Source organism: Spirillospora sp. CA-108201 (assembly GCF_050936235.1).
GTDB lineage: Bacteria > Actinomycetota > Actinomycetes > Streptosporangiales > Streptosporangiaceae > Spirillospora.
On the sequence record NZ_JBNJNE010000001.1, the window covers coordinates 8,987,771 to 9,044,052 of the forward strand.

51 protein-coding genes and 1 pseudogene (2 of these 52 running past the window's edge) are annotated in these 56,282 nt (G+C 72.9%); 15 read left to right on the forward strand and 37 right to left on the reverse strand.

From position 1 onward, the window contains the following. The 4 genes and pseudogenes from ACQEU6_RS43010 to ACQEU6_RS43025 all read right to left on the reverse strand — a co-directional run. Positions 1-723: the 5' portion of a creatininase family protein gene (locus ACQEU6_RS43010; protein WP_499339563.1), read on the reverse strand. 39 nt of this gene lie to the left of the window's left edge; 723 of the gene's 762 nt are visible here — the first part of the coding sequence; it begins with the start codon at positions 721-723; its stop codon lies off the left edge, out of view. A 52-nt stretch (positions 724-775) separates the two neighbouring features. Continuing rightward, a pseudogene (locus ACQEU6_RS43015) lies at positions 776-1,501 on the reverse strand (phosphatase PAP2 family protein); the annotation flags it as partial. Positions 1,502-1,608: 107 nt separating this feature from the next. Further along, positions 1,609-3,081 carry a metallophosphoesterase family protein gene (locus ACQEU6_RS43020; RefSeq protein WP_499339564.1) on the reverse strand — a complete coding sequence of 491 codons (1,473 nt, stop codon included), beginning with the start codon at positions 3,079-3,081 and terminating at the stop codon, positions 1,609-1,611. Between the two features lie 185 nt (positions 3,082-3,266). Then, positions 3,267-4,217, reverse strand: coding sequence for an NHL repeat-containing protein (locus tag ACQEU6_RS43025; protein WP_499339565.1), 951 nt, complete (start codon positions 4,215-4,217; stop codon positions 3,267-3,269). A gap of 91 nt (positions 4,218-4,308) precedes the next feature. Here ACQEU6_RS43025 and ACQEU6_RS43030 point away from each other — a divergent pair, with 91 nt between their 5' ends. Beyond that, a complete protein-coding gene (locus ACQEU6_RS43030) occupies positions 4,309-4,806 on the forward strand; it encodes a MarR family winged helix-turn-helix transcriptional regulator (protein ID WP_499339566.1) in 498 nt (165 codons plus the stop codon). Here ACQEU6_RS43030 and ACQEU6_RS43035 read toward each other — a convergent pair whose 3' ends face one another. From ACQEU6_RS43035 to ACQEU6_RS43060, 6 genes are all read right to left on the reverse strand, one after another. Next, positions 4,807-5,370, reverse strand: a complete 564-nt coding sequence (locus ACQEU6_RS43035) for a dihydrofolate reductase family protein (RefSeq protein WP_499339567.1) — start codon at positions 5,368-5,370, stop codon at positions 4,807-4,809. Positions 5,371-5,468: 98 nt separating this feature from the next. After that, a complete protein-coding gene (locus tag ACQEU6_RS43040; RefSeq protein WP_499339568.1) occupies positions 5,469-6,140 on the reverse strand; it encodes an imine reductase family protein in 672 nt (223 codons plus the stop codon). After that, a complete protein-coding gene (locus ACQEU6_RS43045) occupies positions 6,137-6,343 on the reverse strand; it encodes an NAD(P)-binding domain-containing protein (RefSeq protein ID WP_499339569.1) in 207 nt (68 codons plus the stop codon). Before ACQEU6_RS43045 ends, ACQEU6_RS43040 begins: the two co-directional genes overlap by 4 nt. A gap of 13 nt (positions 6,344-6,356) precedes the next feature. Beyond that, the gene (locus ACQEU6_RS43050; protein ID WP_499339570.1) at positions 6,357-7,145 is read right to left on the reverse strand and encodes a DUF6082 family protein; all 789 of its coding nucleotides are present in this window, start codon (positions 7,143-7,145) and stop codon (positions 6,357-6,359) included. Between the two features lie 14 nt (positions 7,146-7,159). After that, entirely contained in the window at positions 7,160-7,765 is a 606-nt protein-coding gene (locus ACQEU6_RS43055) for a DUF6879 family protein (RefSeq protein ID WP_499339571.1), read from the reverse strand. Further along, on the reverse strand, positions 7,758-8,027 hold the full coding sequence (locus tag ACQEU6_RS43060) for a hypothetical protein (protein ID WP_499340530.1): 270 nt from the start codon (positions 8,025-8,027) through the stop codon (positions 7,758-7,760). Before ACQEU6_RS43060 ends, ACQEU6_RS43055 begins: the two co-directional genes overlap by 8 nt. Before the next feature lie 423 nt (positions 8,028-8,450). On the opposite strand from ACQEU6_RS43060, the gene ACQEU6_RS43065 reads away from it, so the two are divergent. Both ACQEU6_RS43065 and ACQEU6_RS43070 read left to right on the forward strand, forming a co-directional pair. Continuing rightward, positions 8,451-9,011 (forward strand): RNA polymerase sigma factor, encoded by a 561-nt coding sequence (locus ACQEU6_RS43065; protein ID WP_499339572.1) that lies wholly within the window; start codon positions 8,451-8,453, stop codon positions 9,009-9,011. Further along, positions 9,004-9,318, forward strand: a complete 315-nt coding sequence (locus ACQEU6_RS43070) for a hypothetical protein (protein WP_499339573.1) — start codon at positions 9,004-9,006, stop codon at positions 9,316-9,318. Before ACQEU6_RS43065 ends, ACQEU6_RS43070 begins: the two co-directional genes overlap by 8 nt. On the opposite strand, the gene ACQEU6_RS43075 is transcribed toward ACQEU6_RS43070, so the two are convergent. The 6 genes from ACQEU6_RS43075 to ACQEU6_RS43100 all read right to left on the reverse strand — a co-directional run bounded on the left by ACQEU6_RS43075 (position 9,285) and on the right by ACQEU6_RS43100 (position 19,381). Then, the gene (locus ACQEU6_RS43075; RefSeq protein WP_499339574.1) at positions 9,285-11,009 is read right to left on the reverse strand and encodes an ABC transporter ATP-binding protein; all 1,725 of its coding nucleotides are present in this window, start codon (positions 11,007-11,009) and stop codon (positions 9,285-9,287) included. The two genes, ACQEU6_RS43070 and ACQEU6_RS43075, sit on opposite strands and share 34 nt — an antisense overlap. Then, entirely contained in the window at positions 11,006-12,742 is a 1,737-nt protein-coding gene (locus ACQEU6_RS43080; protein ID WP_499339575.1) for an ATP-binding cassette domain-containing protein, read from the reverse strand. The genes ACQEU6_RS43075 and ACQEU6_RS43080 overlap by 4 nt, the downstream gene beginning before the upstream one ends. 148 nt (positions 12,743-12,890) lie before the next feature. Further along, on the reverse strand, positions 12,891-13,046 hold the full coding sequence (locus ACQEU6_RS43085; RefSeq protein ID WP_179278939.1) for a VenA family class IV lanthipeptide: 156 nt from the start codon (positions 13,044-13,046) through the stop codon (positions 12,891-12,893). 5 nt (positions 13,047-13,051) lie between these two features. Further along, the gene (locus ACQEU6_RS43090; protein WP_499339576.1) at positions 13,052-14,938 is read right to left on the reverse strand and encodes an alpha/beta hydrolase family protein; all 1,887 of its coding nucleotides are present in this window, start codon (positions 14,936-14,938) and stop codon (positions 13,052-13,054) included. Next, on the reverse strand, positions 14,935-17,808 hold the full coding sequence (gene lanL / locus ACQEU6_RS43095) for a class IV lanthionine synthetase LanL (protein WP_499339577.1): 2,874 nt from the start codon (positions 17,806-17,808) through the stop codon (positions 14,935-14,937). Before lanL ends, ACQEU6_RS43090 begins: the two co-directional genes overlap by 4 nt. Before the next feature lie 445 nt (positions 17,809-18,253). Further along, positions 18,254-19,381 carry an ROK family transcriptional regulator gene (locus ACQEU6_RS43100; protein ID WP_499339578.1) on the reverse strand — a complete coding sequence of 376 codons (1,128 nt, stop codon included), beginning with the start codon at positions 19,379-19,381 and terminating at the stop codon, positions 18,254-18,256. A gap of 149 nt (positions 19,382-19,530) precedes the next feature. On the opposite strand from ACQEU6_RS43100, the gene edd reads away from it, so the two are divergent. The 4 genes from edd to ACQEU6_RS43120 are packed head-to-tail and all read left to right on the forward strand — an operon-like array spanning position 19,531 to position 23,467. Continuing rightward, positions 19,531-21,342: a phosphogluconate dehydratase gene (gene edd, locus ACQEU6_RS43105; protein WP_499339579.1), complete on the forward strand. Its 1,812-nt coding sequence runs from the start codon at positions 19,531-19,533 to the stop codon at positions 21,340-21,342. Then, a complete protein-coding gene (gene glk, locus ACQEU6_RS43110; protein WP_499339580.1) occupies positions 21,339-22,406 on the forward strand; it encodes a glucokinase in 1,068 nt (355 codons plus the stop codon). The genes edd and glk overlap by 4 nt, the downstream gene beginning before the upstream one ends. Continuing rightward, positions 22,403-23,029: a bifunctional 4-hydroxy-2-oxoglutarate aldolase/2-dehydro-3-deoxy-phosphogluconate aldolase gene (eda, locus tag ACQEU6_RS43115; protein ID WP_499339581.1), complete on the forward strand. Its 627-nt coding sequence runs from the start codon at positions 22,403-22,405 to the stop codon at positions 23,027-23,029. Before glk ends, eda begins: the two co-directional genes overlap by 4 nt. 48 nt (positions 23,030-23,077) lie before the next feature. Beyond that, positions 23,078-23,467 carry a PPOX class F420-dependent oxidoreductase gene (locus ACQEU6_RS43120; RefSeq protein ID WP_499339582.1) on the forward strand — a complete coding sequence of 130 codons (390 nt, stop codon included), beginning with the start codon at positions 23,078-23,080 and terminating at the stop codon, positions 23,465-23,467. Here ACQEU6_RS43120 and ACQEU6_RS43125 read toward each other — a convergent pair. After that, complete coding sequence (locus tag ACQEU6_RS43125) at positions 23,448-23,618, reverse strand: hypothetical protein (protein WP_499339583.1); 171 nt, start codon at positions 23,616-23,618, stop codon at positions 23,448-23,450. The genes ACQEU6_RS43120 and ACQEU6_RS43125 overlap by 20 nt on opposite strands. A 73-nt stretch (positions 23,619-23,691) precedes the next feature. Here ACQEU6_RS43125 and ACQEU6_RS43130 point away from each other — a divergent pair, with 73 nt between their 5' ends. Then, positions 23,692-24,621: a LysR family transcriptional regulator gene (locus ACQEU6_RS43130; RefSeq protein WP_396080655.1), complete on the forward strand. Its 930-nt coding sequence runs from the start codon at positions 23,692-23,694 to the stop codon at positions 24,619-24,621. 10 nt (positions 24,622-24,631) lie between these two features. Here ACQEU6_RS43130 and ACQEU6_RS43135 read toward each other — a convergent pair whose 3' ends face one another. Together ACQEU6_RS43135 and ACQEU6_RS43140 are read right to left on the reverse strand one after the other, a co-directional pair. After that, complete coding sequence (locus ACQEU6_RS43135) at positions 24,632-25,150, reverse strand: DUF1707 SHOCT-like domain-containing protein (RefSeq protein WP_499339584.1); 519 nt, start codon at positions 25,148-25,150, stop codon at positions 24,632-24,634. Between the two features lie 2 nt (positions 25,151-25,152). Continuing rightward, positions 25,153-25,806: a PadR family transcriptional regulator gene (locus tag ACQEU6_RS43140; protein ID WP_499339585.1), complete on the reverse strand. Its 654-nt coding sequence runs from the start codon at positions 25,804-25,806 to the stop codon at positions 25,153-25,155. A 203-nt stretch (positions 25,807-26,009) separates the two neighbouring features. Between ACQEU6_RS43140 and ACQEU6_RS43145 the strand changes: the two genes are divergently transcribed. Next, positions 26,010-27,992 carry a bifunctional phosphatase PAP2/O-acyltransferase family protein gene (locus tag ACQEU6_RS43145; protein ID WP_499339586.1) on the forward strand — a complete coding sequence of 661 codons (1,983 nt, stop codon included), beginning with the start codon at positions 26,010-26,012 and terminating at the stop codon, positions 27,990-27,992. A 30-nt stretch (positions 27,993-28,022) separates the two neighbouring features. Here the strand turns inward: ACQEU6_RS43145 and hpnH are convergent, their stop codons facing one another. From hpnH to hpnC, 6 genes are read right to left on the reverse strand one after another with little or no spacing between them, the layout of a single operon-like run. Then, a complete protein-coding gene (gene hpnH / locus ACQEU6_RS43150) occupies positions 28,023-29,027 on the reverse strand; it encodes an adenosyl-hopene transferase HpnH (protein ID WP_499339587.1) in 1,005 nt (334 codons plus the stop codon). Continuing rightward, positions 29,028-30,989 (reverse strand): squalene--hopene cyclase, encoded by a 1,962-nt coding sequence (shc, locus tag ACQEU6_RS43155; protein WP_499339588.1) that lies wholly within the window; start codon positions 30,987-30,989, stop codon positions 29,028-29,030. Continuing rightward, on the reverse strand, positions 30,989-32,014 hold the full coding sequence (locus ACQEU6_RS43160) for a polyprenyl synthetase family protein (protein WP_499339589.1): 1,026 nt from the start codon (positions 32,012-32,014) through the stop codon (positions 30,989-30,991). Before ACQEU6_RS43160 ends, shc begins: the two co-directional genes overlap by 1 nt. After that, positions 32,011-33,330 (reverse strand): hydroxysqualene dehydroxylase HpnE, encoded by a 1,320-nt coding sequence (hpnE, locus tag ACQEU6_RS43165; protein ID WP_499339590.1) that lies wholly within the window; start codon positions 33,328-33,330, stop codon positions 32,011-32,013. Before hpnE ends, ACQEU6_RS43160 begins: the two co-directional genes overlap by 4 nt. Then, positions 33,327-34,244 (reverse strand): phytoene/squalene synthase family protein, encoded by a 918-nt coding sequence (locus tag ACQEU6_RS43170; RefSeq protein ID WP_499339591.1) that lies wholly within the window; start codon positions 34,242-34,244, stop codon positions 33,327-33,329. The genes hpnE and ACQEU6_RS43170 overlap by 4 nt, the downstream gene beginning before the upstream one ends. Beyond that, entirely contained in the window at positions 34,241-35,104 is an 864-nt protein-coding gene (gene hpnC, locus ACQEU6_RS43175) for a squalene synthase HpnC (protein ID WP_499339592.1), read from the reverse strand. The genes ACQEU6_RS43170 and hpnC overlap by 4 nt, the downstream gene beginning before the upstream one ends. A gap of 132 nt (positions 35,105-35,236) precedes the next feature. Here hpnC and ACQEU6_RS43180 point away from each other — a divergent pair, with 132 nt between their 5' ends. Both ACQEU6_RS43180 and acnA read left to right on the forward strand, forming a co-directional pair. Continuing rightward, the gene (locus tag ACQEU6_RS43180) at positions 35,237-36,220 is read left to right on the forward strand and encodes a DUF2804 domain-containing protein (RefSeq protein ID WP_499339593.1); all 984 of its coding nucleotides are present in this window, start codon (positions 35,237-35,239) and stop codon (positions 36,218-36,220) included. A gap of 294 nt (positions 36,221-36,514) precedes the next feature. Beyond that, positions 36,515-39,280 (forward strand): aconitate hydratase AcnA, encoded by a 2,766-nt coding sequence (acnA, locus tag ACQEU6_RS43185; RefSeq protein ID WP_499339594.1) that lies wholly within the window; start codon positions 36,515-36,517, stop codon positions 39,278-39,280. Between the two features lie 213 nt (positions 39,281-39,493). Here acnA and ACQEU6_RS43190 read toward each other — a convergent pair whose 3' ends face one another. Continuing rightward, the gene (locus tag ACQEU6_RS43190; RefSeq protein WP_499339595.1) at positions 39,494-40,117 is read right to left on the reverse strand and encodes a LysE family translocator; all 624 of its coding nucleotides are present in this window, start codon (positions 40,115-40,117) and stop codon (positions 39,494-39,496) included. 38 nt (positions 40,118-40,155) lie between these two features. On the opposite strand from ACQEU6_RS43190, the gene ACQEU6_RS43195 reads away from it, so the two are divergent. Next, on the forward strand, positions 40,156-41,106 hold the full coding sequence (locus tag ACQEU6_RS43195; RefSeq protein WP_499339596.1) for an aldo/keto reductase: 951 nt from the start codon (positions 40,156-40,158) through the stop codon (positions 41,104-41,106). A gap of 22 nt (positions 41,107-41,128) precedes the next feature. After that, on the forward strand, positions 41,129-41,848 hold the full coding sequence (locus ACQEU6_RS43200) for a sulfite exporter TauE/SafE family protein (protein ID WP_499339597.1): 720 nt from the start codon (positions 41,129-41,131) through the stop codon (positions 41,846-41,848). A gap of 57 nt (positions 41,849-41,905) precedes the next feature. On the opposite strand, the gene ACQEU6_RS43205 is transcribed toward ACQEU6_RS43200, so the two are convergent. Further along, positions 41,906-42,514 carry a Uma2 family endonuclease gene (locus ACQEU6_RS43205; protein ID WP_499339598.1) on the reverse strand — a complete coding sequence of 203 codons (609 nt, stop codon included), beginning with the start codon at positions 42,512-42,514 and terminating at the stop codon, positions 41,906-41,908. A gap of 163 nt (positions 42,515-42,677) precedes the next feature. Here ACQEU6_RS43205 and mug point away from each other — a divergent pair, with 163 nt between their 5' ends. Beyond that, entirely contained in the window at positions 42,678-43,241 is a 564-nt protein-coding gene (mug, locus tag ACQEU6_RS43210; protein ID WP_499339599.1) for a G/U mismatch-specific DNA glycosylase, read from the forward strand. A gap of 18 nt (positions 43,242-43,259) precedes the next feature. Here mug and ACQEU6_RS43215 read toward each other — a convergent pair whose 3' ends face one another. From ACQEU6_RS43215 to idi, 5 genes are all read right to left on the reverse strand, one after another. After that, positions 43,260-43,688: an ASCH domain-containing protein gene (locus ACQEU6_RS43215; protein ID WP_499339600.1), complete on the reverse strand. Its 429-nt coding sequence runs from the start codon at positions 43,686-43,688 to the stop codon at positions 43,260-43,262. 242 nt (positions 43,689-43,930) lie between these two features. Further along, positions 43,931-44,839, reverse strand: a complete 909-nt coding sequence (locus ACQEU6_RS43220) for a carbohydrate ABC transporter permease (RefSeq protein WP_499339601.1) — start codon at positions 44,837-44,839, stop codon at positions 43,931-43,933. Beyond that, the gene (locus tag ACQEU6_RS43225; protein WP_499339602.1) at positions 44,836-45,744 is read right to left on the reverse strand and encodes a carbohydrate ABC transporter permease; all 909 of its coding nucleotides are present in this window, start codon (positions 45,742-45,744) and stop codon (positions 44,836-44,838) included. The genes ACQEU6_RS43220 and ACQEU6_RS43225 overlap by 4 nt, the downstream gene beginning before the upstream one ends. After that, complete coding sequence (locus ACQEU6_RS43230) at positions 45,741-47,045, reverse strand: ABC transporter substrate-binding protein (RefSeq protein WP_499339603.1); 1,305 nt, start codon at positions 47,043-47,045, stop codon at positions 45,741-45,743. The genes ACQEU6_RS43225 and ACQEU6_RS43230 overlap by 4 nt, the downstream gene beginning before the upstream one ends. A 153-nt stretch (positions 47,046-47,198) precedes the next feature. Then, on the reverse strand, positions 47,199-47,777 hold the full coding sequence (gene idi, locus ACQEU6_RS43235) for an isopentenyl-diphosphate Delta-isomerase (protein WP_499339604.1): 579 nt from the start codon (positions 47,775-47,777) through the stop codon (positions 47,199-47,201). A gap of 150 nt (positions 47,778-47,927) precedes the next feature. Here idi and dxs point away from each other — a divergent pair, with 150 nt between their 5' ends. Then, a complete protein-coding gene (gene dxs / locus ACQEU6_RS43240) occupies positions 47,928-49,850 on the forward strand; it encodes a 1-deoxy-D-xylulose-5-phosphate synthase (RefSeq protein ID WP_499339605.1) in 1,923 nt (640 codons plus the stop codon). On the opposite strand, the gene ACQEU6_RS43245 is transcribed toward dxs, so the two are convergent. From ACQEU6_RS43245 to ACQEU6_RS43265, 5 genes are all read right to left on the reverse strand, one after another. Then, the gene (locus ACQEU6_RS43245; RefSeq protein ID WP_499339606.1) at positions 49,847-50,212 is read right to left on the reverse strand and encodes a hypothetical protein; all 366 of its coding nucleotides are present in this window, start codon (positions 50,210-50,212) and stop codon (positions 49,847-49,849) included. The genes dxs and ACQEU6_RS43245 overlap by 4 nt on opposite strands. Before the next feature lie 64 nt (positions 50,213-50,276). Continuing rightward, the gene (locus ACQEU6_RS43250) at positions 50,277-51,635 is read right to left on the reverse strand and encodes an FAD-dependent oxidoreductase (RefSeq protein WP_499339607.1); all 1,359 of its coding nucleotides are present in this window, start codon (positions 51,633-51,635) and stop codon (positions 50,277-50,279) included. A 55-nt stretch (positions 51,636-51,690) separates the two neighbouring features. Beyond that, entirely contained in the window at positions 51,691-53,178 is a 1,488-nt protein-coding gene (locus ACQEU6_RS43255) for an amino acid permease (protein ID WP_499339608.1), read from the reverse strand. 172 nt (positions 53,179-53,350) lie between these two features. Then, positions 53,351-55,432: a 3-hydroxyacyl-CoA dehydrogenase NAD-binding domain-containing protein gene (locus ACQEU6_RS43260; protein ID WP_499339609.1), complete on the reverse strand. Its 2,082-nt coding sequence runs from the start codon at positions 55,430-55,432 to the stop codon at positions 53,351-53,353. Next, positions 55,429-56,282: the 3' portion of a thiolase family protein gene (locus ACQEU6_RS43265; RefSeq protein ID WP_499339610.1), read on the reverse strand. The gene runs 349 nt beyond the window's last position; the window shows 854 of its 1,203 coding nt (coding positions 350-1,203); its start codon lies beyond the right edge, outside the window; the stop codon is at positions 55,429-55,431. The genes ACQEU6_RS43260 and ACQEU6_RS43265 overlap by 4 nt, the downstream gene beginning before the upstream one ends.

The following is a 56,282-nucleotide window of genomic DNA, read 5'->3' on the forward strand; positions in this document are numbered from 1 at the left end:
CTCACCTTCATCGCGGCGCTGCCCGGCGCGGCCGCCCTGCTGCTGAAGCACCGCGAGGACGTCCCCGAACGACTCGACGAGGCTCCGCAGCGTCTCCCGGCCCTTGCCGGCGCCGGCCAGTGACGGCCGCCCGACGACGCCGGACGTCGTGTAGGCCGCCATGCCCGTCGTCAGCAGGTGCCGCCGGTCGTCGGCGAGGTGGTCGGCGGTCCGGTACCCGTCCCGCACCAGCTCCGGGTGGGCGTGCAGCAGGATGGAGGTCTCCAGTTCCCCGGCGTGCATGTCGCTGACGGCGGACGTCTCGGCGCCGGCGGCCTTCTCCGCCGCCTCCCAGTGCTCCATCGAGGGGAACAGGGCCATGTCGCCGTGCGCCTCCTGCACGACGTTGCCGAGCACGTAGTTGCCCCCGTGCCCGTTGACCAGGACGAGCTTGGGGACCCCGGCCCGGCGCAGCGACTCGGCGACGTCCCTGACCACCGCGTACAGGGTCGCCGCCGAGATGCTCACCGTCCCGGGCCAGTCCGCGTGCTCATGCGAGCACGAGATCGTCACTGGCGGGAGCGTCCGCACCGGGTACGCCTTCGCGATCTCCGCCGCGATCGTGCACGCGATCACCGTGTCCGTCGCGAGCGGGAGGAACGGGCCGTGCTGCTCGTGGCTCCCGATCGGCAGGACCGCCACGGGGACGTCCGGAACCTCGGGGCTCGTGTGCGTCGGCAGCATGATTCACAGCTTGCCTCATCCGCCCCGCCAGGGAAACCAGCGCCATGGCGCCGGCCAGCAGGAGCGCGGCGACGATGCCGTCCGTCCAGTAGTGGTTGGCCGTCACGACCACCACGAGGACCGTGAGCGGCGCGTGCAGCGCGACGACCCACCGCCACCGGCTCCGCGACACCCGCAGCACCGCCACGGCCACCAGGATCGCCCACCCGATGTGCAGGGACGGCATGGCCGCGTACTGGTTGGCGATCCCGTCGGCCGCCGCCGGGTAGGCCGACGGTCCCACGGTCAGCATCGTGTCGACGGCCCCGATCCCCGCCAGCCGGGGCGGCGCCAGCGGGAACATCGTGTGCACCACGAGGCCGGCCGCCGTCAGCGCCACCAGTTCGTTCCGCACCCTGGCATAGGACGACCTGTGCCGCACATAGAGCCAGATCAGCAGCAGCGCCGTTCCGGGGAAATGGAAGCTCACGTAATAGACATTGGCGAGGAGCGCCGTATGGTCCCATCCGAGCGCCCAATGCTGGAATCCGACTTCACTCGGCAGCCATTCCCGCTCGAACCCCCACAGCGCGTGCGCGTTCGCCATCGCCTGCCCCGGACCGCTCTCGATCAGCGTCCGGCCCCACTTGTAGAAGGCGAACAGGACCGCCAGCAGCCCCACCTCGGTGAGCAGGGGCCTCATCCGGCCGCGCACCGCCCCGCCCACTACCGCCACGCCCGCCATCGTGCCTCCCCAGCCCGGTCGTCCCCGTCCAATGACAACCCTCGCGTCTGACATTTACGGAGACACTGGGTTCAGCTACCCGATCATGGGAGGTAAAACCCACCCCTGGTGGTGGGGCTGGCCCCACCCCCGGCGCGGATCCGGGCACGGCCGCGAGCCGCTCATTTGCAGGCGAACTCCTTGGTGGGTCCGGTGCTCAGAACGCAGTCCAGCGGCCACGCCTGCCCGGAGACCCCGTGGAAGGTGAGATGCCACCGGCCACCCGTGTCGCGCAGCAGCGCATAGCCGTGGACACCCCGGGAGACCGAGTGCTGCACAGTCTCGCCGTCGACGGTTTTGCCCGCCGCCTTGGTGTCGTCCGGCGGCGTGTCGAGCGTCGTCCCGGACGAGCCCACGGTCAGCTGCGGAGGACGCGTGCTGTTGCGGAAGTCGAGCATCTGGTAGAGGTGCACGTGCCCGGACAGCACGAGGTCGATGTTGCCCGCCAGCGCCTTCTTCGCCGACTGCCTGACGGCGCTCGCGAGCGTCGGGTTGATCCACGTCACGTCGGTGGACGAGGCCTGCTTGACCATCCACAACGGCTTGTGGGTGATGAGGAAGTAGTCGTGCGTCGGATGGTTGGCGGCCAGGGTGTTCACTTCGTCGAACCATTTCGCGTACTGGGCTGCCTGGGCCTGGTCCGGTTTGTTCCTCTCACTCGCCGCGCTGGAGTCGAACAGGACGAAATGCAGCGTGCCCGCATTGATCTGTACGGGCTCCGTCTGGTTCTGCGGCAGTGAGAAGCACTCATTGTTCTTCTGGGGATCGGTCGCGAGATAGCGGAACCATTCGGCGCCCCGTCCCACCTTCGGAGGCGTGCAGACCTCGTGGTTGCCCCGCGCGAAGATGAAGGGCGCCTCGGCGAGCAAGGCTTGTGCGGGCCGCAGGAAGTCCTTGATGAGGCATCCCCAGTCGGCCGCCTGGCCCTTGCCGCCGCACTCCGGGGTGGCGTCGTTCGCGCCCTCCGGCGCCTCCCGGTACACGTAGTCGCCGACGTGGACGACGAGGTCCGGCCTGGACTGCGCGGCCGCGTGCACGGAGAGCGGCTCCAGCGGCCAGTTCTTCTGGCAGTCCTGGTTCTGCGGGGCGCCGACCGTCGGCGAGGTGACCTCGCATCCCGCGTCCCCGATCACCGCGACGCTCCGGGGACGCCCGTTCGCGGGCCATTCCGGCAGCGGAAGCTGGAGATTCCCCGGATGCACGGTGGCCGCGACGGTCGTGGACGGCTCGATCAGCGCGTTGCTCGCCCCGTCGGGGACGGGCGTCGCGCAGAAGGTCGTCGGAAACTGCTGGAGCCCGCCCCCGGTGACGAAGGGATCGCTGACCTTTCTCAGCACGGCGGTCTGGGTCTTGCCTCCCAAGGTGTACTGGAGGGTGGGGCAGTGCCCGGCGGGCTTCTCGGTGGTGGCGAACCGGACCTCCGTCGTGTGGCTCGTGCCGTTCACCAACTGTGTCCAGGCCCACGCCTCGCCGTTCTTCCCGGTGCCGGGAGGCGCGGGCTTCGCGGACGGGCTCGGAGCGGACTGCGCGAGCCCGGACATCACGGCGATCAGCAGCCCCACGACGCCCACCACCGCCGCAGCTATTCGCGACATAGAACCAGGTATCCCATCAGATCAAGAGGAATGGACTGATCGGACGCCTTGTCGATCGTCGTCCGACGCCGGTCGATCTGCCCTGGTTGTCCGCCGCCATGTCACCCGCCGCGTGCGGTGTTGTTCAAGTTATCTCCGCCCGGCCCCAAGCCCGCCCGCGCCTTCGGGTAGAGCGCGAATCGCCCTCACGGGCGGGGGATGGCGACCGTGTTGTACGAGACGCCCGGAGTCGGCCCCGTCGCGAAGAACCGGATGTTGGGGAGGTACAGCCGCGAACCGAAGGCGGCCACGGTCGTCGGCAGCGCGAGCCGGCGGTCCGTCACCCGCCGCACGACGCGGCCGTCGGTTCCCGCCGGGTTCAGCCGCAGGACGGCCACGGTGTCGAGCCGGTTCTGCACCGCGTACAGCGTCCGTCCCCGCAGCAGCAGGCCATCGCCCTCCGGCAGCGACTCCCCGTGCAGGTTCACCCGACGGGTCGCACCGTCCGGGTCGACGCGGAACAGCCCGCCGGTGTTCGACTGCACGACGATCAGTCCCCGGCCGTCCGGGGTCGGCGTGATGCCGTTGGCGTTGAACCCGGCGCTGCCCGGGCTGTCGGGACCGCCCTGATACACCAGGTCGCCGGTGAGAGGGATCCGGACCGCGGCCGATGGCAGACGTCCACCGTCGAGCGGCAGCTTGTAGAGCACCGGATCGGTGGAGTCGGTGAACCACGCGGCGCCCTGCGTGAGGATGACGTCGTTGACGAACGACGGACCGGTGGCCAGCCGGTAGGTGGCCAGCACCCGGCCGCTTTCCGCGTCGAGGACGCGAGCGTCGCCGCCCGCACCTCCCGCCACGAACACCCGCCCGCTCGCGTCGGTCTTCAGTCCGAGGGCCTGCGTGCCGGGCCCGCGGCTGAGGATCGCGCCGCGCCCCGTGCGCAGGTCGGCGCGGTAGACCGAGCCGTCGGCCATGGAGCCGACATAGGCGACCGGCCCGGGCCCGATCGCGATGCCCTCGGGCTGGAACCCGTCCGGCAGCCCGATCGTGGTCGGGTACACCGCGGTCCGTCGGCCCGCGTCCGCCTGCGCCGGTACGGCCATCGCGCCGACCAGCCCGAACATGAGAACGGCAGAGATCGTCCGACGTCGCATGAGCTACCTTTCAACGCTGAAATGTTCAACGCTGAAAAACGTAGGCCGAGTGCTACCTTGATGTCAAACAGTTCAACGTTGAGAGGTGCTCGTGGACCGTGATGCCGTCGACCTGATCGTCGAGCAGTGGGCTCGCGCCCGCCCCGACCTCGACGCGTCCCCCATGCGGGTCCTCGGCCGCCTCTCCCGGCTGACCCGGATCGCCGAGCGTGAACTCAAGGCGCTCTTCGCCGAGTTCGGGCTGGAACGGGGCGAGTTCGACGTCCTGGCCACCCTCCGCCGCGCCGACTCGCCCGGCGGCATCACCGCGGGCATGCTGGCCCGCTCCTCCATGGTGACCTCGGGCGCCGTCACCAACCGCCTGGACCGGCTCGTCGCCAAGGGCTACGTCACGCGCGACCTCGACCCCGGCAACCGCCGCACCGTCCTCGTCGCCCTCACCCCCGCCGGCCGCGACCTCATCGACCGCGCCGTCACGGCCCACCTCGCCAACGAGCGCCGCCTCCTCGCCGCCCTCGACGAGCACCGGCAGGAAGACCTGGCCGCGACCCTGCGCACCCTCCTCCTCAGCCTCGGCGACCAGCCCTAGCTAGCGGGCCACGCGGTGGTGGAGGAAGACGACGCCCGAGTCGAAGGTGCGGGTCTCGACGAGTTCGAGATCCACCTGTCGCTCGCGCTGCGGGAAGAACGGTACGCCGCCGCCGACCAGCACCGGGTTGACCCTGGCCCGGTACTCGTCGATCAGACCGAGCGCGGCCGCCTCGGCGGCGAGCGTCGCCCCGCCGATCCCGACGTTCCCCTCACCCGGCTCGGCGAGCAACCGCTCGATCTCCTCCGCCAGGCCGCCGGAGGCCAGGCGCGCGTTGCCCCGGACCTCCGTCAGCGTGGTGGAGAACACCACCTTCGGGAGCGCGTTCCACAGCGCGGCGAACTCGCGCTCCGAGTCGTCGAGCGACGGATTCCGCTCGGGGTTCTCCCAGTACAGCATCGTCTCGTACAGCCGCCGTCCCAGCAGGTGGACGTCGAGCCCCCGGACCTCGTCGGTGGCGAAGCGAAAGACGTCCTCGTCGGGCGTCGCCCAGTCGAAGCCGCCGTCCGGCCCTATGACGTAGCCGTCGAGTGAGACGCTCATCGAGTAGGTCACGCTGCGCATCAGGGGCCCTCCTGGGAAACGGGTTCGACAGTATGACCACCGGAAGCCGCAGAACTCATCGCGGCGCGCGGCGTCTTCCCGCTTGCGCGAACGCCGCCCTAGCCCCTGCGGAAGTGTTCGACCAGCCGGGAGTAGCCGTCGTCCCCGTGGCCCCGCCCGATCGCCGCCGCCACGAGCGCGCGGGAGTACTCGGGAAGCTCGTCGTCGATGCCCCGCTCCCGGCTCTCCCGCGCGAGATCCTCGATCGAGGGCAGATGGTGGCGCAGCGCCCCGTACGGCGCCGCGAACCGGCCCCGGTCGACCTCCTCCGCGATCGACGGCAGGAACGCCGACAGCGCCGCGAGCGGGCCCTCGGCCTGCTCCAGGAACCGTCCGGCCTCGACGCCTTCGTCCGACAGCGCCGCGGCCGCGTGCAGGAACCCGTTGAGGAGCCCCCACATCGTCCCGTGGACGGCCATGCCGTAGAGAACCGCGACCCCGGGGTCGCCGGACACCAGCGGCGCCTGCCCGCTGAAAAGCCGCAGCACCCCCCGAAGGCGCTCGTGGACGTCCGCGGGACCGCCGTAGAAGACCGTCGCGTCCGGATGCCCGACACCCGGCGCGATGGTCATGATCTGCCCGTGCGGATACTCCCCGCCGCGCTCGGCGACCGCCGCGGCCACCTCCCTGACCTCGCTCGACGTCCCGTCCGTCAGGTTGACCACGACCCGCCCGCGCAGATCGTCTCCCGCCGCCGCCACCAGCTCGCGAGCGACGGAGTTGCCCTTCACGTTGACCACCACGACCCGCCCGGCGGCGACGGCCTCACGAACATCCGCGGCCTGGCGCGCCCCTTGGCGACCAGCGCCTCACCCTTCCCCGCAGTGCGATTCCACACGGTGGTCGGATGCCCCCCGTCCAGAACCGCCCCGGCCAGCGCACCCCCCATCTCCCCAAGCCCGAGCACCGCCACACCCACCCGCGAACCCGCCACAACGCCCCCCAAATCACCACCGGGGCCCCACGCTAAAACCCCAACCAAACTTGAGGTCAACCCGGCGCCGGGCCTCGGCGTGGTTCGCTGCGCGGTCCGTCAGCGACGGCGGGCGATCGCCCGGCGGACGAGTGGGCCCAGCACCAGAACGCCCACTGTCGAGCCGACCAGAAACCTCCATGGGCGCCGTGTGCGCGGTCGCTCGGGCGGGGGAGGGGGTGCCAGCCCGTACTCCTCGTCCAAGATCTCGTGGAACCGGCGCGCTCGCCTGCTCCCGGCGGTGCCCATGCGGACCTGACGCGCCTCCTCCCAGAAGGCCCGGCCAGGACGGCCCGAGAACATCACGCGAAATGGCGCGCAGCCTCTTCTCGGGGAGGGCCTTCGTCTCGAAGGACATCTGCCACTCGGAGATGATCATGTTGATGTACATGAGCTGGCGTCTGGCCCTGGGGTCCGCGTCCGCGGGAACCGGCCCCCATGCCTCGTCGAGGGCGGGATCGTCCATGGCCATCTTGAGCAGCTCGGCGATCGCGATGCGCCTGGCCTCCTCGCGCGCGATCTTCGTGTCGTGCGCCTGGAAGATCAGGGTGGCCGCGATGCCGATCAGCGCGAGGGCGGCCAAGAGTGCCGATGCGGCGCCGTAGGTCTGGCCGATGAAACTCAACCGTTCCCAGCGGGCCGTCGGACCGCCGAAAGCGCGCAAGGCCCACGGCGAAGCTGCGATAAGGGCGATGACGACAAGCGTGAGGAAGCAGAGGAAGAACGTTCTCGCCCTGCGTCGGCCCAAGGGAACGGACGGCATCTGCGAACGATAGTTCAGACGGCCGGCGCGGGTAGCGGGGCCACTTCCCGTTCGAAGAAGCGGAGCAGGGGCTCGCCTCTGCGGTACAGGCGGCCGATCTCGGAAGCGGCGGTGCGGATCACGTCCGGCGTCCTGATCCGGCGGGCGCCGCACGGCGTCCAATCCGGCAGATATCGGACCTCATACAGGACGCGTTCGCCCACGACGACGACTTCGGGCAACTGGCCTTGGTCTTCCAGGTCGGCGAGGTCGTCCGCGGAGAGGACGCTCAGTTCGAAGCCTTCTTCCGCCAGCATCCGCAGCGCGTGAAGCTCCCATTGGACGTAGGGGCTCAAGGGGCGCTCGACCACGCGGACCCGCCTGATCTCCAAGCCTTGGCGCCGGTTGCTGTCGGCCTCGGTCCGGACGGCCTTGCGATCCTCTTCCAGCAGTTCGAGGGCGCGTCGCCAGTCGCCGGAACTGAACGCCTGCCAACTGGGGTCGCCCAGCTCGCGGAAGACCTGGGAGCGTTCGAGCTTCCAGATGGTTCCGCGCAGGTCTTCGCACTGGCGGGCGAAATCCCGGTGGTAGGCCGCATGATCCAGCACTTCTCCCCGGAAGCGGGTGATCCGGTCAAGCATCGCGGATGTCCGGTTTCGCGGCCGAAAGCAGCCGTCCGGAGATGATCACGAGACGCTCGTCGGAGCCGATGCTCACGCCCGCTGGAAGGCGATCACGGTAGGCGCTCGTGGCATCACGGCCGATGACGGCGATGTCGCCGTTGTCCAGTTCCCAGATCTCGGGGCAGTCCTGCGTCGTGCGGCTGTCGCCCACCTCGGCGGCCGTCTTCCCTAACCTCCGCTGGAATCCCGCGCCCTGATCGGCTTCCCATGGCCTGGTCATGATGCCGCTCACTTCCAGTAGCCGGTATTTGAGCGAATTCTCTCACCGTCGCTCATGCGCGCCAAGTGCTGTCCAAAAGGTCCATTTGATGATGGGCAATACATTTCGGGACATTGCGTGCACCGTGACGTCCAGGCGAGATCCGGGTTCATCTGCCTCCGCGAGCGGGGGGCGGACGGCGTCGCCTCCTGGTGGCCGCTGTCGGCCTGCCGCCCGGACGTGCGGAGACTGGAGGCAGGTCGTCAGGCCTGGAGCGGGTGAATCCTTTGTGGGGGCTTGTTCCTCTCATAGGGGTGCCGGCCAGAGCGTCGGACACGGGACTCGACTGGGAGGTTGTCGTGATCGTTGGTGCCGTCGTGATCGGTGTGGCCGTGCTCGTGTGCGCGTGCAGTGTGACCGTGCTGCGCAGGCGGGGGCGCTCGCGTGGCTGAGCTGAGTTGGCCCGGGGAGCGCATGGTCGTCGCCGCGCAGGGTGGTGATCTCGAGTCGATCGCCGCGCTGGTGTCCGGCTCGCACCCGCACGTGCGCAGGTTCGCCCGGACGCTGTGCGCGTCGCCCGAGGACGCCGAGGACGCCGCGCAGGAGGCGCTGATCATCCTTTACCGCAAGATCGGGACGCTGCGGGCCTCCGGTGCGCTGGCCTCGTGGATGTTCCGCATCGTCCGCAACGAGTGCCTGCGGAGGGCGCGGCTGACGCCACGGCACTACGACGAGGTCCCGGACGTCGGCACGGCCTCGGCCGAGGACGAGGTTCTGCGACGCCTGGAGGCGGGCCGGGTCGCGGCGGCGATCGCCGCTCTGCCCGCCGACCAGCGGCACGTCCTCATCATGCGGGACATCCAGGGCTACAGCGGGCGCATGGTCGCCGACGCGCTCGGCCTCAGCCTTCCCGCGATGAAGTCGCGGCTGCACCGCGCCCGCGCGTCGGTCCAACTGGCGCTGCGAGGCGCACTCGACTCGGTTGCAGGAGATGGCGATGACTGACAAGCAGGGCTTCGCGAGCACGTCACTTCCCCGGCACCTGCTCCGCGGCGCGGCGGGGTTCGGCGCATTGATCGGTTCGTTCGCGCTGCTGCCGGTGCTCGGAGTCGGCAGCCTCCTGCTCGCCCCGATCGGCCTGCTCGCGCTGCGCGGGTGCCCGGCCTGCTGGGCGATCGGGCTGGTGCAGACCATCTCCATGGGACGGCTGCAACGCTCGTGCGGGGACGGCGTATGCGAACTCACCGTCGCCCGGCCGGCTCGCTCGCGAGCCGCTGGTCAGGTACGCCAGTGGCCTACTAGCGACGCGTAGGTCCGGCTGCGGGTCTGGAGGGTGTCGTGGGTGCCCAGGAGGGGGACGGGGCCGTCCAGCAGGAGGACCTGGTGGGCTCGTTCGGCTGAGGTCATGCGGTGGGCTATGACGATGAGGGTGCCGGCGCGGGCTGCCAGGGCCTGTTCGGCGCGGGCCTCGGCGGCGGGGTCCAGGTGGCTGGTGGCCTCGTCCAGGACGGTGACCCTGGCGGGGGACAGGTAGGCGCGGGCCAGGGTGATGAGTTGGCGTTCGCCCTGGGAGAGGTCGCCGCCGCCGGGCGGGATGTCGGTTTCGTAGCCGCCCAGGCGTTCGGTGAGCTCCTGGAGCCCGACGGCGGCCGTGGCCTCGTCCAGGTCGCGGGTGGTGGCCTCGGGGTTCAGGTAGGCGAGGTTGTCGCGGAGGGTGCCGGCGAAGACGTAGCTCTCCTGGGGGATCAGCGCGATCGAGGAGCGCAGGGCCGCCGGGTCCAGGTGGGGGAGGGGGACCTTGCCTAGTGTGATCTTGCCTTTCCGGGGCTCCAGGAGGCCGGTGAGCAGGTTCGCGAGGGTGGACTTGCCGGCGCCGCTGGGGCCGACGACGGCCAGGTGCGTGCCTTCGGGGATGTGCAGCGACAGGTCCTCGACGACGGGGGCGGCCCACGGGGAGTAGGAGAAGGTGACGTGGTCGGCCTCGATGCCGGACGATTCGGCCGTCGCCGTGCCGGGCGGGGGCGCCTCGGGGGCGGCGCAGACCTCGGCGAGGCGGCCGAGGACCACCGCGAGGCTGAGCAGGAGGGTGCCGCCCGCGTCGACCAGGACGGTGATGCCCGGCTGGAGGCCGCTCACCAGGTAGCCCGCGCCGCCCGCGATCTGCCCGGCGGTGAAACCGTGGTGCGCGGTCAGATACGGCGACAGGACCAGCAGGGCCACCAGCGGGACGTGCACGCCGAGCGCCAGGACGGGGAGGCGGACCCAGCGGGTGCGCGCGTAGGCGCGCAGGGCCTCCGCCTGGGTGTCCACGACCTCGCCCACCGCGGCGGCGGCGCGGTCCTCGGCGGCGCAGGCGGCGACGTCCCGGACGCCGTGCACGACGGTGGCGGCGGCCTCCCCGATGCGCTCGGCCTGCCGGATCACCGCTCGGTACCGGCGGATCTGCAGGCCGACGAAGGCCGCGTACACCCCCAGGGAGAGGGCCACCGACAGGCAGATGACCAGGGCCAGCAGGGGGGACAGCAGGGCCAGGCCCACGAGCGCGGCGGCGCCGGCGGAGACCAGCTGGCGGACGTTGCGCAGCGCGGTCCCCACCAGGGCCCGGACGGCCTCGGCCTGCTCGGTGACCTGGGAGACGCCCGCGCCCGCGGCGCCCGCGCCCGCGGCGCCCTCGCCCTGGTCGGCCATCCGGCGGAGGGCCGCGGCGACGACCTCGGTGACCAGGGAGTCGCGCAGCGGTTCGACGGTCGCGGCGAGCCACGGGTAGACGCGTCCGGTCGCGACCGCGCCGACGGCGTACAGGGCGGCGAGGACGGCCAGCCAGCCGAGGCCGGTCAGGGTGCGGCCCGCGAGGAAGCCGTCGTCGACGGCGCGGGCCAGGAGCAGCCCGGACGCGAACACCGGCAGGGACTCCACGACCGACCAGGCGGAGAGGCGGCGCATCGCGGGCCACTGCCCGCGCAGGTGGCGGTGCAGCAGGCGCGCGGCGGGCGGGGCCGTCACGAGGCCGCCCGGGCGGAGAACACGGCGCGGTAGGCCGGGTCGGCCCACAGGTCGGCGTGGGGGGCGAGCGAGCGCACGCGTCCGGCGTCCAGCCAGGCGACGAGGTCGGCGCGGGCGGCCGTCGCGGGGCGGCGCGCCACCACCAGGCTGGTCCGGCCGGCCAGGATCTGCCGGAGCGCCTGGGTCACCTTCATCTCCGTGGCGGTGTCGAGGCTGCTGGTGGCGTCGTCGAGGAGGACGATCCGGGCGTCGGCGAGCGCGGCGCGGGCCAGGCCCAGCCGCTGCAGCTCGCCGCCGGACAGCGGGGCGCGGTCGAGCGGGGTGTCGTAGCCGTTCGGCAGGGCCCGGATGAAGGCGTCGGCGACGGCGTCGCGGGCGGCGCGGTGCACCTCGGCGCGCGTCGCGCCGGGGCGGGCGTAGGCGATCGTCTCGCGCACGGTCGCGCCGAGCAGCGCGGGACGTTCGAAGGCGTAGGCGACGGCGCGGCGCAGCTCCGCGAGCGGGACGGCGGTGACGGGGACGCCGTCGAGCTCGACGACCCCCTCGTCGGGGTCGAGGAGCCGCCCGACGGTCGACATCAGGACGCTCTTGCCCGTCCCGGACGTGCCGACGACCGCGACGGTCGTCCCCGGCGGGACGTCGAGGTCGAGGCCGTCGAGGACGGCGCGGCCGCCGAGCCGGACGGTGACGCCGCGCAGCCGCAGCTCGCCGGGGCCGTCCGGCAGCCGCACCGGGCGCGCGGGGGGCCGCACCGCCGGGACGGCGGTCAGGATCTCGCCGATCCGCCCCGCGCCGACCTGGCAGTTGAGCAGCGCGACGACGGTGTCGAAGACGGACGCCGACGCGGCGGCCATGGCGGCGTAGGACAGGGCGCCCACGAGCTCGCCGGTGGTGATCTCGCCGGCGGCCAGGCGGACGCCCGCGACGCCGACGACCAGGACCTGGGTGAGGGGGGCCAGCAGCGCGAGCCGCCGACTGACCTTGCCCTGCACGGCCCACGTCTCACGACCCGCCTCGCCGAGGCCGGGAAGCGGTGCGAGGATGCGCCGCGCCTCGGCGGCGGCTGTGCCGCTCGCCCGGATCGTCCGGATGCCCTGCCGGGCGTCGAGCAGCCGCGTCGCGATCGCCGCCTGGCACGCCTGGTAGCGGGCGAACGGGTCGGTGGCCCGGACGACGAACACGCGCAGCGCGACCAGCAGCGGCGGCATCCCGGCCGCGAACGCGGCGGCGAGCCACCAGTCGATCAGGGCCAGGCCGGCCAGCGCGCCCGCGGTGGTGGCCAGCGTGGCCGCGGCCGACAGCAGCAGGACGGGGAACGCCGCCGGGCCCGACGCGGACTCGGTGAGCCGCGACAGGACGTCGCCCGCGGGGAAGCGGCGCCGCCCCGCCGGGCCGAGGGCCAGCACGTGCCCGAGCAGCCGGTGCCGGAGCCAGGCGGTGATGTCGCTGCCGCAGTAGGAGCCGAGGACGTCCTCGCCCGTGGCGGCGATGGCCGCCGCGGCCAGGACGAGCGCGAGCCACGCGGCGGAGGCGGCGGCGTCGTGCTGGGCGCGGGCCGCGTCGACCGCCCGGGCCAGCATGACCGGCGTCGCCAGCGTCGCGGCGACGCGGACGGCCGTGAGCAGGACGAGGACGCCCAGGGCCGGCCGGAACCGGGCCATGGCGCCGCGCAGCAGCCGCCTGCCGGCGGCGCGCAGCGCCGCGGAGTCGCCCGATGTGCCGGTGAGGGCCACGCGCCACGACTCCGTTCACGGTCGGGGGAAGTCTTCTACACTCGGAAGTGGGTCCGGTCACGGACCGGCTCGTGGCCGGTCCGTGACCGGGGTTCTGCGGGCCGGGGTTCTTCTCAGGGGTCCCGGGTACCGCATGGGATGCGCGGCATCAGGCGCAGGAGATGCCGATGCACACGGTGTTCAGCAGCGTGAGCAGACCGACGCAGTTGCAGGTACCGCCGAGCTGGATGCCGTCGATCTCCACGGGGTCGGTCTCGGGCAGCTCCTGCAGAGCGGCCACGAGGTCACCGTCGAACGTGTTCATGCGATTCACCTCCTTTCCTTGTCGAGGGCCAAGGCCCGCCCCGCCGTGAGGCAGAAGCGGACCACCGCTTCGCGGAGGACCGGGGACCATGCCTGGACGACCCCGTTGTGGTCGTCGGCGGTCTCCAGGTAGTCGAAGTCGACTCCTTCGGTCCTGCCGAGTTCGAGGAGGCGCCGGCGCAGCGCCCTGGACTGCCCGACCGGGACGACCTCGTCCCGGACGCCGTGCGCCACCAGCAGCGGCGCGGTCATCGCCTCGCACACCCGCAGCACGTCGCGCCGGGCGTCCCGCCCGTCGGGTATCCGGGAGGGGTTGAGCCGCGACACGCGGTCCCTGACGATCCCGGTGGCGGTGCTGTGGAGGCCGGACGCCGAGGTGAAGGGCGCGAGCGCGGCGCAGCCCGACCACAGGTCCGGGGCGCGGCAGGCCGCGAGCAGCGCGAGGAATCCGCCGTAGCTGGCGCCGAGGACGACGGGGCGCGGCAGCGCGGTGTCGCGGCCGTGCGCGATCGCTTGCCCGAGGTGGACGACGTCGTCCAGGTCGGGGCCGCCCCAGTCGCCGATGACCGGCCGCAGGTGCTCGTCGCCGTAACCGGTGCTGCCCCGGTAGTTGGGGGCCACGACGGAGGCGCCCGCGGCGGCCAGGTACTGGAAGAGCGGCTCGAACTCGTAGAGCCACGCCGACAGGGGGCCGCCGTGCAGGGCCATGACCAGCCGGGGCCGGTCGCGCCAGCCGGGGCCGCCGTAGACGATCGCCTCGACGGGCCCCGCCGGGCCTGAGAACTCGACGAGCTCGGCGCGCCGCCAGGCCGCCGCCGCGTCGGAGGGGTGCGCGGCCATGTCCCAGCCGGTGCGCGCGGGACGCCGTACCGTGGCGAGCGTCGGCGGCTGGTGGGGGGCCGAGAAGCGGACGTGCATCCGGCCGTCCCCGCCCCAGCGGGCCGGGCCCCAGAGCATGCCCGCCGGACCGGGGACCGGTGTGATCCGGTCGTTCGCGGTGGCGTACACGGCCAGGCGCGCGGTGGCGCCGGCGACCTCCCGGACGAGCAGGTGCTCGCCCGCGGCGTCGAAGGCCAGCGGGGTCCGGTACGCGGCCGACCGGTTGAGGACCTCGGGGAACCGGACGGGCCCGCCGCCGGGGAGGCGCAGCCCGATCTGCGGTGCGCCCCGCTGCTGGGCGCCGGGCGCGGTGGTGGTCACCGCGAGGGCGCCCGAGCGCGGGCTGTAGGCCGCGATCCGGTCGACGCTCGTGTCGGAGACCGACCAGAAGGGCCGCCAGGCGCGCTCGCGCAGGTCGACGAGGATCCCCTCGGTCCGGTGCCCGGCGCCGTCGTGGTCGAGGGCGAGGGTGCGGCCCTCGTCGGCCCAGACGCCCCCCGACAGCACGCCGGGGATCCGCAGCACCGGCTCCAGGACGGGGGACGAGGGCGAGACCCGCCAGATCCGCGAGTGCCGCTCGTTCTCGACGACCACGAGCACCGCGGTCTGCGCCTGTCCCGGGGCGGCCAGCAGGAACCCGGCGAGCATCCTGCGCACCGGCCACGACCGGGTGATCTTCAGCCCGGTGGGGGTCGGCTCGGCGGCGGCGAGGACGCCGTGGCCGGCGGGCCGCCCGTGCTCGCCGACCGCGGGCCGCACGACCAGGACGCGGCCGTCGTTCAGCGGCAGCGCCCCGCTGCGGCGGTCGATGATCGGCTCCTCGGCCCCGTCCCCGTCCGGGAGGCGGGGGTCGTCGAGCGCCCGCAGCGACGGCCGCGGCCAGGTCAGGTCCCAGCGCTCCAGGACGACGCCGTCCTGCGCCGACCGCAGGCAGGTGGCCCAGCGGCCGTCGGCGGAGAAGGCGAGGCCGAAGCGGCTCGGCATCGGCGGGAGGTCCGGAAGGGTCTCGGTCATGACGCCCGCCCGGCGATCGACGGTTCGGTGCTTCCTGCGGCGTCGCCTCCGGCGGCGTGCGCGACGGCCTCGTCGGCCGTCCACTGCCGGGGCGTGTCGTGCTGGAGGCGCACCAGGAAGCCGAGGACGCCGCCGAGGCCGTCTCCCCAGGAGGTCGAGACGCCGCCCTGCTCGTCGGGGAACACCACCCGCCCGTCGCGGTGCGCCCGGTTGGCCAGGATGACCTGGGCCAGCCGCCACGCGTCGGCCCGGTGCCGCTCGGCGCCGGTGAGCGCGGCCAGGTCGAGCAGGAAGTCGCCGTTGCCGGCCAGGCCGTGGCACTGCCCCAGGATCGCGCGCCAGCGGTTGTCCATGACCGCGCGGGCGGACATCTCGGCGGCCCGCCGGAAGCGCTCGTCGCCGGTGGCGCGTCCGAGGCGGCCGAGGAAGCCGCCGATGCCGGCCGAGCCGTGGCACCAGAACGGCGCGGTGGCGATGTCCCCCGAGCTCGCCGCCCACATCGCCGACCGCCCCGTGTCGATCATGGTGCCGAGCAGCGTCTCGCCGACGCCGGCGGCCAGGGCCCGGTGGGCGTCGCCGCCGACCGACTCGGCGCAGGCGAGCAGGAAGCAGCCGACGCCCGAGACGCCGTGCGCGAACCCGTAGTAGCGCGCGCCGGCGAGCTTGGACTCGATCTCGGCGGGCGTGCTCCAGTCGAGCCCGCCCTCCCGCTCCTCGACGGTCGCGGCGAGGGCGTCGGCGGCGGCGAGGGCGCGGTCGGCGAACCGCGCCTGCCCCGTGCGGGACCACAGGTGCAGGGCCGCGAACCCGAGGCCCGCCGTCCCGTGCGTCACGTCCGGGCTGGGGACCGCCTCCGGAAGCCGGTCGGCGACGGCGAGCGCGCCCTCGACCAGGCCGGCGTCGTCCAGGGCGAGGCCGGCGTCCAGCACCGCCCACGCGGCGCCCGCCGTGCCGAAGTACAGCCCGGGGGGACGGTCGCCGTCCCTGCCCAGCCGCCGCAGGATCCAGTGGCCCGCGTCGGCGACGGCCTCGGCCAGGCGCGGTTCGGCGCCGACCTCGTAGCACCGGGTCAGGGCGCCGAGGGTCCCGGCGGCGCCGTGCTGGAGGCTGCAGGGGTCGGGGGCGCCGTAGACGCACGAGGCGGGCCAGAGGGTCTCGGCCGACTCCGGGTTCATGGTGGCGATCAGCTGGTCGACGATCCCGGCGGTGGACAGCCGGCACTGCTCCCGCAGCGAGGGGGTGCTCGCGGCCTGCGGTGCGGCTCCGCGCCGCTCCGCCGGAGCGTCCTGCGTCCCGCGGCTCGGGGCCGCCGGGTCCGGGCTCATCCGCGCCAGCGCCGCTCGCGCCCGGTGCGGGGTCCAGCGGTCGGCGGGATCGTCGGCCATCAGGCCGAGCAGCAGCGGGGTCAGCGAGTCGGGCAGGTCGAGGTCCAGGGTGCGGGCGGCCAGCCATTCCGCCAGCCGCTCGCTCAGGGGCCTGGCCGCGGGGCTCTCGTCCAGGAAGTAGGGGGGCCCGCCGGTGAGGACGTGGCAGAGGGTCGCGCCCAGGGCGAAGTGGTCCGCCGACTGGCCCGGGGCCGCGCCGGCCATCTGCTCCGGCGCGCTGTAGCCGGGGGTGCCCACCCGCATCCCCTCCGGATCGGTGTCGTCGGCGGTGAGGGCCAGCTCCAGGTCGATCATGACCGGGGCGCCGTCCGGGCGGACCATGATGTTGCTCGGGTTGAAGTCGCGCACGACGAGCCCGGCGTCGTGCGCCTTCGCCAGCAGGGCCGCGAGGTGCCCGCCCATCTCCAGGACGGGGGCCACGTGCGGGCCCCACCCGGCGTCGCCGATCACATCCGCGATCCACTGCCGCAGCGAGGCGCCGGGGATCATCTCCTGCGCCAGGAACAGGTGGCCCGCCTGGGCGAAGAGCGCCACCGGGCGCGGGGCGATCCCCAGGGTCTCGACCGCCTCCAGCACGCGGGCCTCCGTCCGCAGCCGGTCGCGGGTGTCGCGCCCCTTCGCGTCGACGTCCACGTGCGGGCGGCCCTCCTTGATGACGATCGCCTCGCCGGTCTCGGTGTCGGTCGCCCGGTACACGCCCCCCTTGTTGGTGTGGCGGATGGCCTCGTGCACGGTGAACCGCGATCCGATCCGGACGCTTTTCCGGTTCCCGGCGCCATTCTGGACCGCGCTCTTTCGGGCGTTATCGGACTCACCGGCCGTGTCCGCGCCGTTCTGGCCCTCTGCCGGCGGGACGTCTTGAGGGAATGGGCATACGGCCCAGGAGGGCGGCGTGTACGTCGCGCCGCGGCGGTCTTCCACGGGTTTGCCGTCGGGGTCGAGAATTACCCACGCATAGAATCCGTCGTTGGTGATCCTGCGCACCTCGACGAACGCTCCATAGCGGTAATGCACGAGGCTGCCCGGCCCGTAGGGGCGGTCGGACAGAATGCGCGGCCCGGGGAGGCCGGCGGTCGCCACGTGCAGTTCCGCCGCGAGGCGGACGGCCTCGTCGTCGTCGACCGGGTAGACGGTGATGAACTTCCCGGAATGGCCGCGCGAGGTGTTGCGCGCGTTCATGGCCGCGACGTGGTCGCGGGTGGCGGCGAACTTGAACGTGGAACGGCCCGCCAGCAGCACGGGCAGCGAGCGGGCCAGGACGTCCTGGGCGGAGGCCGGCGTCGCGGAGACGTGCAGCTTCCAGCCCTGCTGGGGACACTCGCCGTTCTCCGGGCGGACGTGCGCCCACATCCCGCCGCGCAGCGCCTTCCACTGGAGCGGGCCGTCCGCCGCGGCGAGCGCCCTGTCGAGAACGTCGAGCAGACGGGTGTCCCCGCCGTCCGCGGCGACCGCCCCGGACAGGACACTGAAATGGAAGTCCGCCATACCCGTTCGCCCTCTCCCTTTCCGTTCGACCGCCCCGGTCGCGTTATTGATCGCTTTGTCTTTTGGGGTCAAAAGTCAAACAACGATCGGATGTTGCTTTCGTTGAGCAAGGACACGGTAACCGCGAATCCTCCGGTAACGCCAGTCAGTCTCATTCGTCCGAGCTATTCGCGGCGGGTATAAAAGTCTTACCCGGCGGGGGATGTGGACCCTGACGTCCATGCGGAGAGTGACAATGATCGCCGGTCGGCGCTCCCTGATGGGGGAAATGTCGAGTTTGTCGTCACCCGAAACGATGATCGCTTTGCCCATTGAGTTGCTGGGCGGTTTCCGCGGAGTCATGTCCGATGGCTGCCACGCCGCCCGGTGGCGACCCGCCGGCCGGGTGTGCTAACGCCGCGTCACGCACGAAAGCGCGGGCGCTCTTCCCGCGGGCCCTCGCTTCTCAGGCGCCGGCCGCGGCGTCGACGGCGTCGGGCGACAGGATGCGGTCCAGGACCATGGCGGCGCAGCCGGTCAGGCCCGCGCTCTCGCCCAGGCGGCTCGGCTCGATGCGAAGGTCGCGCGTCGCCAGCGCCGTGGCGCGCTGGTAGACGATCTCGCGCACGCCCGCGATCAGGGGCTCGTTCGCGCCCGCGAGATCGCCGCCCAGGACGACGACCGCGGGGTTGAGGAGGTTGACGGCGGTGGCGACGACCTCGCCGATGCGGCGGCCGGCGTCGCGGAGCAGGGAGACGGTCGCGGGGTCGCCGGCGCGGGCGAGCGCCGCCAGGGCGGGCAGGTCGTCGGCGGGGGAGCGGGCCAGCAGGGCGGTGCCGCCGGCGACGGCCTCGACGCAGTTCACGTTGCCGCAGCGGCAGGGGGCCTCGCCGGGGACGGGCACGGGGATGTGGCCGATCTCCCCGGCCGCGCCGAGCGCGCCGCGCTGGATGCGGCCGCCCGCGATGATGCCCGCGCCGATCCCGGTCGAGACCTTGACGAACAGCAGGTCGCCGACGCCGGGATGGGCCTGGTGCTCCCCGAGCGCGGCCGCGTTGACCTCGTTGTCGAGGTAGGCGGGGACGCCGAAGCGCTCGGAGATGGGGGCGCCGATCTCCATGGCGTCCCAGCTCCCGGCGACGTGCTCGACGGCGTCGGGGACGCCGAGGCCGACGCCGCGGATGCTCGACGGGTCGGCGCCGGACTCGGCGAGGAGGGACTCCCACTGCTCGAACAGGCGCGGGAGCGTCTTGCCGGGGCTCACCTCCGCCGGCGGCCCGTCGGCGCGGGCCAGGGTCCTGCCGCCGAGGTCGCAGACGGCGAGCTGGCCGCGGGACTGGCCGAGGTTGGCGAGCAGGACGGCGCCGCCCGCGGCGTTGAACTCCAGCCGGGCCGGGGGTCGCCCGCCGGTGGAGGGCCCGTCGGCGCGCTCGACCACCAGGCCGCGCGAGATCAGGGCGGCGACGCGGGACGCCACGGCCGGCCGGGACAGCCCGGTGATGCGGCCCAGCTCGGCGCGGGTGGCGACGGCGTCCTCGCGGATCAGGCGCAGCATGTCGCCGCCGGTGGCCGGACGGGTGACGGGGCGGGGCATCCGGCCAGTCAAGCATCCGGGGCTTTGGTGCGTCCAGTTAGGAGAACATCCGGACTTTTGTCATCCAAAGTTCATAAGTCCGCTTGATTGGCTGACCGATGTCTCGATAGTTTGGTCGTCCAGCGAACCCCCTGGTCTTGGAGCATCTGATGGCTGTGCATCCCGTGCTGGCGGCTGTGACCCAGCGCGTCGTCGAGCGGAGCGCCGGACCCCGCGGCGCGTACCTGAACCGGATCCGGGAGGCCCGGTCGCAGGGCCCGGCGCGCGGCGGGATGGGGTGCGCGAACCTCGCGCACGGCTTCGCGGCCTGCGGCGTCCAGGACAAGCTCTGGCTGCGCGGCGACGTCACGCCGAACATCGCGATCGTGTCGGCGTACAACGACATGCTGTCGGCGCACCAGCCGCTCCAGGACTACCCCGAGCTCCTGAAGACCGCCATCCGCGCGGGGGGCGGCACGGCGCAGTTCGCCGGGGGCGTCCCCGCCATGTGCGACGGCATCACCCAGGGCCGGGCCGGCATGGAGCTGTCGCTGTTCAGCCGGGACGTGGTGGCCATGGCGACGGCCGTGGCGCTGTCGCACGACATGTTCGACGGCGCGCTGCTGCTCGGCGTGTGCGACAAGATCGTGCCGGGGCTGGTGATCGGGGCGCTGTCGTTCGGGCACCTGCCGGTGATCCTGGTGCCCGCCGGGCCGATGGCGTCGGGGCTGCCGAACGGCGAGAAGGCGAAGGTCCGCAAGCGGTTCGCGGCGGGCGAGATCGGGCGCGAGCAGCTGCTCGCCGCCGAGTCGGCGTCCTACCACTCGCCCGGCACCTGCACCTTCTACGGGACGGCGAACTCCAACCAGCTGCTCATGGAGGTCATGGGGCTGCACCTGCCGGGCGCCAGCTTCGTCCCGCCGGGCACCAAGCTGCGCGACGGCCTCACCGAGGCCGCGGCCCGGCGCGTCCTCAGGCTCACGGACCTCGGCGACGGCTACACCCCGATCGGGGAGATGCTGGACGAGCGCGCGTTCGTCAACGGCGTCGTCGCGCTGCTCGCGACCGGCGGCTCGACCAACCACACGCTGCACCTGGTGGCCATGGCCGCCGCGGCGGGCATCGAGCTGACCTGGGACGACTTCGACGAGCTGTCCAAGGCCACGCCGCTGCTCACCCGCCTCTACCCGAACGGGACCGCCGATGTGAACCACTTCCACGCGGCGGGCGGCACCGCGTTCCTCATCGGCGAGCTGATCGACGCCGGGCTCCTGCACGAGGACGCGCGGACGGTCGGCGGCGACACCCTCGCGGCCTACCGGAACATCCCGGAGATCGCCGGCGGCAGGGTCGAGTGGCGCGCGGCGCCCGGGGAGTCCGGCGACACCGAGGTCCTGCGCCCGGCCGCCGAGCCGTTCGACACGCACGGCGGCCTGCACACCGTGCGCGGCAACCTCGGGCGGGCGGTCGTCAAGGTGTCGGCGGTCCGCTCCGAGCACCGGATCATCGAGGCCGCCGCCCGCGTGTTCGACTCGCAGGAGGCGCTCCAGGAGGCGTTCGCCGCCGGGGAGCTGGACCGGGACGTGGTGGCGGTCGTCCGCAACCAGGGGCCGCGCGCGAACGGCATGCCCGAGCTGCACCGGCTCACCCCGCCGCTGTCGGTGCTCCAGGACCGGGGGCACCGCGTCGCGCTGGTGACCGACGGCCGCATGTCGGGGGCGTCCGGCGCCGTGCCCGCCGCGATCCACGTGTCGCCGGAGGCCGCGGCGGGCGGGCCGCTCGCCCGTGTCCGCGACGGCGACGTGGTCCGGCTCGACGCGGACGCCGGGGTGCTGGAGGTCCTCGTCCCCGCCGAGGAGTTCGACGCCCGGGAGCCCGCCGCGGGGCCGCCCGAGCAGACCTACGGCACGGGGCGGGAGCTGTTCCAGGCGTTCCGCCATGCCGTGGGCCCGGCGGAACGGGGTGCGGGGGTCTTCTCATGAGCGAAGTGAACCGGGGGGAGTGGGGGGTCGTCCCCCCACAGGAAACGCTGAGCGAAGCGGAATTCGGGGAGTGGGGGGCCGTCCCCACGCACGGAGCGCCGCGCGGAACGTGGCTGGTCGCGGACGTGGGCGGGACCAATGCCCGGTTCGCGCTGGTGGACGGCCCGGACGGCGTCCTGTCGGAGGTCCGGGCGCTGCCGACCCGCGACCATCCGGGCCTCGCGGAGGCCGCGGCCGCCTACCTCGACGCGGTCGGCGCGCGCCCGGTGGCGGCGTGCCTGGCCGTGGCCGGCCCGGTCACTAATGGCACGTTCCATTTGACGAACGCGGGCTGGCCCAAGGGCGACCCGGAGGCGGTCCGCGCCCACCTCGGGCTGGCGCACCTGGACGTCATCAACGACTTCGAGGCGCTCGCCCTGGCCCTCCCGCGCCTCGGTGAGGACGACCTCGTCTCCATCGGGCGGGGCAGTCCGGACCCCGGCGCCCCCCTCGCGGTGGTCGGGCCGGGCACGGGCCTCGGCGTCGCCGGGCTCGTCCGGACGCCGTCGGGCTACGTGCCGCTGCCCGGCGAGGGCGGCCAGGTGGACGTCCCGGCCGCCACCGACCGCGAGCTGGTGGTGGCGCGGCTGCTGCGCGCCGAGAAGGGCGCGTCCACCGCGGAGTACCTGCTGTCGGGGGCGGGTCTGGCCCGCATCCGCCGCTACCTCGCCGCGATCGACGGCCGGCCCGCGCTGGACCTGAGCCCGCGGCAGATCAGCGAGGACCGCGACGACCCCCTGTGCCGCGAGGCCGTGGAGATGTTCTGCGCCCTGCTCGGGTCGCTCGCGGGCAACGTCGCCCTCACGCTCGGCGCGCGGGGCGGCGTCTTCCTCGGCGGCGGGATCCTGCCGCGGATCGCGGACGTGCTGCAGCGCAGCGCGTTCCGCGCCCGGTTCGAGGGGAAGCCTCCCGTCGAGGACTACATGCGCGCCATCCCGACCGCCCTCATCGTCCATCCCGGCCCCGCCCTGCTCGGTGCCGCCGTCCGGCTCACCCAGAGCCTGCCCGACCTGGAGCCCGCATGATCGCCGAAGACCTGTTCGACCTCGCGCCCGTCATCCCCGTGGTGGTGCTGGACGACGCCGAGGCCGCCGTCCCGCTGGCCCGCGCCCTGGTGGAGGGCGGCCTCCCGGTGATCGAGGTGACGCTGCGCACGCCGTCCGCGCCGGAGGCGATCGCGCGGATCGCCGCCGAGGTCCCGGACGCCGTGGTGGGCGCGGGCACCGTCGTGCGCCCCGAGGACGCCGAGCGCTCGGCCGCCGCCGGGGCGAAGTTCCTGGTCAGCCCCGGCTGCACGGCCCGCCTCCAGGCGGCGATGGTCGCGACCGGCCTGCCGTTCCTGCCGGGCGTCGCCACCGCCTCCGAGGCGATCGCCCTGCTGGAGGGCGGGATCACGGCGATGAAGTTCTTCCCGGCCGAGGCGGCGGGCGGCGCCGCGTACCTGAAGGCGCTCGGCGGGCCGCTGCCGCAGATCCGGTTCTGCCCGACGGGCGGGGTCAGCCTGCGGAACGCCGCCGACTACCTCGCGCTCGGCAACGTCGGATGCGTCGGCGGCTCCTGGCTGACCCCCGCGGACGCCGTCCGCGACGGCGACTGGGACCGCGTCGGCAAGCTGGCCTCCGAGGCGGCGGCGCTGCGCACCGGGTGACGCCGCCGGTGATGTCACATCCGGGCGGGCCGTTCACGTCTCCCGGGCATGGACACCACAACGACGCTTGAGAAGCTGAGGAAGCAGCGCACCGTCCTGCTGACGAGCTACCGCAGGGACGGGACGCCGGTCGGGACCCCCGTGAACGTCGTCGTACGCGGGGACCGCGCCTACTTCCGCACCTACGACAAGGCGTTCAAGACCAGGCGGCTTGCGCGCAACCCGGAGGTGGAGCTCGCTCCGAGCACCTTCCGGGGCAGGGTCCTCGGGCCGGAGACGCACGGCCGCGTCCGCCTGCTCACCGAGGAGGAGGCGCGGCCGATCCGCCGGCTGCTCGCCCGCAAGCACCCGTTCCTGCAAGGGTTCGCGGTGCCGCTGGCCCACCGGCTGAAGGGCTACCGGACGCTGCACTACGAGCTCACGCTCGACGGGGGCTGACCGCGCGGTGCGGGCACGGGCCCGCGGCGAGGCCCTTTCCCCCGTCGGCGGGGACGAGGTCCATCCGCAGCCGCCCGCAGGCGCAGCGCGTCCAGGTGACGACGCCGTCGCTGGTGAGATGCCGGGACACGAGAGTGGTCGGTTCGCTCATGACAGCAGTCTGCGGCCGGTGGAACGTTCTCGTCCATTTCAGATTCGCGCAGGGGATCGTGCAAGATGTTCGCATGATCGAGTTGCGCCGGCTGCACATGCTGAGGCTCGTCCACCAGTACGGGACCGTCACGTCCGCGGCGGAGGCCATGCACCTGACGCCGTCGGCGGTCTCCCACCATCTGCGCGAGCTGGCGCGGGAGTTGAAGGTGCCGCTGCTGGAGCCGCAGGGCCGCAAGGTGCGGCTGACCCCGGCGGCGCACCTGCTGGTCGGGCACGCCGACGGCCTCCTCGCCCGGTGGGAGGAGGCCCTGGCCGACCTGGAGTCGCACCGCGCCGGGACGGCGGGGCCGCTGCGCATGTGCGGGTTCCCCACGGCGGTCGCCGGGCTCGTCGCGCCCGCCGCCGGCGCCCTGCTGCGCGCGGACCCGGCCCTGGCGGTCGAGGTCCGCGAGTGCGACACCGAGGAGGCCGTCGGGCTGCTCGCGGCGGGCGAGACCGACATCGCGGTGATCGAGCCGACCCCCGCCGCGCCGCCGCCGGGCGACCCGCGCTTCGACCGCGAGCCGCTGCTGGAGGAGGCGCTCGACCTCATCGTCCCGGTCGGGCATCCGCTGGCGCTGCGCGAGGGCGTCCGGCTGGAGGACGCCTCGGGCGAGTCGTGGATCAGCGTCCAGCCCGAGAGCTGCGGCCACCACCAGCAGGTCATGGCCTACTGCGCCGCCGCCGGGTTCACGCCGCGGATCGCGCACCACACCACCACGTGGCCGGTGATCTGGGCCCTGGTCGCCAACGGCCTCGGGGTCTCGCTCGTGCCGCGGCTGGCCGACGGGCCGGCCGACCAGCCGGTCGTGCGGGTGCCGCTCGGCGGGGACGGCGTCCCGAAGCGGCGCGTGCTGACCTGCGTGCGGCGGGGCGGCCGCGGCCACCCGCTGGTCGCGCGCGGCCTGCGGGCGCTCCGCGAGGCCGTCCCCGACCGCTGCGTCCTGGCGGCGGCCGCCTGAGCGCCCGGGGTCAGGGGCCGGGGGCGTGGCGGCGGGCCCGGCGGATCCCGAACGCCAGCAGGACCGCGCGCAGGACCCAGACGGCCAGCGCGATCTGCAGGACGACGAGGAGCCCCGTGCCGGGGCCGGCCGTGAAGGCCAGCACCAGGAACGCCGCGAACAGGAGCGGGAACGCCGGGAAGAGCGGCCCGCCCCGGTGGCGGTGGGCCATGTGCCGGCGGTGCCGGTGATGGCGCTGCCAGGCGGGATGGCCCGGCCCGCCGAACATGACGGCCGCCCCCGGGTCCCAAGCGGACCCGAGCGGGGATTCCCACTGCGCTTTGCGCGGGGGCTCGGGCAGTCCGGTCGGGGACGGCAGGTCCCGGACGAGGGCGCGCAGGTCACCGCGCGTCTTGGCGGCGAGCACGGACTCCAGCCGCTCGTCGAGTTCGGCGCGGTCCAGCCTGCCCTCGGCGAAGTGGTCGTGCAGGGCGACCATGACGGCGTCGCGCTCGGCGTCGCCGATGCGGATCTCGTCAGGCGGGGCCATGATCACTCCTCGGTCTCGTCGGCCGTCGGCCCCGGGTCGTCCAGGTCGTCGGCCAGGATGCGGTACAGGCTGCGGCGGGCCTCCGACAGGACGTCCCGGGCCTGGGTCACCTGCTCGGGCGAGCCGGAATGGACGATCTGCATCACCGCGGCCCCCGTCTGCGCGGCCTGCTTGAACAGCTCCGGGACGCCCTCGCCGTAGTCGGGCGTCATCTCCGCCCACGGCTCGGCCAGCCGCTCGGCGTTCTCCTCCATGTAGGCGCGGCCCTCGGCGGTGAGGTGGAAGACGCGGCGGCCGCCGGACTCGTCGCCCGCGATCAGCCCCTCGTCCGCGAGCTGCTGCAGCGCCGGGTAGACCGCGCCGGGGCTCGGCTTCCAGGCTCCGTCGCTGCGCTCGTTGATCTCCTGGATGATCTGGTAGCCGTTGCGCGGCTCCTCGGCCAGCAGGACGAGGATCGCCGCCCGGACGTTGCCCTTGCGGGCCTTGGCGCCCCGGCCCCACGGACCGCCGCGCCCCCGCGCCCACGGCGGGCGCGGGCCGGGCCCGTGGCCGAACCCGCCGGCCGGGCCCCAGGGGCCCGGCCCGCCGCCGAACAGGGCGCCGAAGTTCGGGAAGTCGCCGCGACCCCAGGGTCCGCGGCCGTGCGTGTGCCCCATGTTCTGCACCACCTTCTGAGAGCTCTCTCTGACCTCTCGCGATACGACAACGATATATCGAAGACGTACGGATCGGCCAGAGGGTTCCCGATTCCGGATCCGGGACGCGACCGGAGTGCCGCAATAAACCGGGCATCGTCTCCGAAACCGGCCATCGCCGTCTGATCGCCCGCGTCTGTGGGTACCACCGAGGGCGAGGGGACATGGGCACACAGGAAGCGGTCACCGCGCAGGACGCGGTCTTCACCCCGGCAGCGACGGGGACCAGGCTCCGCGCCAGGAACGAGCTCGCGCTCGGCCTGGCGCTGTTCGTGCTCTACTCGCTGGTGGCGATGCTGCCCGAGCAGGCGAGGGCGGCGGCGTCGCGCGGGCACGGGGAGTCCCTGTACGCGCTGGAGCGGGCCCTGCGCCTCGACGTGGAGCCCGCCCTCAACGGCTGGCTGGCGGCCCAGCCGGTCCTGCGGGTCCTGGCCAACTACGAGTACGCCGTCACCTACGTCGCCAGCGCGCTCGCCCTGCTGGTCTGGCTGTTCCTGCGCCATCCCGAGCGGTACCGCACGGCCCGCAACGCCTTCGTCATGCTCAACCTCGCCGGCCTGGCGTGCTTCGCGCTGTACCCCGTCATGCCGCCCAGGCTGATGCCCGCCGACCTCGGCTTCGTCGACACCGTCACCAACGGCCGCACCTGGGGCTCGTGGGGGTCCCCGCTGGTGAAGCACGCCGACGAGTTCGCCGCCGTCCCGTCCCTCCACATGGCGTGGACCCTGTGGGTCGGCGTCGAACTGGCGCGCGTGAAGGCCAAGCGGTGGGTGCAGGGGGTGAACACCGCGCACATCCTGGTCACCCTCTACGTCATCCTGGCGACGGCCAACCACTACCTGCTGGACGCCGTGGCGGCCATCCCGTTCGTCGTCGTGCCGGTCTACCTCGCCGAGCGGATCGCGAGGCCGCACGCGGCGCGCGTCCAGGGGCCGGACGCGTTCTTCCTCGCGGTGGAGACGCCCGAGGCCCCGCAGCATCCCGGCGGCGTCATCATGCTCGACACCTCGGGGGCGGACGTCGGCCGCGCCGACCTCGTCCGGGTGATCGAGGAGCGTCTCGACGGGCTTCCCCGCTTCCGGCAGCGGCTCGTCCGCCGGGGCCGCTGGCGCCGCCCCGTCTGGCGCGACCTGGACCGGGTCGACTGGGAGTGGCACGTCACCGAGAAGCGGGTCGACGGGATGGCGGGGCTGCGCGCGGAGGTGGCCCGGCTCCAGTCCGAGGCCCTGCCGCTGGACCGGCCGCCCTGGCGGATGGTCGTGCTGAAGGGCGCCGAGCCCGGCCGCACGGCGGTCGTCTACCTGATGCACCACGTGGTCGCCGACGGCGTCGGCATCGTGGCGCAGGCCGTGTACCTGATGCAGCCGCCGCCCGAGCCGGTCGCCGCGCCTCCCCGCGCGCCGCTGCGCAAGGCCGTCGCCACCGTGGTCGGGCTCGGCCAGCTCGCCACCGCGGTCGGCAGGCCGGAGCCCCTGCCCGCCGCCGGGACCCGCGAGCGCCGGTTCGGCACCATGGTCCTGCCGCTCGGAACCGTCCGGGACGTGGCCCGGCGCCACGGCGCCCGCGTCACCGACGTCGTGCTGTGCGCGGTCGCGGGCGCCCTGAACCGCGGCGTCAGCGAGGAGGACGGCCGGCCCGGCACGTGCCGCGTCGCGGTCCCGCTGATGATGAGGCCGCCCGGCAGCGCGATGGTGGGCAACCACACCACCGCCGTGATGGTGGACCTGCCGATCGGGAAGATGGCCGAGACCGACCGGCTCGCCCTGATCGCCGAGCGCGGCCGGGTGCTGCGGTCCGGGACGCGGGCGCAGGCGGCGTGGTTCGTGATGTGGCAGGCGGGACGCCTGATGCCGCCCCCGCTGCACGCCCGCTTCGCGCGCATGTCCTACAGCGGGCGGTTCCTCCAGGGCACCGTGTCCAGCCTTCCGGGGCCCGACCGGCCGCTGCGGCTGTGCGGCGCCCCGCTCACCGCCGTCTACCCGATCGTCCCGCTCGCCCCCGGAACGCCCCTGGCGATCGCCGGGCTCGGCGTCCACCGCGACCTGTGCTTCGGCCTCTCCCTCGACCCCGGTCTGGCGGACGACGCCGACGCGCTGATGGAGGCCGTCCACGACGTCTTCGAGGAGCTGCGGAAAGGGCTGGAGTGATCGGACGTCCCGCGGCCGGACGCCCCGCGGTCAGATGCTCCGCATCGCGCGCAGCGACTCCTTGAGCGAGCCCATCGTCGCGAACACGGCGGTGGGCTCGTAGCCGCAGTGCGCCATGCAGTTCGCGCAGCGCTCGTCGCGTCCCCGCCCGTAGGCGTCCCAGTCGGTGGTGTCGAGGAGCTCCTGGTAGGTCGCGGTGTAGCCGTCGTCCATCAGGTAGCAGGGCCGCTGCCAGCCCTTCAGCGAGTACGACGGGATGGCCCACGCCGTGCACGGGAAGTCGACCTTCCCCTCCAGGAAGTCCAGGAACAGCGGCGAGTGGTTGAACCGCCACCGCGCGCGGCGCCCGTCGGCGAACGTCTTGCGGAACAGGGCGCGGGTCTCCTGCACGCCGAGGAAGTGGTCCTGGTCGGGCGCCTTCTCGTAGGCGTACGCCGGCGAGATCATCATCTGGTCGACGCGGAGCTCGTCGTTGAGGTAGTCGAGCACGTCGATGACGGTCTGCGGGGTGTCGGTGTTGAACACCGTCGTGTTCGTCGTGACCCGGAACCCCCGCTCCCGGCACATCCTGATCGCCTCCACCGCCTGGTCGAACACCCCCTCCTTGCAGACGGACGCGTCGTGCCGCTCGCGCAGCCCGTCGACGTGCACCGCCCAGGCGAAGTAGCGGGACGGCCGGAACAGGTCGATCTTCTTCGGGATCAGCGCGGCGTTCGTGCACAGGAACACGTACCGCTTCATCCGCACCAGCTCGGCGACCAGCTCGCCGATCCGCGGATGCATCAGCGGCTCGCCGCCCGCGATCGACACCATCGGCGCGCCGCACTCGCGGACCGCCGCGACCGCCTGCTCGACCGGCATCCGCTGCTTGAGCACGTCCGCCGGATGCTGGATCTTCCCGCAGCCCGCGCACGCCAGGTTGCACGCGAACAGCGGCTCCAGCTCCATGATCAGGGGATATCTCGTCCGCCCCGCCAGCTTGTTGCGCAGGACGTAACCGCCGACGCGCAGGCTCTGGCGCAGTGGCATGCCCATTTAGGAGGTCTCCTTCAGGTACCGGCCGAGCGCCGAGAGCGGGAACACGAGCCTGTACAGGTGGTAGTTGATGTAGAAGTCGCCGGGGAACCCGGTGCCGGTGAAGTGGTCCTCGTCCCACGTGCCGTCGGGGCGCTGGTGCTCGACGAGCCAGCGGACGCCGCGCTCGACGGCCGGTCCGCGCTCGCCGGCGGCCAGCAGCGCGAGCAGCGCCCACGCGGTCTGCGACGGTGTGGAGGCGCCGTGCCCGATCCACGTCCGGTCCCGGTAGGAGCGCAGGTCCTCGCCCCAGCCGCCGTCCTCGCGCTGGTGGCGCTCCAGCCAGGCGACCGCGTCGCGGATCACGGGCTTGCCCGGCCGGACGCCCGCCGCGATGAGGGCCGGCACGACGCTGCCCGTCCCGTACACGTGGTTGGCGCCCCACCGGCCGAACCAGGAGCCGTCCGGCTCCTGCGCCTTCAGCAGCCACACGACGGCCCGCTTGACCACCTGCGAGTCGGCCATGCCGCGGTGGGACATCGCCTCCACCACGTGCGCGGTGACGTCGGCGGACGGCGGGTCGATGACCTCGCCGAAGTCGCAGAACGGCAGCTTGCGGCACAGGGCGCGGGTGTTGTCGGCGTCGAACGCGCCGAACCCGCCGTCCCGGGACGCCATCCCCGCCATCCAGCGCACGCCCCGCTCGATCGCCGGCTCGGCCTGCGGGAGCCGGGCGCGGCCGAGCGCGAGGACCACCTCGGCGGTGTCGTCGGTGTCGGGGTAGCAGTCGTTGTCGAACTCGAACGCCCAGCCGCCCGGGGGCAGGTCGGGGCGCCGCACCGACCAGTCGCCGGGGCCCCTCACCTCCTCGCCGACCAGCCATTCGGCGGCCCGCTCCAGCGCGGGGTGCCCGGCGGGCACGCCCGCGTCCCCGAGGGCGTTCATCGCGAGGGCGGTGTCCCAGACGGGGGACTGGCACGCTTCGAGGCGCCGCCCCCGGTCGTCGCGGATCGTGAACCGCTCCAGCCCGTCCAGGCCCCGGCGGACGATCGGGTGGTCGAGGCCGTAGCCGAGCAGGTGCAGCGCGAGCAGCGAGTACACCCACGGCGGCTGGATCCCGCCCCACGACCCGTCCCGCTCCTGCCGCGCGACGATCCACTCGGCGGCGCGGCGCAGCGCGGCCCTGCGCACGCCCTTCGCCGGGTGCCGCTCGTACACGTGCAGCGCCGCGTCGAGCGCCCCGAACGCCGCGTCCCACCCGGACAGGCGCCGCCTGCGGGCCGGGGGGACGTCGTAGCCGGGGTACAGCTCGTCCAGCGCGAACGGCAGTGGCCGGACGGGGCGCAGCGCGGCCACCACCGTCAGCGGGACGACCGTCTGCCGCGCCCAGCACGCGAAGTCGTAGACGTTCAGCGGGCACCAGCGCGGCAGGAGCACCATCTCCGGCGGCAGCGCCGGCAGGTCCTCCCACGGCCAGCGGCCGAACATCGCCAGCCAGAACCGCGTGAAGACGCGGGTCGCCGGGACGCCGCCGCCACCGCGGACGAACGCGGCGGCGCGGACCATGTGGTCCGCGTCGGGCGGGTCCCCCGCGAGCCGCAGCGCGACGTAGGCCTCGACGGTCGTGGACAGGTCCGGCGGGCCGTCGTGGAAGTTCGCCCAGGTGCCGTCGGCGGCCTGCTGGGACCTGATCCAGCGCGCGGCCTCGCGTGTGTCGGCGTCGTCGCGGATGCCGAGGAACTCGCGCAGCAGCAGGTCCTCGGCGTCCATCGTCACGTTGGTCTGCAGCTCGCCCTTCCACCAGCCCTCCGGGGACTGGAGCAGGAGCAGGTGGTCGCGGGCGGCCTCCAGCGCCTCGGCGGCCGTCCTGATCCGGGCCGGCCCGCCGGCGGCGGGCGGCTCGGCGACGGCGGGGCCCGTCTCGTCGGCGGGACCCGTCTTGTCGGTGGGCGTCGTCTCGGTGGTGGGCTCGGTCGTCGTCATCAGTGGTCCCGGCAGGTGACGAAGTCGGCGATGTGCAGGAACTCGGCGCGGACGGGCTCGGGCAGCCGCGCGGTGAGCAGGTGCTCGGCGGCGCGCTGGATGCGGCTCTCGGCCTCCATCTCGGCCCAGGCGCGCCCGCCCGCCGCCTCCACCAGGCCGGCGGCCTCGGCGAGCTCCTCCCCGGCCGCGTCCTCCGCGGCCGGCGGGGTCCGCGCGTACAGCTCGGCCAGCCGCTCCGCCTCCGGCGTCCCGGAGTTCAGCGCGGCGACGACCGGCAGCGACATCTTGCGGGCCCGCAGGTCCGCCAGCGCGGGCTTGCCGGTGGTCGCGGGGTCGCCCCAGATGCCGAGCAGGTCGTCCACGAGCTGGAAGGCGATGCCGAGGTCCTCGCCGAACGCCTCCAGCGCGGCGCACAGCCGCTCCGGCGCGCCGTCCAGGACGGCCCCGATCGCGCAGGAGCACGCGAGGAGCGCGGCGGTCTTGCCGGACGCCATCGTGAGGCACTCCTCCACGCCGATCTGCCGGCGCGTCTCGAAGTCCATGTCGAGGGCCTGCCCGGCGACGAGGCGGCGGACGGCGGACGCGAGGGCGCGGGCCGCCCGCGCCGAGCCCTGGCCGGGCGCCTCCAGCAGGACCTCGCCGGCGAGGGCGAGCAGCGCGTCGCCCGCCAGGATCGCGGACGCGTCGCCGAACACGGTCCACGCCGCCGGGCGGTGCCTGCGCGTCCGGTCGCGGTCCATGATGTCGTCGTGCAGGAGCGAGAACGCGTGGGCCAGCTCGACGGCGACGGCGCCCGGCAGCCCGCTCTCCGGGGGCGCCAGGGCGGCCCGCGCGGACAGCAGCGCCAGCGCCGGGCGCAGCGCCTTGCCCGCGGGGGCCTTGCGGGGGTGGCCCTCCTCGTCGGTCCAGCCGAGGTGGTACGCCGCGACCCGGTAGGTGCGCGGGTCGAGCCGCCCGACCGCGGCGCGCAGCGCGCCGTCGACCAGCTCACGGACATCGGTCAGCGAAACGGGCACGGCCGTCATCGGTCCTTCACCTTCTCCAGGTGGCGGCGGACCAGGCGCGCGGCGGTGAGACCGCTGCGCACTGCTCCCTCCATGGTGTCCGGCCAGCCCGTGTCGGTCCACGCGCCTGCCAGGTACAGGCCCGGCGCGCGGGTCGCCGCGCCGGGGCGGGCCGCCGCGCTGCCGGGGCGCTGCCGGAACGTCGCGCGCCGCTCCCGCGTCACGAACACCTCCCGGACCTGCGCGTCCCACGCGGCGGGCAGCAGCCGCCGCAGCTCGGGGACGAACCGCGAGCGCAACTCGGCGGTCGGCATGTCGATCCACGGGTCGGCGGCCGAAAGCGACACCGCGAGGTACTGGCCGCGCCGCAGCCCGCTCACCGCCGTCCGGTCGAACACCCACTGGACGGGCGAGCCGACCGCGGCGGCGAACGGGGCGTCCATGACCCTGCGGTCGTAGACGACGTGGACGTTCACGATCGGGCTGGCGTCCAGCTCGGGCCAGCGCAGCGGGTCCGGCAGCGCCTCGGCGGGCAGCAGCCGCGCCGCCGCCTCGTGCGGCACCGCGATGACCACCGCGTCGGCGGCGATCGGCGCGCCGTCCACGACCACCTTCGGGTCGGCGGTGACGGCCTCCACCCTGGACTTCAGCCGGACGGTCCCGCCCATCTCCGCGATGCGCCGCAAGGCCGGGCCGCCGTGCAGCTCCTCCAGCGGGACGAGCGGCAGCCCGATGTCGGCCGCGTCGGCGCGTCCGAACAGCGCCCGCCGGCACACCATCGCCGACAGGCCGAGCGCGGCGTCGTCCACCTCGGCGTTCAGCGCGGACGTGAGGAACAGACCCCACAGCGCCTCCCGCGCCCACGGCCGCTGCCCGCGCTGCGCCAGCCACGCCCCGGCCGACACCTGGTCCAGCGCGGGGTCGGCGGGGTCCAGCCGCGCCAGCCCGGTCGCGGCGCGCATGGCCCTCACCCGGTCGGCGGCCGACAGAGGCGCGTACCGCGCCAGCGCGGGCAGCAGGTGCAGCGGGCTCGGCAGGCCCGCTCTGCGCAGCCGCGCCGGCGGCGCGCCCGCCCGCAGCACGGGGACGTCGAACCGGTCCTGGACGTCGACGAGGTGGTCGGCGCGGAGCCGGTGCAGCAGCCCCTGGTACGCCGTGCAGCACCGCAGGAAGACGTGCTGGCCGTTGTCGACGCTCATCTCGCCCCGCCCGAACGAGTGCGTGGCGCCGCCGAGCCACGGCCGGGACTCCAGCAGCGTGACCGGCACGCCCGACTCCTGGAGGGCGATCGCCGTGCTGATGCCCGCGAGCCCCCCGCCCACGACGACGACGCTCACCGCTCCACCCCCGACAGCGCGCGCGCCGCCACCACGGCCTTCTGCCAGGTCGGCAGCGACATCCGCGCGTCCAGTGCGATCTGGGGGCGCGCGGCGATGTTCTCCAGAAGCCGCCGGTAGATGCCGGCCATCGCCGCCGTGCACGCCGCGCTGCGCCGGTCCAGCAGCGGCAGCAGCCGCAGCCCCTCGGCGTACCAGGCCCGCGCCCGCTCCGCCTGGAAGCCGACCAGCTCGTTCAGCCGCCACGGCGGGTCGATGAACGCGCCCGACTCGTCCAGCTTCAGCGTGCAGCCGAACCGCGCGAGATCCTCGGCGGGGATGTAGGTCCGCCCGGCCGTCCGGTCCTCGCGCAGGTCGCGCAGGATGTTGGTGAGCTGCAGCGCGACGCCGAGCGAGTCGGCGAGGCCCTCGGCCCGCTGCCGGCCGTCCGACCCGAACACCCCGAGCGACAGGCGCCCGACCGAGCCCGCGACCCGCTGGCAGTAGCGCAGCAGGTCGTCGAAGGTCTCGTAGTCGGCGCCGCGCACGTCGTCCTCGCAGCCGTCGATCAGCTCCTCGAACGCCTCCAGGGGGATCGGGAACCGGCCCGCCGCGTCGGCCAGCGCGGTCAGCACCGGATGCCCCTCCAGGGCCCGGACGTCGACCCGCCGCCGCAGCACCTCCTGCACGGTCGTCAGCCGCTGCCGGGACCGGTCCAGCAGGTCGAGCCGGACGCAGGCCGGCTCGGGGCCGTCGCCGATGTCGTCGATGCCGCGCGCGAACGCGTAGACCGCGCTCATCGCCCGCCGCTTCGGGGCCGGCATCAGCCGGATCCCGTAGGAGAAGTTGCGGGCCTCCTCGCGGACCACCCGCTCGCAGTGCCGGTACGCCTCGACGACCCGCTCGGAACGCTCGCACGTCTCCGAAACCGTCATCGCCCCCTCCTTCCAAGAGCGCGCGCCCACCCGGCCGGCAGCGTGGCCCGCCGTGGACGCAGCGCATGGGCGAGCACGTCGTACCGCCCGTGTTCCAGAGCCGACAGGGTGGCGCGCCCCCCGGCCACGTAGCCCGCGACGGCGATGCGCGCCCAGCCGGTCAGGTCCGCCAGCAGCGGCGCGGCGCCCGCGTCCAGCAGTTCGCGGGCGCGGCCGGCCTCCAGCGCCAGGACGCCGCGCAGGCGGGTCGGCGTCACCGGGCGCCCGAGGTCGTCCTCGGCGCAGCCGAACCGCCGCAGGTCCTCGCCGGGCAGGTAGATCCGGCCGGCGCGGTAGTCCTGCCCGGCGTCCTGGCAGTGCTCGATGATCTGCAGCGCCGTGCAGACGTCGTCGGACGCGGCCGCGAGGCGCGGCGTGTGCGCGTGGAACAGGCGCAGGACGATCCGTCCCACCGGCGCGGCGGACAGCGCGCAGTACTCCTTCAGCTCGGTGAACGTCTCGTACCGGTGGACGGCCTGGTCCTGCCGGTTCGCCCGCACGAGGTCGCGGAACGGCTCCTCGGGGATCCGGTGCGCGTGCACCGTTCCCGCGAGCCTGCGCAGCTGCGGCAGGGCGGGCGTCCGTCCGGCGAACACGCGGTCCAGGTCGTCGTCCACCAGGCCGAGCAGCTTGAGCCGCTGCTCCGGCGGGGCCTCGTCGCCGATGTCGTCGACGAGCCGCGCGAAGCCGTAGACGGCCCGCAGGGCGGCGCGGTGCCGGGCGGGCAGGACCCGCGCCGCCACCGGGAAGTTCTCCCGGGAGGCGAGCCGGTCCAGCGCGCGATCGTGCTCCTCGGCGCTCCAGGGCGGTTCAATGATCACCTAGAGGAGATCGACCGGTCCGGCACGAGAGAAACTCTGGCCAAGGTATGGACTTATCTAAACGGGCCGTGTCCGGGGCTGAACCGTTCCAGGGATCGCGGCGTCGCGGGGGCCGCTCGGTAGCCTCGGGGCATGCCGACCCATGAGCGCGAGATCACCGAGCCCGTCGACCTGTGCACGCCGGACGGGCGGCTGGCTCCGCGCGCGGTCGGCTGGACGCGGCGCCCGCTGCACCGCGCGAACCTGCGCGGCTGGGGCAGGGCCAAGCGCTGGGAGTACTGGGGCATCGTCACGCCCCGGCACATCGTCGGGCTGGTCGCCTCGTCGCTCGACTACGCCGCGGTCCACGGCGTCTACGTGCTGGACCGCGAGACGGGCGAGGAGATCTCCCGGGACGGCGTGGTCCCCTTCGCGCGCGGCGCGGTGTTCCCCGACCGCAGCGGATCCGGGGAGGCGTCGGTGCGCGGGGCGGGCTTCGCGGTCGGCGTCCGCCAGGGCCCGTCCGGCTCGCGGGTGCGGGCGCTGGTCCCCGGGCTGGTGGACCTGGACGTCCGGGTCCCGCTGCCGGACGGCCACGAGTCGCTCGGCGTGGTGGTCCCCTGGAGCGCCCGGCGGTTCCAGTACACGGTCAAGGACGTGGGGCGTCCCGTGCACGGGCGGCTGCGCCTCCCGTCCGGCGACCATGAGATCGGCGACGGCGCCTTCGCCGTCCTCGACCACGGGCGCGGCAAGTGGCCGTACCGGATGACGTGGAACTGGGCGGCGGCGAGCGGCCCCGGCCTGGCCCTGCAGCTCGGCGGCAAGTGGACCGACGGCACCGGCATGACCGAGAACGCGCTGTTCGTCGGCGGCCGGCTGCACAAGATCGGCGATGAGCTCGACTGGTCCTACGACCGGTCCGACTGGCTGCGCCCCTGGACGATCCGCGGTCCGCGCGTCGAGGCCGAGTTCCGCCCCTTCCACGAGAAGGTCGCGCGCACGGAGCTCGGCGTCGTCGGCACCGAGACGCACCAGTGCTTCGGCCGCTTCAGCGGCCGCGCCCAGGCCGACGACGGCGCCTGGCACGACTTCGCGGACCTCACCGGCTGGGCGGAGGAGTCCCGCCAGCGCTGGTGACCCGCGGCATGCCGGAAGACGACCGAGGGGCGTCCCCGCCGTCGGGCCGGGAGCAAGTAGCTTGATGTCGAGATAAAATGAAGATAGCTTGACGTCGAGAGAAAAGCGGTGGAAGTTAGGCGGCCCTGATTGCCGGTCAGGAGTCCGACTAAGGCAGGATCAAGGGAGACGAAGCTCCCGTCCCGCCGCGCGCCGTCCCGCGTCGGCCCCGGGGACGGGCCTTATTGAAGATCAACCCAGCGCCGCGCGCTCATGTCCCGGACCGGACGCGCGGTGGCGACGGAGGAGGAGTCCGTGTCCGCGAACAGCTTCGGCAGTCTCGACAAGCTGCAGGTCGGCGACAGGTCGTACGACATCTACCGCCTGGACGCCGTCGAGGGCTCGGCCCGTCTCCCGTACAGCCTCAAGGTGCTGCTGGAGAACCTGCTGCGCACCGAGGACGGTGCCAACGTCACCGCCGACCACATCCGCGCGCTCGCGCAGTGGGACGCCAAGGCCAAGCCGAGCAAGGAGATCCAGTTCACCCCCGCCCGGGTGATCATGCAGGACTTCACCGGCGTGCCGTGCGTGGTGGACCTCGCCACGATGCGCGAGGCGGTGCGCGACCTCGGCGGCGACCCGACCAGGATCAACCCGCTGGCCCCGGCCGAGATGGTGATCGACCACTCGGTGATCGTCGACTACTTCGGCTCGCCGGACGCCTTCGAGCGCAACGTGCAGCGCGAGTACGAGCGCAACAAGGAGCGCTACCAGTTCCTGCGCTGGGGGCAGACGGCGTTCGACGAGTTCAAGGTCGTCCCGCCCGGGACCGGCATCGTCCACCAGGTGAACATCGAGCACCTGGCCCGCGTCGTGTTCGACCGCGGCGGCGTCGCCTACCCCGACACCTGCGTCGGCACCGACTCGCACACGACGATGGAGAACGGCATCGGCGTGCTCGGCTGGGGCGTCGGCGGCATCGAGGCGGAGGCCGCGATGCTCGGCCAGCCGATCTCGATGCTCATCCCGCGCGTCGTCGGCTTCAAGCTGACCGGCGAGATGCCCGCCGGGACGACCGCGACCGACCTCGTCCTCACCATCACCGAGATGCTGCGCGAGCACGGCGTCGTCGGCAAGTTCGTGGAGTTCTACGGCGAGGGCGTGCACGCGCTGCCGCTGGCGAACCGCGCCACGATCGGCAACATGAGCCCCGAGTTCGGCTCCACCTGCGCGATCTTCCCGATCGACGACGAGACGCTGAAGTACCTGCGGCTCACCGGCCGGGACGAGGAGCAGATCGCGCTCGTCGAGGCCTACGCCAAGGCGCAGGGCCTGTGGCTCGACCCGTCGGTGGAGCCGGAGTTCTCCGAGTACATGGAGCTGGACCTCGCGACGGTCGTGCCGTCGCTGGCCGGCCCGAAGCGCCCGCAGGACCGCATCTCCCTGGCCGAGGCCAAGCAGACCTGGCGGCGGGACGTGCAGAACTACGTCGAGAGCATCCAGGGCGCGGCCGACGAGGCGTCCAACGAGTCGTTCCCGGCCTCGGACTCTCCGGCGATCAGCCACGACTCCGACGGCGACAAGCCCCGGCAGCACGGCTCCAACGGGGCCAGGCGCCCGCACAACCTCGTCCCGGTCACCCTGGACGACGGGACGTCGTTCGAACTCGACCACGGGCACGTCGCCGTCGCGGCCATCACCTCCTGCACCAACACCTCCAACCCGTACGTGATGATCGGCGCGGCGCTGCTGGCCAAGAACGCGGTGGAGAAGGGCCTGACCCGCAGGCCGTGGGTGAAGACCTCCCTCGCGCCCGGCTCCCAGGTCGTCACCGACTACCTGGAGCGCGCCGGCCTCACCCCGTACCTGGACAAGATCGGCTTCAACCTGGTCGGGTACGGCTGCACCACCTGCATCGGCAACACCGGCCCGCTGCAGCCGGAGATCTCCAAGGCGGTCAACGACAACGACCTCGCGGTCACCGCGGTGCTGTCCGGCAACCGCAACTTCGAGGGCCGCATCAGCCCCGACGTGAAGATGAACTACCTGGCCTCGCCGCCGCTGGTCATCGCCTACGCGCTCGCGGGCACGATGGACATCGACATCCTGAACGACCCGATCGCCGAGGGCGCCGACGGCCCGGTCCGCCTGGCCGACATCTGGCCCGCGCCGGAGGACGTCGCCGCGATCGTCGAGTCGTCCATCGGGCAGGAGATGTTCACCGAGAGCTACGCCGACGTCTTCAAGGGCGACGACCGCTGGCGGGGCCTCGACATCCCGACCGGCGACCTGTTCGAGTGGGACGCCGCGTCCACCTACGTCCGCAAGGCCCCGTACTTCGACGGCATGGGCGCCGAGCCGGCGCCGGTCGCCGACGTCCACGGCGCCCGCGTCCTGGCCAAGCTGGGCGACTCGGTCACCACCGACCACATCTCCCCGGCCGGGTCCATCAAGGCCGGCACGCCCGCCGCGCAGTACCTGGAGGGCAACGGCGTCGCGGTCAAGGACTTCAACTCCTACGGCTCGCGCCGCGGCAACCACGAGGTCATGATCCGCGGGACGTTCGCCAACATCCGGCTGCGCAACCAGCTCCTGGACGGCGTCGAGGGCGGCTACACCCGCGACTTCACCCAGCAGGACTCGCCGCAGGCGTTCATCTACGACGCCGCGCAGAACTACGCGGCGCAGGGTACCCCGCTCGTGGTCATCGCGGGCAAGGAGTACGGCTCCGGCTCCTCGCGCGACTGGGCGGCCAAGGGCACCGCGCTGCTCGGCGTCCGCGCCGTCATCGCCCAGTCCTACGAGCGCATCCACCGCTCGAACCTGATCGGCCTCGGCGTCCTGCCGCTGCAGTTCAGGGACGGGGAGTCGGCCGAGTCGCTCGGGCTCACCGGCACCGAGACGTTCGACATCACCGGCGTCACCGCGCTCAACGAGGGCGGGATCCCGGAGGAGGTCACCGTCAAGGCCGGGGACAAGGAGTTCGGCGCCGTCGTCCGCATCGACACCCCCGGCGAGGCGGACTACTACCGCAACGGCGGCATCCTCCAGTACGTCCTGCGGAACCTGCTCCGCAAGTAACCCGCACGCCGAAACGGGCCGCCTCCCTCACCCGGGAGGCGGCCCGTTCTCGTGCGGTCAGCGGCCGGTGGGCAGGGGCAGGCCGCCGGGCACGAGCGCACCGTGTCGGTCCTGCGGCACGCGACGGCCGAGGCCCAGCGCGACCCCCACGCGCGCGAGCACATGCGCGCCTTCGTCGCCGCTCGCCCGCTCGCCCGCAGCCCAGGCCGGGGGTCAGCGCTCGACGGCCAGCCGGACGCCGAAGCCGATGAACGCCAGCCCTGTGACCTGCTGGAGGCGGCGCTTCACGGCGGGACGGGTGAGGGCGCGGCGGGCGGCGCCGGCGGCGGCGACGATGACGGCCAGCCACAGCAGGCCCTCGGCGGCGTGGATGGCGGCGAAGAGCATGCTGGTCCAGAAGACCGAGGCGCCGTCTGGGACGAACTGGGGGAGCAGGCTCATGTAGAAGACGCCGACCTTGGGGTTGAGCAGGTTCGTCGTCAGCCCGGCGCGGAAGGCGGAGCGGCCGGACGCCGGAGCCGGCGGACGCTCGCCGGAGGCGCCGGGTTCGGGGCGCCGCGCCGTCCAGAGGGCCCGGAGGCCGAGCCACAGCAGGTAGCAGGCGCCCGCGAGGCGCACCGCGTCGAACGCGAGACGGGACGCCGCCAGCATCGCGGTCAACCCGATCGCGCTCATCAGGGCCCAGCACAGCAGGCCGGTCACCACCCCCGACGACGACAGCAGGCCCGTGCGGCGCCCCCCGGCCACCGTGTTGCGCACGACGAGCATCGTGTCCACGCCGGGCGTGATGGTGAGCAGAGCGGCTATGGCCGCGAAAGCGAGACATGCGGCTGGCATGGGGTAATGATCCCTGAAATCCGCATCAGGAACCAACCATGAGAAAGCTGGACATAGCCATGCACAAGATCGGTGAACTGGACGTGTTCCCGCTCTGCCTGGGCGGCAACGTCTTCGGCTGGACCGCGGACCGGGAGCGCTCGTTCGAGATCCTGGACGCCTACGCCGGGGCGGGCGGCGACTTCCTCGACACCGCCGACTCCTACTCGGCGTGGGTGGAGGGCAACCGCGGCGGCGAGTCCGAGTCGATCATCGGGGAGTGGGCGGAGGCGCGCGGCAACCGCGACAACCTCGTGATCGCGACCAAGGGCGGCCGCCACCCCGCCCACCAGGGCCTCTCCGCGGCGACGATGAGGGCGGCCGTGGACGACTCGCTGCGGCGGCTGCGCACCGACCGCATCGACCTGTACTTCACCCACTTCGACGACCCGTCGGTGCCCGTCGAGGAGATCATGACGACGCTCGACGGGCTGGTCGCCGCCGGCAAGATCCGGCAGATCGGGGTGTCGAACATCGAGCTCGACCGGCTCCAGGCCTCGCTGGAGTTCAGCGAGCGCGAGGGGACGGCCCGCTACACAGCCATCCAGCCCGAGTACAACCTCGTCTCCCGCGGCTCCTACGAGGGACCGCGCCGCGACCTGGCCGAGAAGCACGGGCTGGCCGCCGTCCCGTACTACGGCCTCGCGTCCGGCTTCCTCACCGGCAAGTACCGTCCGGGGTCCACGGTGGACAGCGCGCGCGCCGGGGGCGCTGCGCGGCACCTGGAGACCGAACGCGGGCGCGCCGTCCTGGCCGCGCTCGACATCGTCGCCGAGGAGCAGGACGCCCCGGTCGCGACCGTCGCCCTCGCCTGGCTCGCCGCCCAGCCGACCGTCGCCGCGCCCATCGCGAGCGCCCGGACCCTGGAACAGCTCCCGCCGCTCGTGGAGGCCGCCCGCACCACCCTGACCGCCGCCCAACTCGACCGCCTGACCGAAGCCTCCATCTGACCGCGGGGTAGGCTCCCTCGGCGTGCCACCTGTCGATTTCGTTCTGATCGGGGGCCTGGCGGCGCTGGCCGGCGCGATCGTGCAGGGCAGCGTCGGCCTCGGCGTGGGGCTGGTCGCGACTCCGGTCGTGACGATGCTGTACCCGTCCCTGATGCCGGGCGCGATCCTCGTCATCGCGCTCGTCCTGCCCTTCGCGACGCTCGCCCAGGAGTTGCGGCACGCCGACCTGCGCGGGCTCGGCTGGGCGTTCGCCGGACGCCTCGCCGGCACGCCGGCCGGCGTCTGGCTGGTGGCGACCGCCCCGGACCGCGTCCTCGGCATCGTGATCGGCGTGGTCGTCCTCGCCGCGCTGGCCCTGACCACCTGGACCGCGAACCTGCCGCGCAACCGCCGCACGCTCGCCACCGCCGGCGTCATCTCCGGCACGACCGGCACCGCGTCCGGCATCGGCGGCCCGCCGATCGCGCTGCTCTACCAGCGCGAGAGCGGCCCCCGCGTCCGCGCGACGCTCGCGGTGTTCTTCATCGCCGGCGCCCTCCTGTCGCTCCTCACCCTCGCCGCCGCCGGACGCCTCCCGGCCCGGCAGGTCGTCGCGGGGGCGGAACTGGTGCCGTTCGTGTTCGCCGGTTTTCTCGCCGCCGGCCCGCTCCGCCGCTACCTGGACGCCGGACGCCTGCGCGTCGCCCTCCTCGCCGTCGTCGGGACGTCCGCCGCGGTGCTCATCGTCCGCAGCCTGATCTGATGCGCCCCGCCAAGGCCGACCTGGAGGCCGCCCGCGACCGCGTCATCCCCGACGTCCTCAGAACTCCGTGAGGACCTGCGGGTCGAACCGGACTGTGATGGTGGTGTCCGCCTCGACCTTCGCCTCGACGAGGTTCCCCGCGCCCACCGTCTGGACCTGACGGTAGGTACCGGCTGCGGCGTCCAAACCGAAGATCTGGATGCTGGGACCGGGGGCGAACTCGGCAAGCCAGTACTGAGGAATGCCGAGGGCCGCGTACTCCTTGAGCTTGCGCACGCGGTCGGTGCGTTCGCTGCCGCTGCCCGGGGACACGACCTCGACGACGAGCAGGACCTCGATGCCGGGAATCACGATCGGGTTGCGGTCAATGATCGAGGCGCGGGCCACGCTCTTCGGCACCACGAACACGTCGGGCTTGCGAATGCCCGCCGGCGTGCTGATCTCCCATTCGCCTCCACCGGCGATGAAGACCGAGGCGCTGGCGTCTGCCGCCGCGTCTTGAAGGGCTTCCTGCATCTGCCTGGCGGCCCAGTTGTGAGGTGCGCTCGGGGACAACTCGATCAGCCACCCGTCTTCGAGTTCAAGGCCGCGGCCTTCGTCCTCTCGGGCGTGCAGGTCCTCCGCCGTGTACGGGCCGAACCCGCCATGATCGTGCGCGACGCTCACGTTTCCGCTCCCGCTGGTGGCGTACCGAATCCATGCAGGGACAACGGTACCCCGCCCGACTGTCGTGACCTAGAGTAGTCGTTCCTTTGCAGTCTGTTGGCCTTGTCCGCGATGGCGTACGGCATCTTCGGCGCGACCGGTGCCGCGTCCGTAACCTGATCTGATGCGCCCCACCAAGGCCGACCTGGAGGCCGCCCGCGACCGCGTCATCCCCGACGTCCTCCCCGAGGGGCCCGGGACGCTCGGCGTCCTGTTCTGCGGCATCAACCCGGGCCTGTACTCGGGGGCGACCGGCCGCCACTTCGCGCGCCCCGGCAACCGCTTCTGGCCCGCGCTGCACCTGTCCGGCTTCACCGACCGCCGGCTGGAGCCGTCCGAGCAGGACCTCCTGCCCGGCTACGGCCTCGGCATCACCAACCTGGCGCCGCGCACGACCGCCCGCGCCGACGAGCTGACCGGCGCCGAACTCCGCGAGGGCGGGCGCCGCCTGGCCGCCCTGGTCGAACGCCACCGTCCGGCCTACCTGGCCGTCGCCGGCGTCACCGCCTACCGCACGGCCTTCGGCCGCCCCAAGACACGGATCGGCCCGCAGGACGAGCACTTCGGCCCCGCCCGCCTGTGGGTCCTCCCCAACCCGAGCGGCCTCAACGCGAGCTGGCCCCTCGACCGCATCGCCGCCGAGTTCACCCGCCTCCGCGAAGCCGCCGAAGCCCTCAGAACTCCCTGAGAGGGCGGCCTTCCGCGCTCAGTTGGCGTTGTTGAGGGCGGCGGTGGCGAACATCGTCTCGACCTCTTTGAGGAGGGTGGGGGTGGGCTGCCACAGGTCGGTGCGGCCCAGGGCGACGATGGGGCGGGGGAGGGCGCGGATGCCGGACAGGCCCCAGTGGTGGGAGGCGGAGTCGGCCCAGGGGCCGCAGTCGCAGGCGGCGCCGCGGACGGCGGCGGAGCAGACCTCGTCGAGTTCGGCGACCGCGATGACGGCGCCGATGGTGGCGAGCGGGTCGCGGGGGTCCCAGCCGGCCGCCTGGATCAGCGGGGAGTCGCACGCCTTCAGGTCGACGCGCATCGAGGCGTGGATGAGGAGCGGACCGCGGTAGGCGGTCGGGAAGCTCTGGTTCGACACGCTCTTGCCACCACGCGCGATCGCGAACGCCCAGGGCTGCTGAACACTCATCGCCTGCACGCGGTCACCTCCGTTGTCCGCCGGTCCGTCCGCCCCCGGGATCGCCGGGACGCCCGGCGGTGGACGCCGGGTGTCGCGCGACGATGCCCGAGAGGCTAGGCGCATCCCGCAGGAATTGCCAACGTACGCGGCGAAATGGTCGTTGTCCGTCATGGGTTTTTCAGACCCATGAGGTGCTTGATCACCCATGTGACGTCTGAGGCCGATATGCGGTTGACGTACCCGTGGAAATCTCAGCCCTTCAGCGCGCCCGCCATGAGGCCGCGCATGAAGAACCGCCCGAGGAGCAGGTAGACCAGCAGCGTCGGCAGGGACGCGAGGAGCGCCTCGGCCATCTGCTGGTTGTACTGGACGGCCACGGCCCCCGAACCGGCCGTGTTGTTCAGCATCACCGTGACCGGCCAGCTGTCGGGGGCGCCGAGGAACACCGCGAACAGGAAGTCGTTCCACATCGAGGTGAACTGCCAGATCAGCGTCACCGCGAAAGCCGGCGCCGACACGGGCAGGACGACCGACCAGTAGGTGCGGAGCATCCCGGCGCCGTCGACGCGGGCCGCCTCGACCAGCTCGTCCGGGATCGTCACGTAGTAGTTCCGGAAGATCAGCGTGCAGATCGGGATGCCGTACACGACGTGCGCGAGGACGAGGCCGCGGATCGTGCCCACCAGTTCCATGTCGGTGAGCAGGCCCGCCAGCGGGATCATCACCGCCTGGTACGGGATGAACATGCCGAACAGGAGCAGCGTGAAGACCACGTCCGCGCCCGGGAACCGCCACTTGGACAGCACGTAGCCGTTCAGCGAGCCGAGCACCGCCGAGATCAGGGACCCCGAGACGGCGATCTTGACGCTGTTCTCCAGGCCGGGCCGCAGCGCGTCCCACGCCGAGCTCCAGCCGGACATGCTCCACTGGCCCGGCAGGTTCCACGCGGTGCTCGGGTCCGCCTCGTCCAGCGGCTTGAAGCTCGTGACCACCAGCACGTACACCGGGATCAGGAAGAGCAGGACGAACGCCAGCAGGACGACGAGCTTCACCGCCTGCCAGGCGCCGGACGTCCTGCCCGGCTCCGCCGCTCCGCCGCCGCGCAGCCCGCCCGCCAGCCGGCGCCACGCCGGCGCCGGGGATGCCTCTGCGCGCGTCATCGCGTCCGCTCCGAACGTACCGACCAGACCAGATAGGGGATCACCAGGACGGCCACCGCGACCAGCAGGTAGGTGGCGATCGTGGCGCCGTTCGCCGGGTCGTGCCGGTCGAAGATCTCGACGTAGGCGGCCACGGCCGGCACGTAGGTGATGATCTGCTTGCCCGCGATCGCCATGATCAGGTCGAACACCTTCAGCGAGATGTGCCCGAGGATGATCAGCGCGGACAGCGTCACCGGGCGGAGCTGGGGGAACACCACGTACCGGTACACCTTCCACTCGGACGCGCCGTCCACCCGCGCCGCCTCCCGCAGCTCCCCGGGGACGCCGCGGAACCCGGCGAGGTACAGCGCCATGACGTACCCGGACATCTGCCAGATCGCGGGCAGCGCCATGGCGGCCATGCCCCAGTCCGGGTTCTGCCACCAGCCGTTCGCCAGCGCGCCGAGGTGCAGCTTGTCGAACAGCTGGTTGAAGCCGACCGCGCGTTCCGGCGGCGCCGGGTTCATCAGCCAGCGCCACACGACGCCGCTGGCGATGAACGACACCGCCATGGGGAACAGGTAGACGACGCGGAAGGACGCCTCGCCCCTGATGCCCTTGTCCATCAGGAACGCCAGGAACGCGCCGAGCACCAGGGCGCCGACGACGAACACCGCCGTGAACAGCAGCGCGTGCTTCACCGCGCCGGGCCAGCTGGGCTGGTCCCACAGGTCGACGAAGTTCCTGCCCTTGTCGAAGCCGTACTCGGTGACCTCGTCGTGCTTGCCGCTCACCGCGACCCGCGTGTTCCAGAAGATGAGCCCGTAGACGAACAAGCCGATCGCGACGATGGACGGCGAGACCAGCAGCAGCCCGGGCAGCCACCTGCGGCTACGGGCCCATCTGGAACCGGAGGACCTCACTGGCCGCTGTTCTTGGCCGCGCTCACCAGCCCCTGCTGAAGCTTGCCGACGTCCTTGTTCTGCAGGAAGAGGCCGACCGCGGTGTCGATGTCGGTGTGCTGCTTCTTGCTGGCGTTGACGCCGTGCCAGAACGAGCCCGCCAGCTTGACGCCGGGCTTGTTCCACTGCTCGAACGCGTACTGGAGGTAGCCCTTGTAGAGGCTCTTGTCGGCGTCCTTACGGGCGGGGACGGACCCCTTCTTCGGGTTGAACAGGTCCTGCCCCTCCTTGCTGGACACCTCCTTCAGCCATGCGAGGGCGCCGCCGCGGTGGGGTGCGCCCTTGGGCAGAGTGAAGCTGTCCGACAGCCACATGTAGGTGCCGTCGGTGCCGGGGGAGGGCGCGTACTTGAAGTCGGTGTCGAGCTTCTTGCCGAGCCCGTTGGGCGCGCTGCCGGTGAAGTACCCGTACGCCCAGTCGCCCATGATGTTGAACGCGGCCTTGCCGTCCACGACGGCCTTCGCGGCGCCCTGCCAGTCGGTGGACGCGGCCTCCAGCGTCGTGTACTTCATGATCTCGGCGTAGTCGGTCAGCGCCTTGGTGACGGCCGGGCTGCTCCAGTCGGCGCCCGGCTTCCACAGCGCGTTGTAGGCGTCGGTGCCGAGATCGCCCAGCAGGACGTTCTCCAGCAGGTGGTCGGCCGTCCACTGCGCGCCGAGCGACAGCGGGACCTTCTTCGTCTTGTCCTTGACGGCCTTCAGCGCGGTGATGAAGCCGGCGATCGTCGCGGGTGGCCCGGAGATCCCGGCGTCCTTGAGGATGCCCGGGTTGTACCAGAGCATGTTCGACCGGTGGATGTTCACCGGCACCGAGTAGATCTTCCCCTTGTAGCTGATCTGGTCGAGCAGCTGCTGGGGGTAGGCCGACTTCAGGTTGTTCTCGTCGTAGAAGGAGTCCAGCGGCTCGATCTGCCCGGCCTTGATGTAGTCGAGCAGCTCGGCGCCGGCGTGGCCCTGGAAGGAGTCCGGCGGCTTGCGGTTCTGCAGCCGGCTCGCCAGCACGGCCTGGGCCTGGGTGCCCGACCCGCCGGCGATGGCCGCGTTGACGAACTTGGTGCCGGCGTTCTTCTTCTCGAAGTCGGCCTGCATCGCGGCAAGGCCGTCCGCTTCGCCCGGACCGGTCCACCAGGAGAAGACCTCGACCTGGGATGTGTCGTTGGAACCCTTGTCGTCGCTGCCGCCGCAGGCCGACACGCCGAGGGCGGCCGTCATCGTCACGGCCGCGACCGCCGTCCAGCGGCGCCGGGGAGCACGTACTCGCATCGTCCGTCCCTTCGGTTGCACCGAAAAACAAGCGTCTGCTTGGACGGACGGACGGTCAACACCGGACGCCGAATAGTGATCTTTCGGTGATGCGCGGCCCGCGCCTCCGGTCCGCGCCCCGGCGGGCGCGTCCGGGGACGCGGTCGTCCGCGGCTACCAGCCGAGGGCGGGCGGCAGGCCGGACCGCCCCGCGTCCGGCCAGTCGAGCGGCGCGCCGAGCGGTTCCAGTTCGGCCAGCTGGAGCCGGTACCAGGGGGAGGACTCGGGCTTCGCGGTCAGCTCCCGGCAGCGCCTCCACGTCCACCACTCGGCCCGCTCGACCTCCTCGGGGTTCGGGCGGACGGTCGTGCCCGCGGGGACGACGGCGCGCACGACCGGGCAGCGCTCGTGCTCGACCGTCCCGTCCTCGGCCACGGCCCGGTACTGGAACCGGGGCAGGACCGGTGTGAGCGTTGCGTCCCGGATGCCGAGCTCGTCCCGCAACCGCCGGAGGACGGCGTCGCGGAGCTTCTCGCCGGGACCCGGATGGCCGCAGCAGCTGCCCGTCCAGACGCCGGGGAAGGTCCGCTTCCCGAGGGCGCGCTGAGTGATCAGGACACGACCCTCCGTGTCGGTGACATAGCAGGAGAAGGCCAGGTGGTACGGCGTGTCTCTATGGTGGCTGGAGCTCTTCGGCGCGGTTCCGACGACCTCGTCGTCCGCGTTGAGCAGCACGATCTCTTCGACGCCCATGCTCTTTTCCTACCCCATCCCTCCCGCCGGGGTCAGTCTTTTCACACCCCGCGGGCGGGTGGTCTGCGGCGCGTCGCGGGCGAACCGGGATTAAACTCAGAACGGCCCGAGCCAGGGGAGACCGAATCCCCGACGGAGGAGTTGAAACGAGTGAGCTTGCTGGAGTCGATCACAGGTCCCGACGACCTCAAGCGACTGGACGCCGCTCAGCTGTCTCGGCTCGCGGAGGAGATCCGCGAGTTCCTCGTCCAGGCGGTCTCCAGGACCGGGGGGCACCTGGGGCCCAACCTGGGCGCGGTCGAGCTGACGATCGCGCTGCACCGCGTCTTCGACTCGCCGCACGACAAGATCCTCTTCGACACGGGCCACCAGGCCTACGTGCACAAGATGCTCACCGGCCGGCACGACTTCGAGCTGCTGCGCAAGCGCGGCGGCCTGTCGGGCTACCCGAGCCGCGCCGAGTCCGAGCACGACATCATCGAGAACTCGCACGCCTCGACCGCCCTGTCCTACGCCGACGGGTTCGCCAAGGCGTTCCAGCTGCGCGGTGAGGACGACCGCGCCGTCGTCGCGGTCGTCGGTGACGGCGCGCTGACCGGCGGCATGTGCTGGGAGGCGCTGAACAACATCGCCGCCGGCGTCGACCGCCCCGTGATCATCGTCGTCAACGACAACGGGCGCTCCTACTCGCCGACCATCGGCGGCCTCGCCTCGCACCTGGCCGACCTGCGCGTCACCCAGGGCTACGAGAACGCGCTCGACCTGATCAAGAAGACGGTGCCGCGGGCGCCCGTGGTCGGCAACGTCGCCTACGAGGCGCTGCACGGCATCAAGAAGGGCCTCAAGGACGTCCTGCAGCCGCAGGCCATGTTCGAGGACCTCGGCATGAAGTACGTCGGGCCGATCGACGGCCACGACGAGGACGCCGTCGAGCGGGCGCTGCGCCGCGCCCGCGGGTTCGGCCGCCCGGTGATCGTGCACTGCATCACCACCAAGGGGCGCGGCTACGCCCCGGCCGAGAACGACACCGAGGACTGCATGCACGGCGGCGGTGCGTTCGACCCCGCCACCGGCAAGTTCGTCACCGGCAAGGGCGGCCCCGCCTGGACGAAGGTCTTCGGCGAGGAGATGGTGGCGATCGGGCGGGAGCGCCGCGACGTCGTCGGCATCACCGCCGCGATGCTCTACCCGGTCGGGCTCGCGCCGTTCGCCGAGGCGTTCCCCGACCGCATCTTCGACGTCGGCATCGCCGAGCAGCACGCCGTCACCTCCGCCACCGGGCTCGCGATGGGCGGCCTGCACCCGGTCGTGGCCGTGTACGCCACGTTCCTGAACCGCGCGTTCGACCAGGTCCTGATGGACACGGCGCTGCACCGCCAGCCCGTCACCTTCGCCCTGGACCGCTCCGGCGTGACCGGCGACGACGGCGCCAGCCACAACGGCATGTGGGACCTGTCGATCCTGCAGCTCGTCCCGGGCATGCGGATCGCCGTGCCGCGCGACGGGGCCCGGCTGCGTGAGCTGCTGCGCGAGTGCGTGGCGGTCTCCGACGGCCCGACCGCGATCCGCTACCCCAAGGGCCCGGCCGCCGCCGACGTCGAGGCGGTCGGCAAGGCCGGCGGCATGGACGTGCTGGCCCGCCACGACGGCTCCAACGGCGCCCGCGTCCTCATGGTCGCGGCCGGATCGATGGCGGCGCCCGCGGTCGAGGCGGCGGAGCTGATCGCCGCGCAGGGCATCGGCGTGACCGTCGTCGACCCCCGGTGGGTGAAGCCGCTCGACCCGGCGCTGCTCGACCTCGCCCGCGAGCACACCCTCGTCGCCGTCGCCGAGGACAACGGCCGCACCGGCGCCGTCGGCGACGCCGTGGCCCGGCTGCTGCGCGACGCCGGCGTCGACGCGCCCCTGCGCACCTTCGGCATCCCGCAGGAGTTCCTCGACCACGCGTCCCGGGGCCAGATCCTCGCCGACATCGGGCTCACGCCGCAGGCGCTGGCGCGCGACGTGACCGAGTCGGTGGCCCGCATCACCGCCGAGGCCGACGAGCCCGCCACCTCCGACGAGCGCTCCTAGGCGCCTTCGGCCGACAGGAGTCGCCAGGCGTGGGTGATGGACGCGGTGGACGTGCCGAGCTCACGTCCGAAGTACGTCCATCGCCCGCGCAGGCACCAGGGGCGTCCCGCGCCGTCCTGGACGTAGACCTGGAGCGGGAAGCAGGCGTCGTGGGCGCGGATGACGCCCGCCGGGTCGACCGAGGGCGCGAGCCTGGGCACGCCCTCGCACCGGACGCCCAGGACGGACGTCCGCGGATCCTGGTGTAGGAGACCCCGCGTCAGGTCGTACACCAGTACGGAGATGTAGTCGGGTCCGAGCCACCTGAGGTCGGGGACCGTCTCGGGTGGAGGGAACCCGTGCAGTTCAGGACCGCCGGTCACACGCGCACCGTAGCGTCCGCGTCACCTTTGCGTCACTAGTTTCCCGGCGGGGAGTTCGAAGCGATCACGCGGAACCCCGGCAGGCGGACCGCATCGCCTCCCAGCGGGCGAGCTTGACGCGCTCCCCGCGGTCCAGGGCGCGGGCGAGGGCGACCTCGGCGGCGTCCAGGTTCAGCCAGTCGTCGTAGGTGACGACGGGCAGGCCGCGCGACTCCAGCAGCTCCTCGATCGTGCGCGCGGGCGCCGTCCCGGCGTCCGCGAGGTCCTCCAGCAGGTTGCGGACGGTCTCGGCGGCGTCGGACTTGTTGGTCCCGACGACGCCGGACGGCCCGCGCTTGATCCAGCCGGCGACGTACTCGCGGGGCACGAAGGCGCCGTCCGGGCCGACGATGCGGCCGCCCTCGTTCGGGACGACGAAGGAGCGCTCGTCGAACGGGACGCCCTCCAGCGGGACGCTCTGGTAGCCGACGGACCGCAGCACCATGCCGACCGGGAGCGTCTCGTACTCGCCGGTCCCGGTGACGCGGCCCGACTCGTCCAGGCGGGTCGTCTCCAGCCGGAGGCCCTCGACGCGGTCGGCGCCGAGGATCTCGACGGGGGCGCGCCAGAACCGGACGTCGATGTGGCGGGCGCGTTCGGCGGCGGGCGCGCCCGTCCAGGCGCTGAGGGCCTTGATGTTGCCGCGGACGTGCCGGTCGCTCTCGGCCAGCTCGGCGCTGGCGGGGTCGAGCTCCATGTCCCGCGGGCTGACGTGGATGCTCGCGCTCGGCAGCTCGCCCAGCTCGCGCGCCTCCTTGGTGGTGAACTTCGCCTGCGCCGGCCCGCGCCGCCCGATCATGTGGATGCGCCGGACCCGGCTGTGCGACAGCGCCTCGATCACCTGCTCGGGGACGTCGGTGGCGCGCAGCTCGGCGGCCGTCTTGGCGAGGATCCGGACGACGTCCACGGCGACGTTCCCGACGCCGACCACCGCGACCTCCTCGACCGACAGGTCGAACTCGTGGTCGGCGGCGTCGGGGTGCCCGCAGTACCAGTTGACGAAGTCGGTGGCGGCGATGCTGCCGGGCAGGTCCTCGCCGGGGATCCGCATGTGCCGGTCGACCATCGCGCCGGTGGAGTAGACGACGGCGTCGTAGCAGCCGAGCAGGTCGTCGCGGGTGACGTCGCGGCCGAGCTCGACGCATCCGAAGAACCGGACCGCCGGGTTCTCCAGGACCCGCTGCAGGTACCGGGCGATAGACTTGATCGAGGTGTGGTCGGGCGCGACGCCGTAGCGCACCAGTCCGTAGGGCGTCGGGAGCCGGTCGAAGACGTCCACCCGCACGTCGTCTCCGGCCTGCTTCACGAGGGCCTCGGCGGCGTAGATCCCCGCCGGGCCGGACCCGATCACCGCGACACGTGCTGGAGGTGCCATGGGCGCCATTGTGCACACCCGCCGGTCAAAAGGACACCGTGACTCCCGTCACGGCGGGGGAGTGTCAGGACTTGGGGGTGATGTGCTCCGCTCGGCGGCCGACCTTGCTGTGCCGGTACCCGTAGCCGGCGTAGACGACGCCGCCGACGACCATCCAGGCGAGGAACCGCAGCCAGGTCTCCACCGGCAGGTTGATCATCACGAACAGGCAGGCCAGCACGGACAGGATCGGGATGACCGGCACCCAGGGGGTGCGGAAGTCGCGCGGCAGGTCGGGGCGGGTGCGGCGCAGGATCACCACGGCGATCGAGACGACGAGGAACGCGAACAGCGTGCCGATGTTGACCAGCTCGGCCAGCTCGGAGAGCGGGATGAACCCGGCGAGCACCGCGACGACCACGCCCATGATGACCGTCGAGCGGTAGGGGGTGCCGAAGCGCGGGTGGACGGCCGAGAGCCAGGGCGGCACCAGGCCGTCGCGGCCCATCGCGAAGAAGATGCGGCTCTGCCCGAGCAGCAGGATCAGCACGACGGTGGTGAGCCCCACGACCGCGCCGATGCTGATGATCGTCGCGAAGGCGGGATGGCCGACGGCCTTGAACGCGTCCGCGAGGGGCGCGGCGACGCTCAGCTCCGTGTACTTCTGCATGCCCGCCACGACGGTCGCCACGGCCGCGTACAGGACCGCGGTGATGACGAGGGAGCCGATGAGCCCGACCGGCAGGTCCCGCTGCGGGCGCCGCGCCTCCTCGGCCGCGGTCGCGACGATGTCGAAGCCGATGTAGGCGAAGAACACGATGGCGACGGCCGAGAAGATGCCGAGCCAGCCGTAGCTGACCGGGGCGCTGCCGACGAGTTCCTGGATCAGCGGCGCCTTGAGGCCCGCGACGTCCGGCGTCGGCTTGGCCGGCGGGATGAACGGGTGGTAGTTGGAGCCCTTGACGAAGAACAGCCCCGCGAAGATCACCAGCAGCACGATGGCCACCTTGACCGAGACGACCACCGCGTTCACCCGGGAGGAGATCTTGACGCCGAGCACGAGCAGCGCGGTCACCGCCAGCACCAGGCAGATGGCGGGGATGTTCACCGTCCCGCCCTCGCCCGGCGGGGCGGCGAGCGCCGTCGGGATCGTGATCCCGGCGTCGTCGAGCAGCGAGGCGAAGTACCCCGACCAGCCGACCGACACCACGGCGGCGCCGAGGGCCATCTCCAGGATGAGGTCCCAGCCGATGATCCAGGCCGGGAACTCCCCGATCGTGGCGTAGGAGAAGGTGTAGGCCGAGCCGGCGACCGGGACCGTGGAGGCGAACTCGGCGTAGCAGAGCGCGGCGAGGCCGCACACGACGGCGGCGAGGATGAACGACAGGGCCACCGCGGGCCCGGCCTTGTCCTTGGCGACCTGGCCGGTGAGCACGAAGATGCCGGTCCCGATGATCACGCCGACCCCGAAGACCGTCAGGTCGAACGCCGACAGGTCACGGCGGAGCCGGTGCTCGGGCTCCTGGGTGTCCTGGATCGACTGCTCGACCGACTTCGTGCGCAGCACGTTCACTTTCGGCGCCCCTTCGCGTCCCGTCGTCCGGCATACGGCACTCAGCCGTATGCCCAAATGCGCGCGGGTTATGATCCGCCGGAACGCGCGCATGATCGTGACGTGGGGAAACAACGGAGAAGAGGCGTTCCGCAGGTGGTCCGGAACGCCTCTTCTCCCGTGGTGGCACCGGTCAGGAGGGCAGGGAGGCGACCCCCGGCTCCAGGAAGCGGCCGCCCGCGGCCCGCTCGGCGACGCCGGACCTGTCCAGGTACGGGGTGATGCCGCCGAGGTGGAACGGCCAGCCGGCGCCGAGGATCATGCACAGGTCGATGTCCTGCGGGGCCGCGACGACGCCCTCGTCCAGCATGATCCGGATCTCGTCGGCGAGCGCGGCGAGCGCCCGGTCGAGGACCTGCTCCTCGGTGGAGGGGCTCGTCCCGCCGGAGAAGATCTCCACGACCTCGGGGTCGAGGGTGAAGTCGGGCAGGTAGACGCCGCCCTTGCCCGCCGCGACCATCTTCGCCAGGTTGTCCGACAGCGGGAAGCGGTCCGGGAACGCCGCGTGCAGGGTCTCGTTGACGTGCAGGGCGATCGCCGGGCCGACCAGGCCCATCAGCACGAACGGCGGCATCGGCAGGCCGAGCGGCGCGGCGGCGCGCTCGGCGGTCTCGATCGGCGTGCCCTCGTCCACGGTCCTGACGATCTCGGCGAGCAGCCGCAGCAGGACGCGGTTGACGACGAACGCCGGGGCGTCCTCGACCAGCACGCACGACTTCTTCAGCGCCCGGCCCGCGGCGAACGCGGTGGCGAGCGCGGCGTCGTCGGTCCGCTCGCCCCGGACGATCTCCAGCAGCGGCAGCACCGCGACCGGGTTGAAGAAGTGGAACCCGACCACCCGCTCGGGGTGCGCGAGCCCGGAGGCCATCTCGGTGACCGACAGCGAGGAGGTGTTGGTCGCGAGGACGCACTCGGCGGATACGTACTGCTCCACCTCGGCGAACACCTTCTGCTTGACCGACATCTCCTCGAAGACGGCCTCGATGACGAAGTCGGCGTCGGCGAAGGCGTCCTTGGTGAGCGAGCCGGTGATGAGCCCCTTGAGGCGGTTGGCCCTGTCGGGGGACAGCCGCCCCTTGCCGAGCAGCTTGTCGATCTCGCCGTGCGCGTAGCCGACGCCCTTGTCCAGGCGCTCCTGGTCGAGGTCGGTCAGCACGACCGGCACCTCCAGGCGCCGCGCGAACAGCAGGGCGAGCTGCGAGGCCATCAGGCCCGCGCCGACGACGCCGACCTTGGTGACCTTGCGGGCGAGCTCCTTGTCCGGCGCCCCGGCGGGACGCTTCGCGCGCTTCTGGGTGAGGTCGAACGCGTACAGGCCGGCGCGCAGCTCGTCGCTCATGATGAGGTCGGCCAGGGCCTCGTCCTCGGCGGCGAAGCCCTCGTCGCGGGTGCGGTCCTTGGCGGCGGCGACCAGGTCCAGCGCCCGGGTGTAGGACGGCGCCGCGCCGTGCAGTCTGCCCTCGACGTTCCAGCGGGCCAGCGCGACGGCGTCGTCCCACGCCTTGCCCTTGTCGACCTCGGGGCGGCGGACGGTGATCTCGCCCTTGACCACCCGGGCCGTCCAGGCGAGGGACTCCTCCAGGAAGTCGGCGGAGTCGAAGACGGCGTCGGCGATGCCCAGCTCGTGGGCCTGCGGGCCCTTGAGCATCCGGTTCTGGGCCATCGGGTTGTCGATGACGACCTTGAGCGCCTTCTCCGCGCCGATCAGGTTCGGCAGCAGGTGGGTGCCGCCCCAGCCGGGCACGAGGCCGAGGAACGCCTCGGGCAGCGCGAACGCCGGGACGCCGCGCGAGATCGTCCGGTAGGTGCAGTGCAGGCCGATCTCGACGCCGCCCCCCATCGCCGCGCCGTTGTAGTAGGCGAAGGACGGGACGCCCAGCTCGCCGAGGCGGCGGAACACGTCGTGGCCGAGCCTGCCGATGGCCGCGGCGTCCTCGCGCCGCCGGACCAGCGGGACGCCCTTGAGGTCGGCGCCGACGGCGAAGACGAACGGCTTGCCGGTGACGCCGACGGCCGCGATGTCGTCGCGCCCGGCGACCTCGTCGATCGCGGCGTTCAGCTCGGCGAGGCCGCCCGGGCCGAACGTGCTGGGCTTGGTGTGGTCGAAGCCGTTGTCGAGCGTGATGAGCGCGAGCGTGCCCGCGCCATAGGGCAGCGTCACCTCGCGTACGCGCGCGTGCGTGACGACCTCGTCCTTGAAGATGTCGGGGTTCACTTGGCGCCCTCCCAGTTCACGTTCTCCCAGAGGACGGTTCCGCCCATGCCCATGCCGACGCACATCGTGGTCAGCCCGAACCGGACGTCCGTGCGCTCCTCGAATAGGCGGGACAGCTGGTTCATCAGCCGCACGCCGGACGAGGCGAGGGGGTGGCCGAGGGCGATCGCGCCGCCCCACGGGTTCACCCGCGCGTCGTCGTCGGCGATCTTGAAGTGCTCCAGGAACGCGAGCACCTGCACGGCGAAGGCCTCGTTGATCTCGATGAGGCCGATGTCGTCCATGGTCAGCGCGTTGCGGGCGAGGAGCTTCTCGGTCGCGGGCACCGGCCCGACGCCCATCACCTCCGGCTCGACGCCGGCGAACGCGAAGTCGACGAGCCGCATCCGCGGCGCGAGGCCGAGCTCGCGCGCGACGTCCTCGGCCGCGAGCAGGCAGGCGGTGGCGCCGTCGTTGAGGCCCGCGGCGTTGCCCGCCGTGACGTTGCCGTGCACGCGGAACGGCGTCTTCAGCGAGGCCAGGCTCTCCATCGTCGTGCCGGGCCGCGGCGGCTCGTCCTCGGTGGCCAGGCCCCAGCCCTGCTCGGCGGAGCGGACCGCGGTCGGCGCCAGGTCGGGCTGGATCCTCCCGGCCGCGTACGCCTCGGCGACCTTCCGCTGGCTGCGCACGGCGTAGGCGTCCGCGCGCTCCTTGGTGATGCCGGGGAACCGGTCGTGCAGGTTCTCCGCCGTCGACCCCATGACCAGGGCGGACGGGTCGACCAGCCGGTCGGCGAGGAACCGCGGGTTCGGGTCGACGCCCTCGCCCATCGGGTGCCGGCCCATGTGCTCGACGCCGCCCGCGATGGCGA

Coding starts and splice junctions, on each gene's coding strand:
- ACQEU6_RS43020 (WP_499339564.1), bottom strand. CDS start 3,081: ATGTCGCGAATAGCTGCGGCGGTGGTGGGCGTCGTGGGGCTGCTGATC.
- ACQEU6_RS43025 (WP_499339565.1), bottom strand. CDS start 4,217: ATGCGACGTCGGACGATCTCTGCCGTTCTCATGTTCGGGCTGGTCGGC.
- ACQEU6_RS43035 (WP_499339567.1), bottom strand. CDS start 5,370: ATGCGCAGCGTGACCTACTCGATGAGCGTCTCACTCGACGGCTACGTC.
- ACQEU6_RS43050 (WP_499339570.1), bottom strand. CDS start 7,145: ATGCCGTCCGTTCCCTTGGGCCGACGCAGGGCGAGAACGTTCTTCCTC.
- ACQEU6_RS43055 (WP_499339571.1), bottom strand. CDS start 7,765: ATGCTTGACCGGATCACCCGCTTCCGGGGAGAAGTGCTGGATCATGCG.
- ACQEU6_RS43060 (WP_499340530.1), bottom strand. CDS start 8,027: ATGACCAGGCCATGGGAAGCCGATCAGGGCGCGGGATTCCAGCGGAGG.
- ACQEU6_RS43070 (WP_499339573.1), top strand. CDS start 9,004: ATGACTGACAAGCAGGGCTTCGCGAGCACGTCACTTCCCCGGCACCTG.
- ACQEU6_RS43085 (WP_179278939.1), bottom strand. CDS start 13,046: ATGAACACGTTCGACGGTGACCTCGTGGCCGCTCTGCAGGAGCTGCCC.
- ACQEU6_RS43090 (WP_499339576.1), bottom strand. CDS start 14,938: ATGACCGAGACCCTTCCGGACCTCCCGCCGATGCCGAGCCGCTTCGGC.
- lanL (WP_499339577.1), bottom strand. CDS start 17,808: ATGGCGGACTTCCATTTCAGTGTCCTGTCCGGGGCGGTCGCCGCGGAC.
- ACQEU6_RS43100 (WP_499339578.1), bottom strand. CDS start 19,381: ATGCCCCGCCCCGTCACCCGTCCGGCCACCGGCGGCGACATGCTGCGC.
- edd (WP_499339579.1), top strand. CDS start 19,531: ATGGCTGTGCATCCCGTGCTGGCGGCTGTGACCCAGCGCGTCGTCGAG.
- glk (WP_499339580.1), top strand. CDS start 21,339: ATGAGCGAAGTGAACCGGGGGGAGTGGGGGGTCGTCCCCCCACAGGAA.
- eda (WP_499339581.1), top strand. CDS start 22,403: ATGATCGCCGAAGACCTGTTCGACCTCGCGCCCGTCATCCCCGTGGTG.
- ACQEU6_RS43120 (WP_499339582.1), top strand. CDS start 23,078: ATGGACACCACAACGACGCTTGAGAAGCTGAGGAAGCAGCGCACCGTC.
- ACQEU6_RS43125 (WP_499339583.1), bottom strand. CDS start 23,618: ATGAGCGAACCGACCACTCTCGTGTCCCGGCATCTCACCAGCGACGGC.
- ACQEU6_RS43130 (WP_396080655.1), top strand. CDS start 23,692: ATGATCGAGTTGCGCCGGCTGCACATGCTGAGGCTCGTCCACCAGTAC.
- ACQEU6_RS43135 (WP_499339584.1), bottom strand. CDS start 25,150: ATGGCCCCGCCTGACGAGATCCGCATCGGCGACGCCGAGCGCGACGCC.
- ACQEU6_RS43140 (WP_499339585.1), bottom strand. CDS start 25,806: ATGGGGCACACGCACGGCCGCGGACCCTGGGGTCGCGGCGACTTCCCG.
- ACQEU6_RS43145 (WP_499339586.1), top strand. CDS start 26,010: ATGGGCACACAGGAAGCGGTCACCGCGCAGGACGCGGTCTTCACCCCG.
- hpnH (WP_499339587.1), bottom strand. CDS start 29,027: ATGGGCATGCCACTGCGCCAGAGCCTGCGCGTCGGCGGTTACGTCCTG.
- shc (WP_499339588.1), bottom strand. CDS start 30,989: ATGACGACGACCGAGCCCACCACCGAGACGACGCCCACCGACAAGACG.
- ACQEU6_RS43160 (WP_499339589.1), bottom strand. CDS start 32,014: ATGACGGCCGTGCCCGTTTCGCTGACCGATGTCCGTGAGCTGGTCGAC.
- ACQEU6_RS43170 (WP_499339591.1), bottom strand. CDS start 34,244: ATGACGGTTTCGGAGACGTGCGAGCGTTCCGAGCGGGTCGTCGAGGCG.
- ACQEU6_RS43180 (WP_499339593.1), top strand. CDS start 35,237: ATGCCGACCCATGAGCGCGAGATCACCGAGCCCGTCGACCTGTGCACG.
- ACQEU6_RS43190 (WP_499339595.1), bottom strand. CDS start 40,117: ATGCCAGCCGCATGTCTCGCTTTCGCGGCCATAGCCGCTCTGCTCACC.
- ACQEU6_RS43195 (WP_499339596.1), top strand. CDS start 40,156: ATGAGAAAGCTGGACATAGCCATGCACAAGATCGGTGAACTGGACGTG.
- mug (WP_499339599.1), top strand. CDS start 42,678: ATGCGCCCCACCAAGGCCGACCTGGAGGCCGCCCGCGACCGCGTCATC.
- ACQEU6_RS43215 (WP_499339600.1), bottom strand. CDS start 43,688: ATGAGTGTTCAGCAGCCCTGGGCGTTCGCGATCGCGCGTGGTGGCAAG.
- ACQEU6_RS43220 (WP_499339601.1), bottom strand. CDS start 44,839: ATGACGCGCGCAGAGGCATCCCCGGCGCCGGCGTGGCGCCGGCTGGCG.
- ACQEU6_RS43230 (WP_499339603.1), bottom strand. CDS start 47,045: ATGCGAGTACGTGCTCCCCGGCGCCGCTGGACGGCGGTCGCGGCCGTG.
- idi (WP_499339604.1), bottom strand. CDS start 47,777: ATGGGCGTCGAAGAGATCGTGCTGCTCAACGCGGACGACGAGGTCGTC.
- ACQEU6_RS43250 (WP_499339607.1), bottom strand. CDS start 51,635: ATGGCGCCCATGGCACCTCCAGCACGTGTCGCGGTGATCGGGTCCGGC.